Origin of the sequence: Streptomyces sp. NPDC020807, from assembly GCF_040641575.1 — a bacterium.
GTDB lineage: Bacteria > Actinomycetota > Actinomycetes > Streptomycetales > Streptomycetaceae > Streptomyces.
Genome location: NZ_JBFADU010000002.1, coordinates 442750 through 500283, shown reverse-complemented (window position 1 = coordinate 500283; position 57534 = coordinate 442750). Strand labels below are relative to the sequence as shown.

The following is a 57534-nucleotide window of genomic DNA, read 5'->3' as shown; positions in this document are numbered from 1 at the left end:
GGACACCGTCGCCGAAGTGGGCGGCGAGCGCCAGGCCGCCGGTGACGACGGAGATCGCCTCGGCCGTGGAGAGCGTCCCCGAGGGGGACTTGACCTTCGTCCGCCCGTCCGTGGTGATCCCGTCCCGCAGCTCGCGGAAGACGGTGACGACCCGGCGGATCTCCTCCGCGCCCGTCGGCACGGCCGGCAGGGCGAGGGCGCGCCCGATCTGGTCGACGCGCCGGGCGACGATGTCGACCTCGGCCTCGGCCGTCGCGGGCAGCGGCAGGACGACCGTGTTGAAGCGGCGGCGCAGCGCGCTGGAGAGTTCGTTGACCCCCCGGTCACGGTCGTTGGCCGTGGCGATCAGGTTGAAGCCGGGGACGGCCTGCACCTCCTCGCCGAGCTCGGGGACGGGCAGGGTCTTCTCGGAGAGGATCGTGATGAGGCCGTCCTGCACGTCGGCGGGCATACGGGTGAGCTCCTCGACGCGGGCCGTCATGCCCCGCTCCATCGCCCGCATCACCGGACTCGGCACGAGGGCCTCGCGGCTGGGGCCTTCCGCGAGGAGCCTCGCGTAGTTCCACCCGTACCGCACGGACTCCTCGGGGGTGCCCGCCGTGCCCTGGACGAGGAGGGTGGAGTCGCCGCTGACGGCGGCGGCGAGGTGCTCGGAGAGCCAGGTCTTGGCGGTGCCTGGGACGCCGAGGAGCAGGAGCGCCCGGTCGGTGGCGAGGGTGGTGACGGCGACCTCGACGATGCGGCGCGGACCCACGTACTTGGGGGTGATCACCGTCCCGTCGGGAAGCGTGCCGCCTTGGAGATAGGTGACGACGGCCCAGGGCGAGAGGCGCCAGCGGGCGGGGCGCGGCCGGTCGTCGACGGCGGCCAGCGCGGCCAGTTCGCCCGCGAAGGCGTGCTCGGCGTGCGGCCTCAGGGCCTCGGCGGCGACGGCCCCCTCGGCGGTTTCGTGCACGGTCATGACTCCCCCTCCAGATCGTTCGACCTGCTGTGCCATCCACGGTGCACCATCCCACTGACAATGCGACATGCCCCTGGTCAGGCCTGTGGATAACTCCGGCCGGAGACTTTGTCAGTGAGGGCGTCTACGGTCGAGGACATGAATGCGATGGGGGTGCGCCGGACGGCGGAGCAGGTGCTGACACTGGCTCCTGACGAGGCGTCGCGCAGAGCGGGGAGCCGGCTGGGCACGGCCGGACCGTGGTCGTCGACGGGCCGCGGTGAGGGTGCCGTCTGGGGCCTGTGCGGAGGCGACGGCCCCCGGCGGTACGAGACGGTCGTGGACACCGGGGCCCCGGCGTACGGCTGCAGCTGCCCGAGCCGGAAGTCCCCGTGCAAGCACGCCATCGGCCTCCTGCTGCTCCAGGCGGCCGACGAGACAGCGATCGCGGCCGGGACCCCGCCGACCTGGGCGGAGCTGCGGCTCAGAAAGCTCCGGGGGGACGGAAACGGGAACGAGGACGGGAACGGGGACGGGAACGGGGACGGGAACGGGGACGGAAACGGGAACGGGAACGGGGACGGCAACGGAAACGGGGACGGCAACGGAAACGGGGGCAGCGGGACCTGGCGTGCCGGGACGCTCACCGCCGTTCCGCCCGCGCACGCGACGGCCGGCACCACTCCGCCCGGCGCCTCCGCCGATCCCGAGGCCGCGCGCCGGAGAGCCGAGCGGCGGGCGGCCCGGATCACGGCGGGCGCGCGGGAGCTCGAACGGCGCCTCGCGGACCTGGTGCGCGGCGGTCTCGCGGCCACCGAGCAGGCGGGGCACGGTCTGTGGGAGGAGACGGCGGCCCGCATGGTCGACGCCCAGGCGCCGGGGCTCGCCGCCCGGGTCAGGGAGCTGGGCGCGATACCGGGTTCGGGCCCGGACTGGCCCGTGCGCCTTCTGGAGGAGTGCGCGTTGACGCATCTCCTCGACCAGGCGTGGCTGACGGCCGACCGGCTGCCCGCCGCCCTCGCCACCACCGTCCGCACCCGCGTCGGCCTCACCGCGCCCGCCGACGGCACGCCGGTGCGCGACACGTGGCTGGTCCTCGCGCGGTACGACACGGCAGACGCCCGGCTGACCACCCGGCGCGTCTGGTTGTACGGCTCCGTGAGCGGCCGGACCGTGCTCCTCCTCTCCTTCGGCGCCGCCGGTCGGGCGCCCGGTCCGGCCCTGCCCGTCGGCGCCCTCCTGGACGGCGAGGTCACGCCGTACACGGGCGCGGGCCGGCTCCGCGTCGAACCGGTCGGGGAGTTCCTGCCGGTCGACGCCCCCGCCGTCGCACCGCCGGGGGGTCCGGTGGCCGCGGCCCTCGGCGCGTACGGGCGGGCGCTGGGCGAGGACCCGTGGCTGGACTCCTGGCCCGTGACGCTGAGCCAGGTCGTGCCGACGCGGGCGGAGTACGGCTGGCAGCTCGCCGACGCCGACGGCCGCGAGGCGCTGCCGCTGACGGCCGCCGCCCAGAACAGGCCCGGCCTCTGGCGTCTCGTCGCCCTGTCGGGCGGCGCGCCGGTGACGGTGTTCGGGGAGTGCGGGCACCGCGGCTTCACCCCGCTCTCCGCCTGGTCGTCGGACGCACCCACCGAGACGGTGCCCCTCATATGACGGATCGGAGGATCCGATGAACCCGCTCGCGCCCACGAACGACACGTCCCCCGCGACCGGCGGCGCCGACGGCAACAGCGGCGCGGCCGCGCACGCCTGGGAGGAGCTCGTCACCTCCGCGCTGCTCGGCACCGACCGCCGCCCGCCGACCGGCGCCGGTGGAGGCGCGGGGACAGGCACAGGCGCCGAAACCGCGCGCGCTCTGCTCGACGCCGCCGCGACGCACGCCGTACGGCGCAGGGCGGGCCTGCGCCCAGGACCCGCCGCCCCGCTTCCGGAACCCTCGCCGGAGGATCCGCGGCGTCCCCTGCCCGAGGCCGCCCGGAAGCGCCTCGACCAGCTGCTCGCCGGGCGGGCCGCGCCGTCGCCCGCCGGGCGGCGCGGCTCGGCGCCGGACCTCGCCGAACTGCTGCCCCAATGGCTGGCACTCGCCAACGAGCAGGGCTACAAGGCGCCTCCCGCCGCTCTGCCCGCCCTCCTCGACGCGGCCAGGGCCCGTACCGACCTGCGGCCCCAGGCGCTCCGGTTCGCCGGACCGCGCGGCCTGTGGCTGGCGGGGCTCAACCCCGAGTGGCGGTTCGCGCTGCGGGGCGCCGGCGGCAGGCTCCCCGCCCCGGAGGACACCGAGGCCGTCAGGGCCCTGTGGGACGAGGGGCTCTTCGCCGAGCGGGTCGCGCTGCTCGTGTCCCTCCGCACCGAGGACCCGGCCGCCGGGCTCGCCCTCCTCGCCTCCACCTGGTCCGCCGAGCGGGCGGAGGACCGGCTGATGTTCGTGGACTCGCTGCGTACGGGGCTCTCCGAGGCGGACGAGGAGTTCCTGGAGGCGACCCTCGCCGACCGCAGCCGCAACGTCCGCTCCATCGCCGCCGAACTCCTCTCCGCGCTGCCCGGCTCGGCCCTGGCCGGGCGGATGGCGGGTCGGGCCGCCACCTGCGTCGGCCTCGACAGGACGGCCGACGAGCCCGCCGTGACCGTCGAGGCGCCGCACGAGTGCGACGCGGCGATGCAGCGGGACGGCCTCGTCCCGACCCCGCCGACCGGCCGGGGCGAGCGTTCCTGGTGGCTCGGCCAGCTCGTCGAGGCGGCGCCGCTCTCCTGCTGGCCTGCCCGGTTCGGCGGGCGGACCCCGGAGGAGATCGTGGCGCTGCCGGTCACCGACGACTGGCAGGACGAGCTGCACGCCGCCTGGTGCCGGGCGGCGGTACGGCAGCGGGACGCCGCTTGGTCGCGCGCGCTGCTCGGCGACCCGGCGGCCCCGCCGGCGACGGGCCCCGGCACCTCCTCGCTGGCCGAACGCGCCCAGCTCCTGGCGACGATCCCGGCGGACGAACGGGCCCGCTGGGTCGCCGCGTTCGTCGCCGCCCACGGCCTGTCGGAGGCGTTCCAGCTGCTCGGCGTCTGCGCCGTTCCGTGGGCGAGGCCGCTGGGAGCGGCGGTGATCGACGCCCTCGACTTCGCTCGGGACGCGGGCAGTTACCCCTGGAGTTTCAGCGGTGTGATGGGTCTCGCGGAGCGCTGCCTGGACCCGGAGGCGGCGAGCGGCCTCGACTCCCTGACGGCGGTTCCCGACGACGAACAGGACGCCGTCCCCGGCGCCGGCGGCTACTGGGCCGAGGCCTTCCAGCGGCTGGTCTCCACGCTGCGGCTGCGCGCGGCGATGCGCGCCGAACTGGGCGAGGCGAGCGGTTGAGACCCGGTGGGGCCGGGACATGACGAAGGGCCCTCCCGAAAGGGAGGGCCCTGACACGAACTCACACCGTGTGGTGCGGGGATCAGACCGCCACGCGGACGTTCGCGTTCACCCAGTCGACGATGGACGCGGTCGTCGCGCCCGGCGTGAAGATCTCCGCCACGCCCTTCTCCTTCAGCGGCGCGATGTCCGCCTCGGGGATGATGCCGCCGCCGAAGACCTTGATGTCCTCGGCGTCGCGCTCCTTGAGGAGCTCGATCACCTTCACGAACAGCGTGTTGTGCGCGCCCGAGAGGATGGAGAGGCCGATCGCGTCGGCGTCCTCCTGGATCGCGGTGTCGACGATCTGCTCGGGCGTCTGGTGAAGGCCGGTGTAGATGACCTCCATACCGGCATCGCGCAGCGCCCGCGCGATCACCTTGGCCCCGCGATCGTGGCCGTCGAGACCCGGCTTGGCAACCACCACGCGGATCGGACCGGTCACACCCATCACTGCCTCCACATGCGACCCCCGCGCCTGATTGCCGGGGAGGTGAACGAACGTTATCGACAGCATCCCGCAACCTGCCGTTTCGCGGTGGCGAGCGAGGGGGAAATCACACGTGGGACATGTTCGCTCTGCGCCGATCCCCGCTTCGGGCCCTCCTCCTGGGCCCACCAGCCGCAAGCGGGGCCCGGCCGCGAGGGAGCCGCGAACGGGGCTCGCCGTGTCCCCGCGCCGCCGTCCGTGCGGCACGGGGCGCGGCGCGCCGCCGTATCCCCGGTTCCCCGTGCCGTTCCGGGAGGTCGGCGATGGAGCTCTCCAAGGTCACCGCCCAGGTGAAGGCCACCGCCCTCGAGCTCGCGATCCTGACCGGGCATCTCGTCCTCTATCCCTCGGGTATCGCACCCGAGCGCCTCGCCGCCCCCAAGCCGTCCGACACACAGGCCCTGTCCGACACGCCCGCCCCGTCCGACATGCCTGACTCACCCGACACGCCCGACGCGCCCGACGCGCCCGGCGCGGAGGGCACGGTCGGCGCGGACGGCACGATCGGCGCGAGCCGGCGCCCCCTGGTCCTCGTCCACGGTTTCGTCGACAACCGCTCCGTCTTCGTCGTGCTCCGCCGCGCCCTCGCCCGCCACGGCCGCGACCGCGTCGAGTCGCTCAACTACTCGCCGCTCACCTGCGACCTGCGCACCGCCGCCGAACTCCTCCGCCGCCGGGTGGAAGCGATCCACGCCCGTACGGGACGGGCCGAGGTCGACATCGTCGGGCACAGCCTGGGCGGCCTCGTCGCCCGCTATTACGTCCAGCGTCTCGGCGGCGACGCCCGGGTGCGGACGCTCGTCACGCTCGGCACCCCGCACTCCGGCACCACCGTGGCGCCGCTCGCCGACGCGCACCCCCTGGTCCGGCAGATGCGGCCCGGTTCGGCGGTGCTGCGAGAACTGGCGGAGCCCTCGCCCGGCTGCCGCACCCGCTTCGTGAGCTTCTGGAGCGACCTCGACCAGGTGATGGCGCCGGTCGAGACCGCGCGCCTGGACCACCCCGACCTGCTCGTGCACAACGTCCGCGTGAGCGGGATCGGACATCTCGCCCTGCCCGTCCACCCGACGGTGGCCGCCGGGGTCCTCGAAGCCCTGGACGGGGACGGTCCCGCGGCGCCGGGCGTCCGGGACGGGGATCCGGGCGCCGCCTCCGTCGCCTGAGGCCGATCCCGAACGATTTCTTCGAACGTTCCTCGAACACAAGGCCAAGGCTCTCTCCGGGCGCCGCCGAAACACGGCCGATTGCCCGTTTCCTACGGGCTCAAACCGGTCCGAAGATTGTCGGTTGCGCATACCGCCGGGTACAGTCGCGCCCACTGCTTCCCCCCCGGGACACCCCTCGTCGGGCCCGCCCCGGACTGGTCCTGCTGCCGAGGCGAGAGAGACGTTGGTGTGAACGACCAGCACCCCCACGCCGGGTACGTCGGAGACGGCACCCACGCCACTGGCAGCTACGCCGTCGACCCTCTGTTCGGTTCCTATTCCGCCGGTCAGGCCGACCACAGCGGTCAGTGGGACTTCCACCAGTACGGGACGACGGCCGAGTCGCACGACACGACCGCCGGGCACGACATGACCGCCGGGCACGACACGACCGGGCAGTACGACGCCACGGGCCAGTACGACACCACGGGTCAGTGGGACACGACCGGGCAGTGGAACACCACAGGTCAGTGGGACACCACGGGTCATTGGCCGACCGCCGACCCGCACACGGCCCCCTACTCGGACCCGTACGCGGACCAGTACACCGAGAGCCCCGCGCAGTACGCCCATACGTCGCAGTACGACACCACCGGGCAGTTCGACACGACCGGGCAGTTCGACACCACCGCCCAGTACGACGCCACCGGCCAGTGGGACGCCTCCGCCTGGACCGAGGCGCAGCACACCGGCCAGTACGAGACCCTCCACTCCGGCGCGTACGCCGCCCAGGGTGCGTACGGCTACGAGTCCTACGACACCACCGGCCAGTGGGCGGCCCCCGCCTTCGCGACCGAGACCGGCGCCTTCGACGCCACCGCCTGGAACCAGGCGGCTCCCGAGGCCGAGCAGCCGGTCGTCCCCCAGCAGTACAGCCCGCGGCCCGAGCACGCCGAGGAGCCCGTCGAGCCCCTCGACCTCGGCGCCGAGGCCGACGCCGAAGCTCATGCCGCGGAGCTCGCCGACGACCTGGGCGAGGACCTCGCCGAGCCGCTCGCCGACGACTTCACCGAGGACCTCACCGCCGACGAGCCCGCCGTCGAGCTCCGTACGGACTCCCCGCTCGCCGCCCGCCCGGTGCGCCGCTCCTCCGCCGGCGGCCGGGGTCGTCGCCGTACCCCCGCGAAGCGGTCAGCGCTGCTGACCGTCGCCGTCCCCTCCGCTTGCGTCATGGGCGTGGCCGGCATCGCCGCCGCGTCCGTCGGCGGACTCACCGACACCACCGGCGACAGCGGCAAGAAGGACGACGTCACCGCGCTCTCCGCCACCGACCCCGGGTCCGTCAAGCAGGTCGCCGCCAACAACGCGCTCGACACGCAGCTCGCCGCCCTCAGCGAGGACGCCCGCGACTTCGGCGACCGCGCCAGCCGCACCCAGGAGCGCATCGACCTCAAGGTCCGCCAGGCGGCCGAGAAGAAGAAGCGCGAGGAGGAGGCGGCCCGCAAGGAGGCCCTGCGCCCCAAGTACATGCTGCCGGTGAAGCTCCACCAGCTCAGCGCGCGCTTCGGCCAGTCGGGCGTCAACTGGATGTCGGTGCACACCGGCATCGACTTCCCCGTGCAGTACGGCACGCCGGTGATGGCCGCGACCGACGGCACCGTCCGCACCCAGTGGAACAGCGCCTACGGCAACATGGCGATCGTGACCTCGCCCGCCGGCACCGAGACCTGGTACTGCCACCTCAGCAGCACCAAGATCCGCTCCGGTTACGTCAAGGCCGGCGACGTCATCGCGTACTCCGGCAACTCCGGCAACTCCACCGGCCCGCACCTCCACTTCGAGGTCCGGCCCGGCGGCGGCTCCGCGATCGACCCGCTGGCCTGGCTCCGCAGCCACGGCCTCGACCCGACGAGCTGACGCACCGCTCGCCGCGTACGGCACCGTACGGAACGACGGAATACGGAGAAAGGGACCCCGGCGACGCGATTCGCCAGGGTCCCTTTTCCGTATGTCCCGCTACAGCTTCTCGACCGGCGCGTACCTCAGGAGCAGCCGCTTCGGCTTTTCGTCGCCGAAGTCGATCGTCGCCTGGGCGTCCGCGCCGACACCGGTCACGGCCGTCACCGTGCCGAGGCCGAACTGGTCGTGCGTGACGCGGTCGCCGATCCTGAGCGTGATCACCGGCTTCTCCCCGGCCCGCCGCGTGGCGAAGCCCGAGGGGCCGGAGCGCGAGCGGGAGGAGGAGAGCGAGGAGGTGATGCCGGAGGTGGGCCCGGCGGGCTTCGCCATCGGGCCGGTCCGCTTCCACTCCAGGTACGAGGCCGGGATCTCCTCCAGGAAGCGCGAGGCCGGGTTGTACGAGGGCTGGCCCCAGGCGCTGCGCATCGACGAGCGGGTGAGGTAGAGCCGCTCACGCGCGCGCGTGATGCCCACGTACGCGAGGCGACGCTCCTCCTCCAGCTCCTTGGTCTGGCCGAGGGCGCGCATGTGCGGGAAGACGCCGTCCTCCATGCCGGTGAGGAAGACCACCGGGAACTCGAGGCCCTTGGCGGTGTGCAGGGTCATCAGCGTGATGACGCCGCGCCCCTCCTCGTCCTCGTCCGGGATCTGGTCGGAGTCGGCGACGAGGGCGACCTTCTCCAGGAACTCGGCGAGGGTCGCGGGCTCCTCGCCACGCTCCTGCTCGAACTCCAGGGCGACGGCGGCGAGTTCCTGGAGGTTCTCGATGCGGGTCTCGTCCTGCGGGTCGGTCGAGGCCTGGAGCTCGGCCAGGTAGCCCGTGCGCTCCAGTACGGCCTCCAGGACGACGGCGGGGCCCGCGCCGGACTCGACGACGGTGCGGAGCTCGTCCATCAGCGTGTTGAACCGCTTCACGGCGTTGGCCGAGCGGGCGGCCATGCCGTACGCCTCGTCGACGCGCTTGAGCGCCTGCGGGAACGTGATCTTCTCGCGGAGCGAGAGGGCGTCGATCATCGCCTCGGCGCGCTCGCCGATGCCCCGCTTGGGGACGTTGAGGATGCGGCGCAGCGGGACGTTGTCCTCGGGGTTGGCCAGGACGCGCAGGTACGCGAGGACGTCCCGGACCTCCTTGCGCTCGTAGAAGCGCACGCCGCCGACGACCTTGTAGGGCAGGCCGACGCGGATGAAGATCTCTTCGAAGACGCGGGACTGCGCGTTGGTGCGGTAGAAGACGGCGACGTCGCCGGCCTTCGCGTCCCCGGCGTCCGTGAGGCGGTCGATCTCGTCGGCGACGAACTGGGCCTCGTCGTGCTCCGTGTCCGCGACGTACCCCGTGATCTGGGCGCCGGCGCCGGCGTTGGTCCAGAGGTTCTTGGGCCGGCGGGACTCGTTGCGCTCGATGACGGCGTTGGCGGCCGAGAGGATCGTCTGCGTGGAGCGGTAGTTCTGCTCCAGGAGGATCGTCGTGGCGTCCGGGTAGTCCTCCTCGAACTGGAGGATGTTGCGGATGGTCGCCCCGCGGAAGGCGTAGATCGACTGGTCGGCGTCGCCGACGACGCAGAGCTCGGCGGGGCCGAGGTCCTCGTAGCCCGTGCCGACGAGCTCGCGCACGAGGGTGTACTGCGCGTGGTTGGTGTCCTGGTACTCGTCGACGAGGACGTGCCGGAAGCGGCGGCGGTAGTGCTCGGCGACGTCCGGGAACGCCTGGAGCAGGTGGACCGTCGTCATGATGATGTCGTCGAAGTCCAGGGCGTTGGCCTCGCGCAGCCGCGCCTGGTACATCCGGTAGGCCTCGGCGAGCGTCTTCTCGAAGCCGTCGGCGGCCTGGTCGGCGAAGGTCTCCTCGTCGATCAGCTCGTTCTTCAGGTTCGAGATCTTGGCGCTGAACGACTTCGGGGGGAACTTCTTCGGGTCGAGGTCCAGGTCACGGCAGACCAGGGACATCAGCCGCTTGGAGTCGGCGGCGTCGTAGATCGAGAAGGACGAGGTGAAGCCGAGCTTCTTCGACTCGCGGCGCAGGATGCGGACGCACGCGCTGTGGAAGGTCATGACCCACATGGCGTTGGCGCGCGGGCCGACGAGCTGCTCGACGCGCTCCTTCATCTCGCCGGCGGCCTTGTTGGTGAAGGTGATCGCCAGTATCTGGCCGGGGTGGACGTGCCGCGTGCCCAGGAGGTGGGCGATGCGGTGGGTGAGCACCCGGGTCTTGCCGGAGCCGGCTCCGGCGACGATGAGCAGCGGGGTATCGGTGTGGACGACGGCGGCGCGCTGCTGCTCGTTCAGCCCTTCCAGGAGCGCGGCGGGGTCCACGACGGGCCGTGCGGCACCGTCGCGGTAGTACGCGTCCCGGGGCGGGGGCGCGTCGAAGTGCTCCCCGAAGAGGTCGTGCGGGACCTCCTCCTCGGCCGGGGCGCCGTGCTCGTCGTCCTCGGGCGGGGGCGGGGCCTCTCCCGAGGAGTTCTGGAGGCCGGCCAGGAAGCTGTCGTCAAAGAGGCTGCTCATCGCCTCACGAGTCTAGGACGCCGCACCGACATCCGGGGAAACGGCCGTACATCGGCCGCCGCCGGCTCAGACCCAGAGGGTCGCGATGAAGATGTTCGCCGTGGTCAGGGCACCGACGGCGGCGAAGAGGCCCTTGTCGACCTTCTCCTCGTCGCGCTTGACGTAGACGAGGCCGAGGATGACGACGAGGATCGCGAGCTTGATGCCGATCTTGAGGTTGTTCACGGTCTGGTCGTCGGCCTGGTTGAGGCCGACGAGCGCGACGCCCGTGATCAGCATGGTCAGCGCGCCGTGCAGCATGGCCGGGGTGAAGCGGGCCGTGCCCGCGCCCATCGCCTTCATCTGGGTGAGGAACCCGCCGAGGAGGGAGGCGATGCCGATGATGTGCAGGGCGACGAAGACATTGATGAGGGCGTCCATGGGCCGGAGCCTAACGGGGCCCCTGGTGCCGCACCACGGCCGGGGCCGCCCCGGCAGGGCGTCGTACGCTCCGGGCGCTTCGGTCTCTCCGCTGCCGCAAGTTCTCGGAAGTGCCCCCGCGACCGAACCACTCCGGTCCTGATCCGACAACTGACGCCAATAGCGGTCAACTCCCCTCTCGGGCGTGACCCCGAGGTTTAGCGTCCTGCACCAGGTGGTCGGCTCCCACCACCGTCGGTCACCCGGCGGCTGCCGGCCATCCCCGCCAGGAAGACCCGGCGGCGGTCCGTCTCCCCTGTGCGGACCGCCGCCGGCCCGGCGGGCACCGTTCCCCCGCAGGGAAGAGGATGTGACCCGCCCTCGTGGCAGCGCACCGAAAACCCAGGCAGCAGTCCCCCCTCGGTGGCCAGGCGGTCCGCGCCGCCGCCACCCTCGCCCTCGCCTCCGCCGCGACCGCGACGCTCTTCGAGGGAACGGGACACGCCGACCCCCGTCTCACCACCGCCCAGGTCAAGGCGAAGGTCGACCGCCTCTACGAGGAGGCCGAGGTCGCGACCGAGAAGTACAACGGGGCGAAGGAGAAGGCCGACGAGGCCCGCGCGGCCTTCGACCGGCTGCGGGACGAGGCGGCCCGCAGGACCGAGCGGCTCAACACCGCGCGGGCCGGGCTCGGCGCGGCGGCCGCCGCGCAGTACCGGTCCGGCGGCCTCGACCCCGCCGTACAGCTCGCCCTCACCTCGGACCCCGACGAGTACCTGGAGCGCGCGGCCCTCGCGGAGAAGGCCGGGGACCGGCAGGCGGCGGCCGTCGTCGCCGTCCGGCGCGAGCTCGGTGCGATCCGGCGGCTGCGCGGCGAGTCCGAGGGCCGGATGACCACGCTGCGCGAGCACGAGGCGGAGCTGCGACGCCAGAAGGCGGCCGTCCTCGGCAAGCTGGAGGCGGCGCGGACCCTGCTCGCCCGGCTGACCGCGGAGGAACGCGCCCGGTACGAGGCCGCCGTCGCCGCCCAGAGCGCCGGCCGCGCCACCGGAGCCGGGGGTACGGGCTCCGCGACCGCGGCCGGATCCACGGCCTCCGGGTCCTACGCCGCCCCGACCGGCCAGACCGCCGGCGCGCCCGCGGCCCGGGCCGACCGCTCCGCGTCGGGCTCGTCGGGTGACCGCGCGCCGCTGGCCACCGTGTCACCCGCCCCGGACAGCAGGGCCGCCGCGGCGATCTCCTTCGCCCGCGCCCAGCTCGGCAAGCCGTACGTCTGGGGGGCGACGGGCCCGTCCGCGTACGACTGCTCGGGGCTCACCCAGGCCTCCTGGCGCGCTGCGGGTGTCTCCCTGCCGCGCACCACGTACACCCAGATCAACGCGGGGCGCCGGGTCTCCCGCTCCGAGCTCGCCCCCGGTGACCTGGTCTTCTTCTACTCGGGGATCAGCCACGTCGGGCTCTACATCGGCGGCGGCCAGATGATCCACGCCCCGCGCCCCGGCTCCCCGATCCGGATCGCCCCGATCGACGAGATGCCCTTCGCCGGGGCGACACGGGTCGGCTGACACGGGTCGGCTGACACGGGTCGCTGTCGCGGGTCGGGCCGGTCGCTCAGACCAGACGGCGGGCGGTGGCCCAGCGGGTCAGCTCGTGCCGGTTGGAGAGCTGGAGCTTCCGGAGTACGGCAGAGACGTGGGACTCGACGGTCTTCACCGAGATGTAGAGCTGCTTGGCGATCTCCTTGTACGCGTAGCCCCGGGCGATCAGCCGGAGCACCTCGCGCTCCCGCTGCGTGAGCCGGTCCAGGTCCTCGTCCACCGGGGGCGCGTCCGTCGACGCGAAGGCGTCGAGGACGAACCCGGCGAGGCGCGGGGAGAAGACCGCGTCGCCCTCCTGGACCCGGAAGATCGAGTCGACGAGGTCGGTGCCCGTGATCGTCTTCGTGACGTAGCCACGGGCGCCGCCGCGGATCACGCCGATCACGTCCTCGGCCGCGTCCGACACGGACAGGGCGAGGAACCGGACCGGGTCCTCGGCCGCCGCCATGAGCCCGGCGCAGCGGCGCAGCACCTCGACACCGCCGCCGCCCGGGAGGTGGACGTCGAGGAGGACGACCTCGGGGCGGGTCGCGGTGATGACCGTGACCGCCTGGTCGACGTCGGCGGCCTCGCCGACGACCTCGACCCCGGTGATCGGCGTCCGGCCGATCTCCGCCTGCACGCCCGCACGGAACATCCGGTGGTCGTCGACGAGCACGACCCGCACCCGGCGCTCCACGCCGGGCTCCGTCTCCCCCGCGTCGGCTCCGGTCGCCGCTCCGGTCTCGTCGCTCATCCGTCCGCCCTCTCCATCTCAAGCTCCACTTCGGTGCCCCCGTCCGGCACGGACCGCAGCCGGGCCGAACCGCCGTTGCGCTGCATCCGGCCGATGATCGATTCTCGTACGCCCATCCGGTCCTCGGGCACCGCGTCCAGGTCGAAGCCCGGCCCCCGGTCCCGTACCGAGACGAAGACCGTGCGGCCCTCCACCTCGGCGTACACCTGCACCGCCCCGCCCTCGCCACCGTACTTGGCTGCGTTGACCATCGCCTCGCGCGCGGCCTGCATCTGCGCGGCCAGTTTCTCGTCGAGCGGGCAGTCGCCCACGACGACGACCTCCAGCGGGACGCCGTGCTTGTCCTCGACCTCCGCGGCGGCCTTCTTCACCGCCTCCGCCAGCGTCGCCGGCTCCTCCTCGTCGCTGCCCGTGCCCTCGGGGTTGTAGAGCCAGTTCCTCAGCTCCCGCTCCTGGGCTCGGGCGAGGCGGCGCACCTCCCCCGCGTCGTCGGCGTTGCGCTGGATCAGCGTGAGGGTGTGGAGCACCGAGTCGTGGACGTGGGCAGCGACCTCGGCCCGCTCCTGCGCGCGGATGCGCATGGTCCGTTCCTCGGTGAGGTCCTGGGACATGCGCACCAGCCAGGGGCCGGCGAGCAGGGCTATGCCGGTGAGGACCGCGACGGCGGCGGTGAGGGCCGTGCCGAGCTGGGCGACGGAGCCCCGGACCACCACGAAGACCGCGAGGCCCGTGCCGACGAGGGCGACGCCGACGAGGCCGCGCACGAGCTGGAGGACACGTCTGCGGCTGCCGACCTCGGTCCAGCTGGCCCGGCGGGCGTTGTCCGCCTGTCTCCAGACGAGGACGACACCGACGCCGATGAGCAGGACGGGCCAGACGTACCGCCCGGACTCGTTGCGCATCTCCACGTTGGAGACCAGGGCGATGCCGCCGACCGCGAGGGCTATCAGGGCGAAGACCTGTCCCCGGTCGGGTTTGCGCAGTCGGCGGCGGCCGTCCGGGGTGATCTCGAAGACGGGCCGTGGGGCGGCCCGGCCGCCGACGCCGAGCGGGACGACGATCCAGAAGACCGCGTAGAGCAGGGCACCGAGACCGTCCGTGAAGAACAGCACCCCGAAGAGCGCGCGGACCCAGACGACCGGCACGCCGAGGTGTCCGGCGAGGCCTCTCGCGACACCACCGAGCCACCGCCCGTCGGCGCTCCGGTAGAGCCTGCGCACGGGCGGTTCGTCGGTGTCGGTGACACGAGCGGTTGCGGACATGCACCGATCGTCACACGCCCCGACCTCCCGACACATCAGGGTCGGCCCTGAGATCGTCCCTGGTATGGACTCAGGGACGGACCCCCTCGGAATATCAGGGTCGGGCCAGGGTCGATCCCGGTGCCGCTGAGGGTCACGGGCGGTCACCATGGAGACATGACGAGTTCGAAGTCCTCGACCCACGAGGCCCCGCCGCCGGCGGAGGCCGTGTCCTCCGTGCCCCTGCGGCGCTCGCGAAACAGCAAGGTCGTGGGCGGAGTCTGCGGTGGTCTCGGCCGCTACTTCGACCTGGACCCGGTGATCTTCCGGATCGCCGTCGGCGTACTGTCCGTGACGGGCGGCGTCGGCCTGGTCTTCTACGGCTTCGCGTGGCTGATAGTCCCCCTCGCGGGCGAGGAGGAGAGCGAGGGCCGCAGACTGCTGACGGGGCGGGTCGTGGGCTCCTCGATGGCCGCCGTCCTCATGGCGCTCATCGGCTGCGGCCTCTTCCTCTCGACGCTGCGCAGCGGGTCGATGCTCGGCTTCATGGTGGTGCTGTCGGGCGCGGTGACCGCCGCCGCCGTCTGGTCGCGGCGCCGTGCGGCGGCGGGCGAGACGGAGGGCCCGGACGCGCCGGCCTCGCACACGGTGCCCGAGGCACCGCCCGAGACCAAGGCTCCGCCCATGATGATCTACCCGTCGTGGTGGAAGGACCCGATCGTCAAGGACGGCTCGACCGGTCCGGTGGCCATCGGCTACCTCTGGGGTCCGCACGGCGTCGTCGACAAGGACGGCCGGGTGAACGGCGAGAAGGTGAAGCCCGGCAGCCAGTGGGGCACCGATGACCCGCTCCCCGAGCGTCCGCAGCCGTCCATACGGCGCAGCCCTCGGTCCCTCAGTGGTCTCGTCAATCTGCTCGCCTGTGTCGCGGCCGTCATCGGCGTCACCGTGTCCTGGGAGACCGAGCCGCTGGGCACCAGCCTCGCGACCGGTCTCGCGGCGGCCCTCGCGGTGTACGGCGTCGGGCTGGTCGTCAGCAGTTTCCTCGGCCGCCTCGGCTTCGGGACGATCGTCCAGACCGTGCTCACGGCCTGTCTGCTCGCCGGTGCGACCGCCCTGCCCGACACGATCACCACGGACTGGGGCCGCGAGACCTGGAAGCCCGCCTCGGTCGCCGCGGTGGAGCCCCGGTACGAGCTGGGGACGGGCGCCGGGGTGCTCGACCTCTCGGCGGTCCCGCTGCCGAAGGGGGTGTCCGTCACCACCGAGGCGGAGGTGGGCGCCGGGCAGCTCAAGGTGGTCGTCCCCAAGGACGCGGTCGTGAAGGTCCACGCAGAGGTGGGCCTCGGCGACGTCCAACTGCCCGGACAGGCGCCGGCCGACGTCGACGTCGGCCCGGCCCGCTCCGAGACCCGCACGCTCGCCCCGCCCACCGGGACCACCCCGGCGGGCACGCTGGACCTCTCGCTGAAGGTCGGCGTCGGACAGGTGGAGGTCACCCGTGCTGCTTCATGAGTTCCGTCCCGGCCGGCTGATCGTCGGCCTGGGCGCCCTGGCCCTGACGGCGGCCTTCGCGGGCGACCTCGCGGGCGCCTGGACGACCCCGTGGTACGTGGTGGTCCCGGTGCTCTGCGGGTCGCTCGGCACGGCCGGTCTCGCGACCTGGGTCGCCTATCGAATACGGCGCCGCCGGGAGGCGAGGAGCCTGTCCAGCGACAGTTCGGACGCCCCTGCCAGCAGCAGCGGAAGCCAGGCCATCAGATAGGCGAGGTCGTTGCCCAGGTAGTACGGCTGCACCTGCCAGCTCACGGTCAGCCAGAGGCTCAGCGAGATCAGGGCGCCGCCGAGGGCCGCCACGCGGGCGTAGAGGCCGAGGAGCGTCCCGATTCCGACGGCGAGCTCCCCCAGGGCGATGGCGTAGCCGAAGCCGGTCGGGTTGTGGAGGGCGAGGTCGACGAGGCCGGGGACGGCCGAGGAGTCGCGCACGGCGCGCAGGGTCTCGCCGAGGGAGCCGCTGCCGGTGTCCGCGAGGAAGGAGGCGTCGGTGAGCTTGTCGAGTCCGGCGTAGACGAACGTGACCCCGAGGAAGAGCCGCAGGGGAAGGAGCGCGTAGCGGGAGGCGACGGCCCTCCAGCGGTCGGCGGTGGCCCGCAGGCGCGCGAGGGTGCCCTCAGGGGCGTCGGGGCGGCCCGCTTCTCCGGTCCCGCCGGTGTCGTCCGCCCGGTCCACTCGTCCTGTCATCGTCGGTCACCTCTCCACGCCCCGTACGACTGTTCGCGGAGCGATTCTCCTCGCACCCGGGTACGGGGACACGCGGAGGGGGCCCGGCTTTCAGTCGACGACGTCGATCGTGACCCGATTGGTCTCGACGCCGGCGGCGGTGACGACCGAGACCTCCACGCGGCCGGGTTCCACGTCCGCCGGGAGGGGGACGGTGAGGACCGCGTCCGTCGGGTTGGCGAAGCCGCCCGGGACCGGGACCAGGGGGACGTGGGCGTGGACGGGGCCGATCCGGACGACGAGCCGGGTGAGCGGGTCGGGGGCGGCGGCGCCGGGCGGGACGAAGCCGCAGCCGCGGATCTCGATGTCGTCGCCCGTGCGGATCGGGGCGTCGAGGTCGCCGGCCTCACGGGAGCGGACCACGGAGTGGATGGTGGGGCGGACGCCCTCGGTGCACTTCGCGGCGAGCTGCCAGGCGGCGGAGACGGCGAGCAGCAGGACGAGGGACCAGGGCACTTCGGGGAGCCGGCCGGGGTCGCGCGCGAGGCCGAGGGTGGTCAGGACGAGGACGGCGGAGGAGACGAGGAGGTACTGGACGTCGGCGAGGCTGGCGCGGCCGCTGTCGTCGCAGAGCAGGTCGGCGGCGCGCGGGCGGTCGGCGCGGACCTTCTGGAGGCGGCGTGAGGCGATCCGGGCGGAGACGACGAGCCGGGAGGTGACGGTCACCGCCGAGACGAGGGCGAAGACGGTGAGGAGTCCGGCGCCCCGTGACAGGCCGAAGGTGGTCACGTCCGGGGACGCGAAGACCAGGAAGAGGAGGGTGAAGGCGAGGAGGAGCAGCCAGGCGGCGGCGACGGCGCGGGTGGTGGAGAGCCGGTTGTCCTCACCGATCAGCGGGGCGAGGAGGCCGCCGCGGGTCCGGTGGGCGTGGGCCGCGAGGCTGAGGAGGACGGCGAGGAGCAGGGCCGTGCAGAGGGCGGCCGTGCGGGCTCCGGTCCAGCCGCTCTCGATCGCGGTGAGGGCCTGGCCGAGGAGGAGGGCGAGGACCGCGCCCCAGACGGCGCCGAGGCCCCCGCTCCGTACCCGGTCGAGCCAGGCCACGCCGGCCTCGCGGCCGCGGACGGCGATGGCGCGGGCGGACTGGGCCAGCTCGTCGGAGACCCACTGGCGGGCGGCGACCGGGGAGTGGGCGACGGCGGCGGGGACGCCGTGCCCGGCGGCGAGTTCGTCGCGCCGGGCGACGAAGGCGGCGACCGCGCGTCGGTGGCCGGCCTGTCCGCAGTGGGCGCAGCCGGCGCAGGCCGTCGCGTGCTCGCCGTACTGTCTCGCCTCTTGAACCGCCACGGTGCTCACTCCCGAGCTCGCTGCCGAGCTCACTTCACGACGACCCGTATCGGTGCGTTCCTGTGCGTCCCGATGCGTTCCGCAGGGTCAACCAGCCGTTGGTGCCCAGGAATTGTGTCGCATCGATGACTCCCGGAGCCGCCGTGTACGCCCCGCCGGAGAGTGATTGACGTGCCGTCTCATTGACGTACAGAAGGGTGAAGCGATGGTGTTACGACAGGAGTTCGGGGTCCGTTCGGGTGATCCTGTCCCAGAGCGGCTGGTAGTTGATCCAGGCCACGAGGTCGCTGCCGAGCTGTTCGCGGGTGGCGACGGCGTCGCGGTGGTCGATCGGGACGGGCTTGCCGGCCGCCCGCGCGGTCAGCTGGACCTGGGCGCAGCGCTCCATGGCGATGAACCACCAGGCCGCCGCGTCGACGGAGGTGCCGACGGTGAGGAGGCCGTGGTTGCGGAGCACGATCGCCTTGAGGGTGCCGAGGGCGACGGCGATCCGGCGGGCTTCCTCCGGGTCGACGGTGACGCCGGTGTAGGCGTCGTAGAGGGCGTGGTCCTGGTAGAAGGCGCAGGCCTCCTGCGTCAGGGGGTCGAGGAGTTCGCCGAGCGCGGCGAGGGCCCGCCCGTGGAGGGAGTGGGTGTGGACGACGGCGACGGCGTCGGGCCGGGCGCGGTGGACCTGGGCGTGGACGGTGAAGGCCGCCTGGTTCACGTGCCGGTCGCCGCGGAGGACCTGGCCGTCGCCGTTGACGAGGATCAGGTCGCTCGCGGTGATGTCCTCGAAGGGCGCTCCGAAGGGGTTCACCCAGTAGCAGTCGGGGAGTTCGGGGTCGCGGGCGCTGATGTGGCCCGAGACGCCCTCCTCGTATCCGAGCCGCCCGAAGAGCCGGAGCGCGCCGGCGAGCCGCTGTCTGCGGTGGGTGCGTTCCTCCTCGGCCGTCGCGTGGACGGGCGGCAGGGCGAAGTGGAGCCGTTCGACGGGGACGGGGTCCGGTATCACGCTCATGCGCCGGAAGGTAACGCCCGGCCGGGCAAGTCACCAGAGTCCCGACGGGAACACGGCGAAGCCGCCGCCCCGGAGGACCGGGACGGCGGCTTCGGACACCTCAGGGAGCGATTACTCCCACTCGATGGTGCCCGGGGGCTTGCTCGTGACGTCGAGGACGACGCGGTTCACGTCGGCGACCTCGTTGGTGATGCGGGTCGAGATCTTGGCGAGCGTCTCGTAGGGGAGGCGCGACCAGTCGGCCGTCATCGCGTCCTCGGAGGAGACGGGGCGCAGCACGATCGGGTGGCCGTAGGTGCGGCCGTCGCCCTGGACGCCCACCGAGCGGACGTCGGCGAGCAGGACGACCGGGCACTGCCAGATCTCGCGGTCGAGGCCGGCCGCGGTGAGCTCCTCGCGGGCGATGGCGTCGGCCTCGCGCAGCAGGTCCAGGCGCTCCTTGGTGACCTCGCCGACGATGCGGATGCCGAGGCCGGGGCCGGGGAACGGCTGGCGCTGGACGATCTCGTCGGGCAGGCCGAGCTCCTGGCCGACCATGCGGACCTCGTCCTTGAACAGCTGGCGCAGCGGCTCGACGAGCTGGAACTCGATGTCGTCGGGGAGGCCGCCGACGTTGTGGTGCGACTTGATGTTCGCCGTGCCGGTGCCGCCGCCGGACTCGACGATGTCCGGGTAGAGCGTGCCCTGGACGAGGAACGCGACCTCGGGGCCCTCCTCCTGGAGGATCTCCAGCTGCGCCTGCTCGAAGACGCGGATGAACTCGCGACCGATGATCTTGCGCTTGGTCTCCGGGTCGGAGACGCCGGCGAGCGCGTTCAGGAAGCGCTCCTGCGCGTCGACGACGACGAGCTTGGCTCCGGTCGCGGCGACGAAGTCCTTCTCGACCTGCTCGGTCTCGCCCTTGCGCATCAGGCCGTGGTCGACGTAGACGCAGGTGAGCTGCGAGCCGATGGCCTTCTGGACGAGCGCGGCGGCCACGGCGGAGTCGACGCCGCCGGAGAGACCGCAGATGGCGCGCTTGTCGCCGACCTGGGCGCGGATGGCCGCGACCTGCTCCTCGATGACGTTGCCCGTGGTCCAGTTCGGCTCGATGCCGGCGCCGCGGTAGAGGAAGTGCTCCAGGATCTGCTGGCCGTGCGTGGAGTGCAGCACCTCGGGGTGGTACTGGACGCCGTAGAGCTTCTTCTCGTCGTTCTCGAAGGCGGCGACGGGCACGACGTCGGTGGACGCGGTGACGGCGAAGCCCTCGGGGGCGGCGGAGCAGGCGTCGCCGTGCGACATCCACACCGACTGCTCGACCGGGGTGCCCTCGAAGAGGGTGGAGCCGGCCTTGGAGACGTGCAGCGGCGTACGGCCGTACTCCCGGGCGCCGGTGTTGTCGACGGTGCCGCCGAGGGTCGTCGCCATCAGCTGGAAGCCGTAGCACATGCCGAAGACGGGGACACCCGCCTCGAAGATCGCGCGGTCGAGGCGCGGGGCTCCCTCGGCGTACACGGAGGACGGTCCGCCGGAGAGGATGATCGCCTTCGGGTTCTTGGCCAGCATCTCGGCCACCGGCATGGTGGACGGGACGATCTCGCTGTAGACCCGGGCCTCACGGACGCGACGGGCGATGAGCTGGGCGTACTGGGCGCCGAAGTCGACAACGAGGACTACGTCCGGGTTGGTGACGTCGGGCGCGGCAGCGGGGGTCGCTGATGACACTACGGCGGCCTTCCGGCGGTAGGAGCGGGTCCCCCGAAAGGGGGGCTATTTGTCGATTCTACCGGCGCGCCGACGGCTGCTTTCGTCTCACCATCCGAACCCGGGTTGGCCCCCGGTTCGGGGAGGGGTCCATACTGTCGCCATGCGCAAGCTCACGACCTTCCTCTTTACCTATGGCACCGGCCCGTCCGGCTGCCATGGTCGTGCTGCTTGAGCCACTGACAAGCGACTTCCCAGGCGCCCCGGGCCGACAAGGCCCGGGGCGTTCTGTCGTTTCCGGGCCGTGTCGCCCCGGGGCTCCCGGACCCGACACCACCAGGAGAAGACCACAGTGACCACGAAGACCCTCACCGAGCAGACCGGCGCCCGCACCGACGAGGCGGCGACGCTCATCGGCGACGCCCGCGAGCGGATCGACGCCCTCGACGACCGGATCATCGGGCTCATCCAGGAGCGGATGGCCGTCTCGGCCGTCATCCAGGAGGCTCGGATCTCCTCCGGCGGGCGCCGGGTGAACCTGAACCGCGAGATGGAGGTCCTGGGCCACTACCGGGACGCCCTCGGCAAGCCGGGCACCGCGCTCGCCATGACGATGCTGGAGCTGTGCCGGGGCCGCATCTGAGTTCGAGCCCGGTCTCACCCGTACGGCGCGTGACCGGGCTCGGCCCGGCTTCGTTGGTCCGGTTGTCCGTGCCAGCCAGGGGCGGGCCCGTCAGAAACCACGCGTGGCTTCGCTGGGGCGTGTGGCGTACCTCCGGTACGCCGTGGGACCTCGCACCAGCGCGCGTGACCGAGCAGCAGGGGACAGCAGCTCGGTCACCCAGAAAGGGCGGTCGGTTCCGGGGACGCCCGGGACCGACCGCAACCGGTTCCTCCAGATCCCCCGAAGACATCCCTCGAAGACCCCGTCCCCTCGGCGTCCCTCCTCGTCCCCCTCACTCCACTCCCCCACGCGGCGCGACCCCCCGGCGCCGTCCACCCGGCACCGCCGCTGCCCTGACACCGGTGCCGACACCAAGGGCCCCGTACCGCGACCGGAATCGCGGTACGGGGCCCTTGCCATGAGCCGCCGCGAGCCCGGGCATCGCATGTGACGCGCATCACACCAAGATCCCGTGCAACCCCTACAACCAATCCCGCCCGTCGCAGGTCATCTATGCAGCATCACCAAAAAGCAGAAAAGGCGCTGCACTCGGAGGGGGGTGCAGCGCCTTTTCTCTTGCTCTCGTGCCCGGGCTTCTCCCGCCCCGCTTCCGCCCTACTTCTTCGGCGGGACCTCGGGGATGCCGAGGAAGGGCAGCCGCAGGGCGCCGAAGGCCTCGGCCGGGACGGCCGGCGACTTGGGCTCGATCGCCGAGAGCCGTACGTACTCCTCGCCCTGGCGCGGACGCGGGTCCTCCTCGCCCTTGTTCGGCCAGAACGACATCGCCCGCTCCGCCTGCGCCGTGATCGTCAGCGACGGGTTGACGCCGAGGTTGGCCGAGACGGCGGCGCCGTCGACGACGGAGATCCCCGGGTGCCCGTAGAGCCGGTGGTACGGGTCGATGACGCCGGACTCGGCGTCGGCACCGATCGGGCAGCCGCCCAGGAAGTGCGCGGTGAGCGGGGTGCCCATGAGCTCCCCGATGTTGGAGCCGGCGAAGCCGTTGATCTCCTCGGCGAGGAGGGTGGCGGCCCGGGTGGCCTCCGGGATCTGGACCGGGTTCGGCGCCCCGTGCCCCTGCCGGGCCGTGAGCAGGCCCTTTCCGAGCCCGCCCGGCTTGCGGTAGGTCGTCAGGGAGTTGTCCAGGGACTGCATGACGAGGCCGATGATGGTCCGCTCCGACCAGCGCCAGTTGGAGAGCGAGCGGGCGGCGAGCGCCGGGTGCCTGAGCAGGTTCAGGAACCAGTTCCGCACCCGGTGGGCCCCGTAGGGCACCTGGAGGACGGTCATGCCGCCCATGGAGTTGGAGCCCTTGCCGTACCGCACCGGCTCGATGTGGGTGTTCTCGTCGGGGTGGATCGAGGAGGTGATGGCGACGCCGCGGGTGAAGTCGACCCTGTCCTTGCCGTGGCGCTTCCGGTAGCGGCGGTCGGTGGTCTGCGCGCCGACCAGGCCCTCGGAGTTCGTACGGGTCAGCTCGCCGAGCCGGTGCGAGACGCGCGGCAGCAGTCCGCCGTCCTTCATCCGGTGCAGGAGGGTCTGCGTGCCGTACGTGCCGGCGGCGATCACCACGCGGCGGGCGCGGAAGGTCCGGCCCTTGCCCTTCTTCCGGTTGTCGGTCGGGAGGGTCTTCACCGCGTAGCCGCCGCGCGAGTCCTCGGTGACCGTGACGACCGTGGTCATGGGGTGGACGGTGGCACCCGCCTTCTCGGCGAGGTGCAGGTAGTTCTCGTTCAGGGTGTTCTTGGCGCCGTGGCGGCAGCCGGTCATGCACTCGCCGCACTCGGTGCAGGCGCGCCGGGCCGGGCCCGCGCCGCCGAAGTAGGGGTCGGCGACCTGTGTGCCCGGCTTCACCTTCGCCGTACCGGCGCCGTCGTCGCCGACCGCGTCCCGGCCGTCGCCGAAGAAGACGCCGACGGGCGCCAGGTGGAAGGTGTCGCCGATGCCCATCGCCTCGGCGGCGGCCTTCAGGTGCACGTCCGAGGGGGTCGTCGTCGGGTTGATCCGGACGCCGAGCATCCGCTGCGCCTGGTCGTAGTACGGCCGCAGCTCGTCCTGCCAGTCGGTGATGTCCTTCCACTGCGGGTCGTCGAAGAACGGCTTCGGCGGTACGTAGAGGGTGTTGGCGTAGTTGAGGGAGCCGCCGCCGACGCCGGCGCCGGCGAGCACCATGACGTTGCCGAGCAGGTGGATGCGCTGCATGCCGTACAGGCCGAGCGCCGGGGCCCACAGGAAGTTCTTCAGGTCCCAGGAGTTCTTGGGCATGGTCGCCGGGGTGAAGCGGCGGCCGGCCTCCAGGACGCCGACCCGGTACCCCTTCTCGGTGAGCCGGAGGGCCGTGACCGAGCCGCCGAAGCCGGAGCCGACGACGAGGACGTCGTAGTCGTAGCCCTCGTCGTCGTTCGCGGCGCCGTCCGCCTGCGCCTGGTTTCGGGTAGGGGGTACCGCGGTCATGGCTCTCCTCATACGGAAAGGGGCGGGGACAGACGGGTGGGTCAGCGCAGGCGCAGGGCCTTCATCGCCTTCAGGGACAGGCTCATCACGGCCGCGTACTTCTCGTCGTCCATGCCGAAGGACGGCGCGAGCGGCATCAGCCGCTGCTGGGCGACGGTCTGGGCCTCGGTGTACTTGAGGATGCCCTCGGAGCCGTGGCGGCGGCCGAGGCCGGAGTCCTTCATGCCGCCCATCGGCGACTGCACGCTGCCGTAGGCGGGGGCGTACCCCTCGTTGATGTTGACCGTGCCGGTCCGCAGACGGGCGGCGACGGCGTGGCCGCGGCGCGAGTCCTTCGTCCAGACGGAGGAGTTGAGGCCGTACGGCGTCCCGTTCGCGAGGGCGATCACCTCGTCCTCGTCCGAGAAGCGGTAGACGGAGACGACCGGGCCGAAGGTCTCCTCGGAGCAGACGGCCATCGGGGCCTCGACGCCGTCGAGGATGGTCGGCTCGTAGAAGAGCGGGCCGATGTCGGGGCGGGCGACGCCGCCGGCGATGAGCGTGGCGCCCTTGGCGACGGCCTCGTCGACGTGCTTGGTGACCGTCTCCAGCTGCCGCTCGCCGACGAGGGAGCCCATGTCCGCCCCGTACGCGAGGGAGCTGCCGAGCCGCATGGCCTTGGTCCGGGCCGCGAAGCGCTCCAGGAAGGCGTCGGCGACGGACTCGTGCACGTACAGCCGCTCGATGGAGATGCAGAGCTGGCCCGCGGAGGAGAAGCAGGCGCGGACGGCTCCGGCGGCGGCCTTCTCGACGTCCGCGTCCTCCAGGACGAGCATCGCGTTCTTTCCGCCGAGCTCCAGGGAGACGCCGACGAGCCGGGCGGCGGCGCCCTGGGCGACCTCGCGGCCCGTGCGGGTGGAGCCGGTGAACGAGACGTAGTCGGCGTGCTTGACCACCTCGGGGCCGACGACGGGGCCCTCGCCGATGACGACCTGGAAGACCTCGGCGGGCAGGCCCGCCTCTATCAGCAGGTCACGAGCCCAGAGCGCGGTCAGCGCGGTCTCCGTGTCCGGCTTCATGACGACCGCGTTGCCGGAGACGAAGGCCGGGAGCGCGTCGCCGACGGAGAGCTCCAGCGGGTAGTTCCAGGGCGCGATCTGGCCGACGACCCCGCGCGGCTGGCGCAGCTCGGTGACCTTGGTGAGGGTCGGTACGACGCCGGTGTGGCGCTTCGCGCGCAGGTACGAGGCGGCCTTGCGGCCGTAGTGGCGGGCGGCGACGCAGACCGCCTGGACCTCCTCGTGCGCGTGCAGGCGGGCCTTGCCGGTCTCCAGCTGGATCAGGTCGAGGATCTCGGACTGGCGCTGGAGGACGAGGTCGTGGAAGCGGAGCAGGACGGCGGCGCGGGCCCTGACCGGGGTCGCGGCCCAGACGGGCTGGGCGGCGCGGGCGCGTGCGAAGGCCTCGGCGACGTCCTCGGGGGTGGACTCGGGCAGCTCGGCGAGCCGCTCCCCGGTGAAGGGGGTGTGGTTCGCGGTCCGGCCGGAGCCGATGACGCCGCGGGTCAGCCGGGCGACCACCTCGGGCGTCACGACGTCGGCGGCGGTACGCGCGCCGGCGGGCGCGGGCGCGACAGGGTTGTTCGCGCCGGCGGGCACGACGCCCTTCACGGCGGGGACGTCGGAAACCGGGAGGGCGGCGGGGGCCTGCGAGTCCGTCATGAAGGCGAGCGTATGCGGCGGGCTGCCCTTTGGGTACCCGTCGGTAACGCGTTTTCCGTGCATGCGCGCATCGCGCCAGTGATCACTGGCACATAAGCCCTGATCAGCGGCTTACGGTCGACGGGGGCCGGGCGGGGAGAAATTTCCCGACCGCCCTGGGGCCGCCCGGACATCGCCCGGACCCTGCGGGGCGCGGGTCAGTCGCCCGGTGCCCGCCAGTGCTGGAGCACGATGTCGAACTGCTCCCGCGTCGTCTCCCAGCTCGACTCCGGCGAGGACATGTACACGGCGTACTCCGTGCCGTCGTCCGCGTAGTAGAACTGGTCGATCGCGTGCCGCCGCCCCGGGAACGTCTTCTTCTCGTTCCAGGTGAACTCCCAGAGGCAGGAGCGGACCTGGTCGCGGTAGGTCGTCTGGATCAGCTTCACGCGCTGGTACTCGGGAAGCCGCGTCTCCACGGTCTTCTCCAGGTCCTGCGCGTGCATGTACGGGTTCTCGAAGTCCGGCTTCCGGTCGATGCTGATCCGGATGCGGTGGCGGCCGTTGTCGGGCGTGTAGTCGATCTGGTCGCCCTCCTTCTGCCGCTTCCAGCCGTCGGGTACGAGGAGGCTGAAGCCCGCGGGGTCGTCGACGCGGTGCCAGCCGGCCGGGACGGCGTCCGCGGTGCCGTCGGCGTTCTTGGTGACCGGAGGGGCGGTGGCGTGGGTACCCGGACGGTCGCCGCCCATGAAGTTCATCGCCGCGTAGACGGCGCCGCCCGCGACGAGGCCGGCGAGCAGCGCGGCGGGGACGATCGTGCGCCAGCGGCCTCGGGAGGCGGAAACGGAGGAGGGGGAAGGCGCGGGGGTGGCGGAGGACGGGTCGGTCGGGTGGGGCCAGCGGGAGGTGGGGGCCACGGTGGCGCCGGGCACGGGGCTGAACTCCGTACCGGACAGGCCGGTTCCGTTCTGCCCGCCCGACTCGCGGCCCGACTGGCGGTCCTGCTCGCGGCCCTGCTCGCGGCCCTGCTCGCGGCCCTGCTCGCGGCGGCCCTGCGTGCGAGGCGTCTCGCGGGCCGCCTCGGCGCCCGTCTCCCCGCCGGCCGGGCCGGCCAGTTCCCGCCGCGTCACGCGCTGGGTCGGGACGTACGCCTGGGCCGCGTCCGACGCGCGCCCCTCCATCGCGTCGAGCAGCATCCGCTCGGCCTCGTCCGCGCGCGGCCGGTTCTCCGGCTCCTTGCGCAGCAGCGCCACGATGACGGACGCCAGCGCCCCCGCCTTCTCGGGGTGCGGCGGCTCCTCGGTCACCACGGCCTGCATGGTGCTGATCGGCGAGCTCCTGCGGAACGGCGAGACGCCCTCGACCGCCGTGTACAGCGTGGCGCCGAGGGACCAGAGGTCGGAGGCGGGACCGGGATCGCCGCCCTGTACCCGCTCGGGCGCCAGGTAGTCGATGGAGCCGACGATCTCACCGGTCTGGGTGATCGTGGCGTCCCCCTCGATCGCCGCGATCCCGAAGTCGGTGATGAGGACGCGCCCGTCCCGCGCGAGCAGGACGTTCCCCGGCTTGACGTCCCGGTGCAGCACCCCGGCCGCATGCGCGGCCCGCAGGGCGCCGAGGACGTGCAGCCCCACCCGTGCCGCCTCGCGCGGCTCGATCGTGCCCGCCTCCTTGGCGGCGTCGGCGAGCGAGGGCCCGTCGACGTACTGCATGACGATCCACGGACGGTTGTCGTGCTCCAGGACGTCGTGGACGGTGACCACGCCCGGGTGGGTGATCCGGGCGGCGGCACGCGCCTCCTTCTGCGTCCGTGCGTGCAGGACGAGCCGGTCGGCCTCGGCCACGAACCGGCCCGCCGTCAACTCCTTCACGGCCACGACGCGGTGCAGCACCTCGTCGTGCGCGCGCCAGACCTTGCCCATGCCGCCACGGCCGATGCACTCGCCAAGCCGGTAGCGACCGGCGAGCAACAGCCCCGCCCCTGTGCTCTGAGAATGTTCCACTTGCCCCCGCCCGTTCCTTCGAGTGCCAGGTTACGGAGGGGACCACGGGCGGCGGAACCTCGGGGCGGCCATAGGAACATCACTGTGACCAGGGGACGGTGACATTCCGACGGAGGACCCGGCCGAAGGGCGCGGCGGGAGTCTGCGGAAGGCCCGGATCAGCGTCCGGGGCGGAAGGTCCTCGACGCCTCGTCGTGGATCGCGGAGACCTTGTCGCGCTGCCCGCTCGGGCCGATGACCTGGACGACGTAGTACCGGCCGCCGTCGATCAGCGCCAGGTTCCGGACGAAGACCTCACGGCCCGTACTGTCCAGCCACCAGTAACTTCCCGTCGCCGTCGCCGTCGTGCCGATGTCCACCCGGCGCGCGTCGTCGACGTCCGACCAGCTGGACGCGCGCCAGGGCTCCAGCTCGCGCTCCTTGGAGTTCTGGTACTCCAAGGGATCGGCGCCGTTGTCCCCGACGGAGTCCCGGCCGGGGACGACGATCATCGTGAAATCGCCGCTGGTGTAGCGCACTTGGCCGGCGTCGTTGATCGGACTGCGCCGCCAGCCCTTCGGCACCCCGACGCTGAATCCCTCCGGGTCCCGCTGGAGGACGTACCCGGCGGCCGGGGCGGGCCCGGTCGAGGCCGCGGCGGGCGGGGCCGTGGTTTTCGCGGGGGGCGGGGTGGCCGGCTTCGCGCTCGGCTTCTCCGTGCTCGGCCGGGTACTGGGTTGCGTACTGGGCTCCGTGGACGGCTCGGCGGTCCGCGTCGAGGGGGCGGTCGCCGGGGGCGCGGAAGCCGTCGGCCCGGCGGGCGTCTCCGACTGGCGGGGCATGAAGAAGACGGCGTACGCGAAGGCTCCGCCGACCAGGACCAGGACGGCGAGCAGGAGCGTACGGCCGAGGGAACGCGAGGAACCGCCCGCGCGGGGCGTGCGCGGCGGGCGGGGCGTGCGCGGTGGGCGGGGGGCGCGCCGGGGGACCTCCTCGCGGAACTCCGGCTGGTACGTCCCTTCCTGGTACGCCTCTTCCCGGTACGCCTCCTGCCGCTGCCCCGCCTCGTGGAACTCCTCGTGGAGCTCCTCGCGGAAATCCCGGCGGTACTCCTCGCGGTACTCCGGCTCCTGCGGTCGCGCTTCCTCCGTGCGGCGGGCCGCCGGGCGCGGGTCCTTGCCCCGCTTGTGCCGGTGCCGACCCGCCCCCGAGTCCGCCCCCGCGCGCCGGAGGCGCCGGCGCACGAGTTCGCCGCGGCGCCGGACGATCGGCAGCCGCGTCGCGTCGAACGACTGCGGCGGTACGGCTCCGAAGCCCGTGTCAGGTTCCGGCGCCGAACGGACGAGGGAACGCAGCCAGCCGCGCAGCTCCTCGAAATCGGGCCGCTCGGTGGGGTCCTGGCGCAGCAGCGACTCCACGACCGGGCGCAGCGGACCGCACTCCTCCGCGAAGGCCGGCGGCTCGGCACAGACCAGCTGGACGAGTTCGGCGGCGCTGTCCTCCGGGTAGGGCGCGTGCCCCTGGACGGCCCTGTAGAGGAGCGCGCCGAGCGCCCAGAGGTCGGTGGCGGGGCCGATCGGCGGGGCGAGCCGCCAGTTCTCGTGCACGGGGCCGGCCTGCTCGGGCGCCCAGCGCTCGGTGACGGCACCGACGACGGCGATCCGGGTCTGCCGGGCCCGCTCGGCGGCCAGCCGCGTGGTGGGCCCGCGATGGGCCGGCACCGAGGACGTGGCCGAGGACGGTACGGCGAACCGCTCGGGCCCGGGAACCCCTGCGGGCGCCGGGAGGACGGGCTCCGGGGTCGCGGCCGTGTACCCGGCGGGCAGCGCGGGACGCCCCGAACCGGGCAGTACGGAGCCGCCGCCCGCCGGGATCGGCCCGTCGCCGTCCCGCGAGGCGTGCGGGCCGTCGCTCCAGCTGCCCTTGAGGTGGGCGCGCGGCGCGGGCCCGGAGGGCGGGCCGCCGTAGGTCGCGTCATCGTCGTCGTCATCGTCGTCGTCCGCCGCCTGCGACCACCACTGCGGCTCGGGCGCACCGGAAGCGGGCACGGGAGCGGGCGGCGGCACGGGTACGGGGAGGGGCGCGGGTACGGGGAGGGGCGCGGGTACGGGTACGGGCTCCGCGGACGGGGGCTGCTCCGTGCCGGGCTCCACCGGCGCCGGGCGCTGGACCGGCAGCGCGCCCGACTCGCCGAGCCGGGCCGCCGCACGCGTCGCGGCGCGGTAGGCGGCGATGGCCCCGGCGCGCGCGGCCCGGACGTCGGCGGTGGGCGGCGCGGGGAGCGCGGGAGGCTCGGGGCCGGTCCGTGACCCGCCGGCAGCCCTCGCGGCGGCACCGTACGGATCGGCTCCGTACGGGGTGGGGGCCGGATCGGGGGCGGGCACGGGCTCGGTCTCCAGGTTCGTCACGGTGGCCTCGTAGGGGAGGTACTCGACCCCTTCGACGCCGTCGCCGTCGTCCTGGGCAGCGCCGTACGGGTCCTCGAACTCCCCGCTCTCCGCCGCCTCCGCCTCTCCGTGCGCCTCCCCGTACTCCTCCGCCTCCTCGTACTCGTCCTCGGCTTCCTCGCCCTCCTCCTCGCCCTCCTCCTCGTCCTCCTCCGCTTCCTCGTACTCCTCGTACTCCTCGTAGACCTCGGCCTCGTACACATCGGCGTACTCGGAGACGGGAGCGGACGCGACACCGGGCGGCGCCACTCCCGGCAGGCCGTCCCCGAAGCCCGTCCCGAACCCGCCGCCGTCACCCTGCTCGGGCACGGGCGCGTACCCGCACAGGGCCTCCTCGGCGGCGCCCACCGCGAGCCCCGTGAGGACCACGCGCCCGTCGTCGCAGACGAGGACGGTCCGGGCGGTGATGTTCCGGTGGACCCAGCCGTGGGCGTGGAGGGCGCGCAGGGCGGTGAGGACGTCGGCGCCGATCTCGGCCGCGCGGTACGGGTTCAGGGGGCGCTCCGCGAGGAGCGCGGCGAGCGGCCTCGCCGCCACGACCTCGCTCACTATCCACAGCGAGCCCGCTTCGGCGAAGACGTCGAAGACCTGGTCGAGGAGCGGGTGATCGGGGATCTGCGCGGCGGCCTGGGCCGCCTCGATCGCCCGGCGCACGACGGGCTCGGCCGGCCGCCGGGTCGCCCGCCCCGCGGCGCCGTGGGCCCGGTCGGGGCCGTCCGCGCCGTCCAGCACCTCGGCGTCGACGAACTCAGGCAGCGGCACCTGGCGGACCAGGACCTCCTGTCCGCTGTACGTGTCGAAGGCGCGCGTCTCGGTGACGTCGTACGCCCCCGGGTCCGCGCCCGTCCCGGCCGACGCCAGCGGCAGGCGGTAGCGGTCGGCGAGCACCCTTCCCGCGTAGTCGTCCACGACGCCTCCCCACGCGAGTCAGTCAATTCCGGTCCGCCGTCGAGCAGTTAGCGACCTCGGTCGACTGCTTCCGGCTCACGAACTCTCACGATACGTGGGACCGGTCAGTCCTTGGGGCTGAACGTGGCGAACGCCGTCTCCCGCAGCGTCCGGCACTCCTCGCCGTCCCACGCGTCCGCCCGGCAGGTGATCATGATCGAGTAGCCGTGCTTGTCGTCGACCTTGAAGCCGCGGTTGAGGACCCGGACGGGCTGGCCCTTCTGCGTCCGCGTGAACTCCCAGTCGGCGACCGTCGGATACCCCTTGTAGGAGACGGTCCTGATGCCGATGTGGCGGTAGTCCTGGCTGGTGACGGCCACGCCGCCCTGGGCGAGGGCCCAGGCGGTCGCCGCGTTGTCCTTCGGGCTGGCGTTGAAGTCCACCTGGACGCGCGGGAAGCCGCCGTGCTCGCTGAGTATCACGCCGAGGTCGTAGCCCCGTATCGAGCTGGGCTTGAAGGTGCCGGGGACCGCCACGGAGAAGCGCAGCTTGTCGTTGGTGACGAGCGCGTAGCCCGCGGGCAGCACCGCGCCCTTGCCACCGCCGCCGGTGGTGCCGGTGGGCGTGACACCGCCCTTCCCGTCCGTGGAACCGTTCGAGCCGTCCGATCCGGTCGAGGAGTTCGAGCCCGTCGAGCCGTTCGCGCCGCTGGAGCCGTCGGAGCCGGTGCTGCCGGTGCTGCCGGGCTGCACGCCGCCCTGCTGCCCGGGGCCGCCCACGCCGCCGTCGGACCCGGAACCGGAACCGGAACCGTCGGCCCCGGCGGAGCCGTCGCCTCCGGCCGAGGCGCCGGCCGAGGCCGTGGTGCCGCCGTCGCCCTTGCCCTGGTTGCCCTCGTCGCTCCCGCCGCCGAGGGAGACCGCGAGGATCGTGCCGAGTATGGCGAGGACGGCGACCGCGGCGATGATGATCAGCGTGCGCCGCGGAACGACGTCGGTCAGCGGCGCGCGGGCCGGGGCCGGCTTGCCGTCACCCCGCAGCGGCTCGGTCGCGAGCCGGGGCCGCGGCCGGGCGTCGGGCCCCGCGGCCTGACCGGCCGTCGGCTCGGCCTTCACGGAAGCGGCCGCGTTCCGTACGGACTTCAGCGCCCCGCGCATCCGGTCGGCCGGCGCGTCGGGCCCCTTGCCGGCCGCGGGAACCTCCGGGGTCCCGGCGGGGCGAGGCGGCAGCGGTACGACCGTGGTGACCTCGGCCGAGGCCGCGGGCGCCGCCTCGGGCGCGTCGAGCACGGCCCGCAGCAGGACCCGCGCACGGGCGTCGTCGAGCCGCTGCGCCGGGTCCTTGGCCAGGAGCCCGTAGATGACCTGCTCCAGCTCGGGCGTCGCGTTCTTCGGCGGGTCGACCGGCTCGGTCATCACCGCCGTGAGCGTGGCGATCGCGGAGCCCTTGTCGTACGGCGGATTGCCCTCGACCGCCGCGTAGATGAGCCCGCCGAGCGACCACAGGTCGGCGGCGGGGCCGGGCTTCTGGCCCCGGGCGCGCTCCGGCGAGATGTACGAGGGGGCGCCGACGAGCATGCCGGTGGAGGTGATCGAGGGGTCGCCCTCGACCTGGGCGATGCCGAAGTCGGTCAGGACGACGCGGCCGTCCTCCGCGATCAGCACGTTGGACGGCTTCACGTCGCGGTGGAGGATGCCCTCGCGGTGCGCCGAACGCAGGACGTCGAGGATGGCGAGGCCGACCTCGGCCGCGCGCCGGGGCGTGAGCGTGCCGTCCTCGCGGACGGCGTCGGCGAGGGACTTGCCCTCGATGAGCTCCATGACGATCCACGGACGGTCGTCCTCGTCGACCACGTCGAAGACGGTCACCGCGCCGTTGTTCCGGACCCGGGCGATGGCCTTCGCCTCGCGCAGGGTCCGGGTGATGAGGCGTCGCTTCTCGTCCTCGTCGATGCTGCTCGGGAAGCGGAGCTCCTTGACGGCGACGTGCCGGCCGAGGGTCTCGTCGACCGCGCGCCACACCGTTCCCATGCCGCCGCGTCCGAGGACGACGCCGAGCCGGTAGCGCCCGGCGAGGAGACGGCCTTCCGAGGCCGTGTCCTTGCGGAGCCGGTCGCCGCCGAAGCTCGCGCCGGCGCCGTCCCCGGCACCGAACCCGCCCGAACCGGTCGACGGCTCGGTCCCCCGCAGCCGCCCACCGGAACCGGCGGCCGCCACGGCCGCACCGGTGCCCGCGCCCGGACCCGTACCGGCGGCCGGGCCGGAACCCGCCACCCCGTCAGAGCCCGTCGCCCCGTCAGAGTCCTTGCCCGCGACGCCCGATTCCACCGCGTCCCGCACGACTCCGTCAGCGCCCTTCACGCCCTCGGCGCGCTCGGCGCCGTCGGCCGCCCCCACGCCCTCGGCCGCCCTGGCGTCCGTGACCGCTTCGACGTCCACGACGTCCTCGACGCCCTTCGCGTCCCGCGGGCTCCGCTCCGCCTCGCGCGCGGCCGGGACCGCTCCTCGGTCGCCGTCGGTCGCGGCCCCCGCGGCGGCGTCCCGCCGGGGGTCCTTCGCCGTGTCCCGCGACTGCTCCGCCTCCGACATGCGTCCCCTCTGCGATCCCTGATCTCCGCCGCGACTGCCGCTTCCGGCGCGATGTGGTAACCGGCCCTGGAAGAGAGGCCATTGTCCCTCACTTCGGGAAGGGTGCCGCCCCCGGGTCCGTACTCCGGGATGACGACGCCCCAGGACACCCCCCGGGTTCCCCCGGGACCCCGGCGGACACGGACGTCCCGTCAGATCGGCACGATGTCCGGCGCCCCGAGCCGGGCCGCGTCCGCCGTCAGATCGTCCGGCTGGCGCTGCGACTCCCTCTCGGCCTCGACTCTCTTCTCGTAGTGCTCGACCTCCTTGTCGACCTGGCGGGCGTCCCAGCCGAGGACGGGCGCCATCAGCTCCGCGCACTCGCGCGCGCTCCGCGTCCCGCGGTCGAAGGTCTCGATGGAGATCCTGGTCCGCCGGGTGAGGACGTCGTCGAGGTGGCGGGCGCCCTCGTGCGAGGCCGCGTAGACGATCTCGGCGCGCAGGTAGTCGTCGGCTCCGGTGAGCGGACGGCCGAGGTCCGGTTCTGCGGCGATCAGTTCGAGGACCTCCTCCGCCAGGGAGCCGTACCGGTTGAGGAGGTGCTCGACGCGGACGACGTGCAGTCCGGTCCGCGCCGCCGTTCTCGCCCGGGCGTTCCACAGCGCCCGGTACCCCTCGGCGCCGAGGAGCGGGATGTCCTCGGTGACGCAGGGGGCGACTCGCTGGTCGAGGCCGTGCACGGCCTCGTCGACCGCGTCCTTCGCCATCACGCGGTACGTCGTGTACTTGCCGCCGGCCACCACGACGAGGCCGGGGACCGGATGGGCGACGGTGTGCTCGCGGGAGAGCTTGCTCGTGGCGTCGGACTCGCCGGCGAGCAGGGGCCGCAGGCCCGCGTAGACGCCCTGGACGTCGTCGCGGGTGAGCGGGGTGGCGAGCACCGTGTTCACGTGCTCCAGGAGGTAGTCGATGTCGGCGCTGGAGGCGGCCGGGTGGGCCTTGTCGAGGTCCCAGTCGGTGTCGGTGGTGCCGACGATCCAGTGGCGTCCCCACGGGATGACGAAGAGGACGGACTTCTCGGTGCGCAGGATGAGTCCGGTGGTCGAGTGGATGCGGTCCTTGGGGACCACGAGGTGGATGCCCTTGGACGCGCGGACGTGGAACTGGCCGCGCTCGCCGATGAGGGCCTGGGTGTCGTCCGTCCACACCCCGGTCGCGTTGACGACCTGGCGGGCCCTGATCTCGTACGAGCCGCCGGACTCGACGTCCTGGACGGTCGCGCCGACGACCCGCTCGCCCTCGCGGAGGAAGCCGACGACCCGGGCACGACTGGCGGCCCTGGCCCCGTAGGCCGCGGCGGTGCGGACGAGGGTGGTGACGAAGCGGGCGTCGTCCATCTGGGCGTCGTAGTACTGGAGGGCGCCGACCAGGGCGTCCTTCCGGAGGCAGGGCGCGACCCGGAGGGCACCGCGCCGGGAGAGGTGGCGGTGGACGGGGAGGCCCCGGCCGTGGCCCGAGGACATCGACATCGCGTCGTACAGCGCGACGCCCGAGCCCGCGTAGAACCGCTCCCAGCCCTTGTGCTGGAGCGGATACAGGAAGGGAACGGGCTTCACGAGATGCGGTGCGAGCCGCTCCAGGAGCAGACCGCGCTCCTTGAGGGCCTCCCGCACGAGAGCGAAGTCGAGCATCTCCAGGTAGCGCAGGCCGCCGTGGATGAGCTTGCTGGAGCGGCTCGACGTGCCCGAGGCCCAGTCGCGGGCCTCGACGATGCCGGTGGAGAGGCCTCTGGTGACGGCGTCGAGGGCGGTCCCGGCGCCGACGACCCCCGCGCCGACGACCAGCACGTCCAACTCACGCTCCGCCATGGCCGCGAGCGCCTCGGTGCGCTCGGCGGGGCCCAGTGTCGCTGTCCTCACCACTGCCGCCTCCCGTCGTCCTCCGTCGTCCGTCCGCACGGACCCGTGCCCGCGCCCGTGCGGCGAGCCGCCGGCCTCGATCCGCGAGTCGCGCGACGCGAGCCGCGCCCGCACGCCCGGCGAGCCACCCGCTGTGGCGTGGCTCACAGACTTGATTCTGTCCCCCTCCGCCGACATCAGCCACCGCCCCGCCGCCACCCTGTGGATAACACTCGGCGATCTTCCGCCCCACAATGCCGCATATCGGTCATATTTACGCCTAGTCTGACATCCCCCGGCCCGGCTACTGGGAAGGACGGCCCATCCCCCATGCCCGCTGATCTCGCCGTCATCGGCCTCGGCCACCACGGACTCCCCCTCGCCCAGGCCGCCACCGCCGCAGGCATCGACACCATCGGCTACGACACGGACCCCCGTCCGGCGGCCGAGCTCTCCGCCGGCCGCTCCCCCGTCGACGGCTCCCTCACCGCTCCCGAGATCCGCCGCATGCTCGCGGGGGGCTTCCGGCCGACCACCAACACCGCGGAGCTCGGCCGCGTCCGCACCGCCGTCCTCTGCGGGCCGACCCCCCTCGGCCCCGACCGGACCCTCGACCTCACCGCCGTCACCGAGGCGGCCCGCACGCTCGCCACGCGGCTGCGCCCCCACACCACCGTCATCCTGGAGTCCCCGGTCCCGCCGGGAACCACCGAGGGCCACCTGCGCGACGTCCTGGAGATCGGCTCGGGGCTCCGCGCGGGCCGCGACTTCCACCTCGCGTACTCCCCCGGCCGCCTCGACCCCGGCAACCGCACCCACGGCTTCTCCGGTACGCCCAAGGTCATCGGCGGCCTCACCCCGGCCTGTACGGAGTCGGCCGCCGCCTTCTACGGCCGGCTGACGGACAAGGTCGTCCGCGCACGCGGGCCCCGCGAGGCCGAGACGGTCAAGATCCTCGAAACCAACTTCCGGCACGTCAACATCGCGCTCGTCAACGAGATGGCGGTCCTCTGCCACGAGCTCGGCGTGGACCTCTGGGACGTCATCCGCTGCGCCGAGACCAAGCCCTTCGGCTTCCAGGCCTTCCGCCCCGGCCCGGGCGTCGGCGGCCACGGCGCCCCCGTCGACACGATCGGCGGCCACCGCCCGCTCCGCCTCGTCGAACTCGCCGGCCAGGTCAACGAGCGCATGCCCCAGTACGTCGTCCAGCGCGCCGCGACCCTCCTCAACGAGCACGGCAAGTCGGCCCGCGGCGCCCGGGTCCTGCTGCTCGGGATCACGTACAAGCCCGACCTCCCCGACCGCCAGGGCTCCCCCGCCGACGAGATCGCACGCCGCCTCATGGACCTGGGCGCGGCCGTCAGCTACCACGACCCGCACGCCCCCGACTGGCGCGCCGGCGAGGTCCCCGTCCCGCGCGCGGACTCCCTCTACGAGGCCGCCGCCCACGCCGACCTGACGATCCTGCTCCAGCACCACCGGACCTACGACCTCCAGGGGCTCGCGGTCAAGGCCCAGCTGCTCCTCGACACCCGGGGCGCCACGCCGGCCGGGACGGCCCACCGCCTCTGAGCAGTCCCTCCGAAGGAACCGGAATCCCCTGTGCCGCCGTCACAGGCGGCTCCTAGCCTCCGGGTCCGCGGGCGGCGTGTAGTTCGGCGCCCTGACGAGCGCCTGGAACGAGGGCAAGGACCCCCTGACGTTCCGCTTCCTCGGCATCGCCGCCTTCGCCGCGTTCTCCGGCGCCCGGAAGGCCGCCGCCTGACCCGTACGCGCGCGCGTGCACCCGTACCCGTACCCGTACCTGTACCTGTACCTGTACGCGGAAGGGCCCCGCACCGAAACCGGTGCGGGGCCCTTCCCCGTACGACGAAACAGACGGTCAGCGCTTGTGCTGGGCGTCCGCGACGGTGACCTCGACGCGCTGGAACTCCTTGAGCTCCGTGTAGCCCGTGGTGGCCATGGCGCGGCGCAGGGCGCCGAAGAAGTTCATCGAGCCGTCGGGGCGGTGCGACGGGCCCGCGAGGATCTCCTCGGTGGTGCCGACGATGCCGAGGTCGACGAGCTTGCCGCGCGGCACGTCCTCGTGGACGGCCTCCATGCCCCAGTGGTGGCCCTTGCCGGGCGCGTCCACGGCGCGGGCCAGCGGGGAGCCGATCATCACCGAGTCGGCGCCGCAGGCGATGGCCTTCGGGAGGTCGCCGGACCAGCCGACGCCGCCGTCGGCGATGACGTGGACGTACCGGCCGCCGGACTCGTCCATGTAGTCGCGGCGGGCGGCGGCCACGTCGGCGACGGCGGTCGCCATCGGGACCTGGATGCCGAGCACGTTGCGCGTGGTGTGGGCCGCGCCACCGCCGAAGCCGACGAGGACGCCCGCCGCGCCGGTGCGCATGAGGTGCAGGGCCGCGGTGTACGTGGCGCAGCCGCCGACGATGACCGGGACGTCGAGCTCGTAGATGAACTGCTTCAGGTTCAGCGGCTCGGCGGCGCCGGAGACGTGCTCGGCGGAGACCGTCGTGCCGCGGATGACGAAGATGTCCACGCCGGCGTCGACGACGGCCTTGGAGAACTGCGCGGTGCGCTGCGGGGAGAGCGCGGCGGCGGTGACGACACCGGAGTCGCGCACCTCCTTGATGCGCTGCCCGATCAGCTCTTCCTTGATCGGGGCGGCGTAGATCTCCTGCAGACGGCGGGTCGCGGTCTCCTCGTCCAGCTCCGCGATCTCGTCGAGGAGCGGCTGCGGGTCCTCGTACCGCGTCCAGAGCCCTTCCAGGTTCAGGACGCCGAGGCCGCCGAGCTCGCCGATGCGGATGGCGGTCTGCGGCGAGACGACCGAGTCCATGGGAGCCGCCAGGAAGGGCAGCTCGAAGCGGTAGGCGTCGATCTGCCAGGCGATCGAGACCTCCTTCGGGTCCCGGGTGCGCCGGCTCGGTACGACGGCGATGTCGTCGAACGCGTACGCCCTGCGGCCGCGCTTGCCGCGCCCGATCTCGATCTCAGTCACGATGTGTGGCCTTTCCCTCTACGTCTGCGCCTACCAGTATCCCCGACACAAGCGTGAGGGACGGTCCCGGTCATATGCCGGAACCGCCCCTCACGTGTCACGCACCGCTAGGGCGTCACTTCCTGCTGTAGTTCGGCGCCTCGACGGTCATCTGGATGTCGTGCGGGTGGCTCTCCTTGAGGCCCGCGGACGTGATCCGGACGAAGCGGCCCTTCGACTCCATCTCCTCGATGGAGGCGGCACCCACGTAGCCCATGGTCTGGCGGAGGCCGCCGACGAGCTGGTGCAGGACGTTGGCGAGCGGGCCGCGGTAGGGCACCTGGCCCTCGATGCCCTCGGGCACGAGCTTGTCGTCGGAGGCGACGTCGGCCTGGAAGTAGCGGTCCTTCGAGTACGACTTGGCCTGGCCGCGCGACTGCATGGCGCCGAGCGAGCCCATGCCGCGGTACGACTTGAACTGCTTGCCGTTGATGAAGAGGAGCTCGCCGGGCGACTCCTCACAGCCCGCGAGGAGGCTGCCGAGCATCACGGTGTCGGCGCCGGCGGCGAGCGCCTTGCCGATGTCGCCGGAGTACTGGAGGCCACCGTCGCCGATCAGCGGGACGCCGGCGGCGCGGGCCGCGAGGGACGCCTCGTAGATGGCGGTGACCTGCGGGACGCCGATGCCGGCGACCACGCGGGTGGTGCAGATGGAGCCGGGGCCCACGCCGACCTTGATGCCGTCGACGCCGGCGTCGATCATCGCCTGCGCGCCGTCACGCGTGGCGACGTTGCCGCCGATCACGTCGACGTTGACGCTGGACTTGATCTTCGACATCCAGCTCAGGGCGTTGCTGTTGTGGCCGTGCGAGGTGTCGACGATGAGGAAGTCGACACCGACGGCGGCGAGCGCCTGGGCGCGCTCCAGCGCCTCGGGGCTGGCACCGACGGCGGCACCGACGAGCAGACGGCCCTCGGAGTCCTTCGCGGCGTTCGGGTACTTCTCCGCCTTGACGAAGTCCTTGACGGTGATGAGGCCCTTGAGGACGCCGTCGTCGTCGACGAGCGGAAGCTTCTCGATCTTGTGGCGGCGCAGCAGCTCGATGGCGTCGACGCCGGAGATGCCGACCTTGCCGGTGACGAGCGGCATCGGGGTCATGACCTCGCGCACCTGGCGGCTGCGGTCCGACTCGAAGGCCATGTCACGGTTGGTGACGATGCCGAGCAGCTTGCCGTCCGGGTTGGTGACCGGGACACCGCTGATGCGGAACTTGGCGCACAGCGCGTCCGCCTCGGCGAGCGTCGCCTCGGGGTGCACGGTGATGGGGTCGGTGACCATGCCCGACTCGGACCGCTTCACCAGGTCGACCTGGTTGACCTGGTCCTCGATGGAGAGGTTGCGGTGCAGCACGCCGACGCCGCCGAGGCGCGCCATGGCGATGGCCATGCGGGACTCGGTGACCTTGTCCATCGCGGCGGAGAGCAGCGGGATGTTCACGCGGACGTTGCGCGAGATGCGGGACGAGGTGTCGACCGCGTTCGGGAGCACCTCGGACGCTCCCGGCAGCAGCAGCACGTCGTCGTAGGTCAGCCCGAGTGTCGCGAATTTCTCGGGCACTCCGTCGACGTTTGCAGTCATGACACCTTCCCCAATGGCCTTGATCGGTGCGGATGTCCATGCTAACGGCCTTGGGCGGTGTCTCATTCCACGACCATGATCAGCGAGGAGCTTTGGACGTTCGCACGTGTACGAAAGGGATGAGTGGCGCGGTCGACGCTTACTGCTCGGCCAGCGCCCGCAGCCTGCTGAGCGCGCGGTGCTGCGCGACCCGGACGGCCCCCGGGGACATGCCGAGCATCTGGCCGGTCTCCTCGGCGGTCAGCCCGACGGCGACGCGCAGGACGAGCAGCTCGCGCTGGTTCTCCGGAAGGTTGGCGAGCAGCTTCTTGGCCCACTCGGCGTCGTCGCTGAGGAGCGCGCGCTCCTCGGGGCCGAGGGAGTCGTCGGGTCGCTCGGGCATCTCGTCGGAGGGCACGGCCGTGGACCCGGGGTGCCGCATGGCGGCCCGCTGGAGGTCGGCGACCTTGTGTCCGGCGATGGCGAAGACGAAGGCCTCGAAGGGCCTGCCGGTGTCCTTGTAGCGCGGGAGCGCCATGAGGACGGCGACGCAGACTTCCTGGGCGAGGTCCTCCACGAAGTGGCGCGCGTCACCCGGCAGCCGGTTGAGGCGGGTGCGGCAGTACCGCAGGGCGAGCGGATGGACACGCGCGAGGAGATCGTGCGTGGCCTGGGCGTCGCCGTCGACCGCGCGGCGCACGAGCGCGGCGATCTCCCCCTGCCCGGCGGGCACGGGAGAACCCACGGTCTCGTCGTCGCGCATCGCTCCATGGTGCCCCGACGCTCCTGCGTTCGCGGCACCGCGTCCGTAGTTGTGCACCGAAGCGTTATGAGCAGGTGCGCCGGCACTCATCTCCCGCGCCCTCCCCTCCCGCTCGACCGACTCGTCCCCGAGGAACTCCGCATCCTCCACACCTCAAGGATGCGGCATTCCGCGGGGAAGTGACACAAGCCCACCCCGTCCGCCTCTCGGCGGACGCGATCGAGGACGGGGAGGGCGCCGGTGACCTGCGACTCAGCGCACCAGACCCCAGCGGAATCCGAGCGCCACGGCGTGCGCGCGGTCCGAGGCGCCGAGCTTCTTGAAGAGGCGCCGGGCGTGGGTCTTGACGGTGTCCTCGGAGAGGAAGAGCTCGCGCCCGATCTCCGCGTTGGACCGGCCGTGGCTCATGCCCTCCAGGACCTGGATCTCGCGCGCGGTGAGCGTGGGCGCGGCGCCCATCTCGGCCGAGCGGAGGCGGCGGGGGGCGAGCCGCCAGGTCGGGTCGGCGAGCGCCTGCGTGACGGTGGCCCGCAGCTCGGCGCGCGAGGCGTCCTTGTGCAGGTACCCGCGGGCGCCGGCGGCGACCGCGAGCGCGACGCCGTCGAGGTCCTCCGCGACCGTCAGCATGATGATCCGGGCGCCGGGGTCCGCGGAGAGCAGCCGGCGGACGGTCTCGACGCCGCCCAGGCCGGGCATGCGCACGTCCATCAGAATCAGGTCCGAGCGATCCGCGCCCCAGCGGCGGAGGACTTCCTCGCCGTTGGCCGCGGTGGTCACACGCTCGACGCCGGGCACGGTCGCGACCGCGCGGCGGAGCGCCTCTCGGGCAAGCGGGGAGTCATCGCAGACGAGGACGGATGTCATGACTGACCTCCGTGGCTCTCGCAGCTGTTGCGCGTCACCTTGAGCCTCCAGGGCTGGTACGTATCGTCACCTGTGCGATTGACGCTCTCGGACACCTGCCCGATCGCCTGTTCCTTCAACCGCCTCCGCACTCTCAACGACGGTCACTCGAAAGAGTTACGGGTCGGACGGCAGCCTTCCGCACTCTACGTGAGGACACGTAAGCGGAGGAGAGCGACGCGGCCTATCTGCCCTCGATCGAAACCTATTGCCCCATTTAGCCGGTTTTCTTCCCTTTTCGCAGTGTCTGTGGCTAGATTCGCAATGAGTCATATTTACATCTACTTCGACAGTAGTTGTACTACCCGAGCCGACGGGGCCCGAGGAGCCCCGGACGATCAGCCATCCACCCGCCCACCAACCCGTTCGACACGGTTTCAAGGGGACAAGCGCAATGGCAGATTTCTCCCGCCTTCCCGGACCCAACGCCGATCTGTGGGACTGGCAACTCCTCGCGGCCTGCCGCGGAGTGGACAGCTCCCTATTCTTCCACCCCGAGGGAGAGCGCGGCGCGGCACGGAGTGCGCGCGAGAACTCGGCGAAAGAGGTCTGCATGCGGTGCCCGGTGCGCGCGGAGTGCGCGGCACACGCACTCGCCGTGCGGGAGCCCTATGGCGTATGGGGCGGCCTCACCGAGGACGAACGCGAAGAACTCATGGGACGCGCAAGGAACCGCCTGATCGCGGCGGCGCCGACGGCGACACCGGTCCGACCGGTCACGCCCATGACCGCATCGGCGGCGGCCGCGGGCCGCCCGATCGTGGAGCACATGTGAAGGAACGTTTCCCCAACGATGGTCGGGCCGACCGCGAGGACGGGGCCTGACCCGAACCCGGAGCGAACCGCGCCCACGCGCGCGTGGTGACGCGGGTACGCCCCGTACACCTGCGCGCGCGTGGCGGCGCGGGCCCCGTACGCGCGCTACGCGCGCGTGGCGGCGCGGCTCAGTTCGTCCAGGGTGGCCGCGACCGCCGGGACCTGCGCCAGGTCCGGCAGCGTCAGGGCCACGATCTCCCGCTCCACCGCGGGCTCGACCGTGACGGTCCGCGCCCCCTTGGGCCGTACGGACTCGATCGCGAGCTCCGGCAGGACGGCGACGCCCAGGCCCGCGCCGACCAGGCCCACCACGGCCGGGTAGTCGTCCGTGGCGAAGTCGATGCGCGGGGTGAAGCCCGCCTCCTCGCAGACGTCCACGAGCTGGCGGCGGCAGCGCGGGCAGCCGGCGATCCAGGAGTCGTCGGCGAGTTCGGCGATGCCCACCGACTCGGCCCCCGCGAGCCGGTGCCCCTCCGGGACCAGGCCCACCAGGCGGTCCGCCAGGAGCGGCCGGACGACGAGGTCGTCCCACTCTGCCTGCCCCGCTCCGTACCGGAAGGCGAGGGCCACGTCGCAGTCGCCCTCCCGCAGCATCTCGATCGAGCGCGGCGGCTCGGCCTCGACGAGCGAGACGCGGGTGCCGGGGTGCGCGGCGCGCAGGGCGGCGAGCGCGGTGGGGACGAGGGTCGAGCTGCCGCTCGGGAAGGAGACCAGGCGGACGCGGCCGGCCCGGAGTCCGGCGATGGCGGCGACCTCCTCCTCGGCGGCGGTGAGCCCCGCGAGGATGCCGGAGGCGTGCCGCACGAGGACCTCGCCCGCCTGGGTGAGGCGCATCTCGCGGCCCGTCCTGATGAGCAGCGGGGTGCCGGCGGAGGATTCGAGCGCCTTCATCTGCTGGCTGACGGCGGGCTGGGTGCAGCCGAGTTCGCGCGCGGCGGCCGAGAAGGATCCGGTGGCGGCGACGGCGCGCAGGACGCGGAGGTGGCGGGCCTCGATCATGACCTCAAGCATAAGCGAGTCTTGGGTGAATCGCCGAATACCCAGGTGATCCTTTGAGCTAAATCCCCGTAAAGTACCCGCATGACCTCGCCCACGACCTCGTCGACCCTGCTCAGCGTGAACGCCGGCCGCGCCAGGGCCGCGGACTACACCGAGTCCGCCAGCGGCATGACGGGCATCGACAAGCGCCCCGTCGCCGGCCCCGTCCGCATCCAGGACCCGGGCGCGACCGGCGTCGGGGGGAGCGGAGTCGCCGGGGACACGATCTGCGACCTGAGGTTCCACGGCGGCACCGACCGCGCCGCGTACGCCTTCGCCCGCGAGGACATGGACCTGTGGGAGCGGGAGCTCGGCCGCGAGCTGGCCGCCGGCTCGTTCGGCGAGAACCTCACCACGCGCGGTCTCGACGTCAACAACGCCCTGATCGGGGAGCGCTGGCGGATCGGCGACGAGCTCGTCGTCGAGGTGACGGGCAGCCGGATCCCGTGCCGTACGTTCGCGGGCTTCGTCGGCGAGAAGGGCTGGGTCAAGCGGTTCACCCTGTCGACCGCCGGACCCGGCGCGCTGCTCCGGGTGATCGAGCCGGGCGAGGTCCGGGCCGGGGACCCGATCGCGGTCGTCCACCGGCCGGACCACGACATCACGGTCGCCCTGCTGCACCGCGCGTCGACGGTCGAACGCTCGCTGCTGCCGCGGACGTTGGCGGCGGCGGAGTGGATGGAGTCGGGGCTCCTCGCGCTCGCACGCCAGTACGCCGGGAAGTACGCGGGTGCGTAAGACCGGTTCCAGGACGGGGCCCCCCGCGCGCCGGGGCACTACCGTGCCCGTATGACGACTGCACTGATCACAGGCGCCACCGCGGGCATCGGCGCCGCTTTCGCGCGGAAGCTGGCGGCGGACGGGCACGACGTCGTGCTCGTGGCACGGGACGTGAAGCGGCTGCGGGAGCAGGCGACCGAACTGCACGACCGGCACGGCGTCGAGGCCGAGGTGCTCGCCGCGGACCTCTCCGAGGAGGAGGGCATCGCCGCCGTCGAGGCGCGGCTCTCCGACCCGAAGCGACCCGTCGACCTGCTCGTGAACAACGCCGGTTTCGGCAACAAGGGCCGCTTCCTCGAAGTCTCCATGGCCGACGAGCTGAAGATGCTGACGGTCCACTGCGAGGCCGTCCTCCGGCTGACCTCGGCCGCCGCGGAGGCGATGAAGGGACGGGGCAGGGGCGGGGTCGTCAACGTCGCCTCGGTGGCGGCCTTCCTGCCGCGCGGCACGTACGGCGCGTCGAAGGCGTGGGTCGTGCAGTTCACCCAGGGCGCCGCGCGGGACCTCGCGGGCAGCGGCGTACGGCTGATGGCGCTGTGCCCCGGCTTCGTACGGACGGAGTTCCACGAGCGGGCCGGGATGGGGACGGACAACATCCCGGGGTGGATGTGGCTGGACGCGGACAAGCTGGTCACCGCAGCCCTGTCCGACCTGCACCGGGGCAGGACGCTGTCGATCCCGGACCCGCGCTACAAGGCCCTCATGGGCGTGGTGAAGCTGGCGCCGCGCGGCCTGCTCGGCGGGGTCTCGTCGAAGGCGGGACGGAAGTACGGTCCCCAGTAGCCGCGGGGGCACCGGGACCTAGACTGGAAGGGTCCTGGGGGTCTGGGGGTCTGGGTCCGGAGGCGGCGCCATGACATTCGTACAGATCATCGACTGCAAGACCAGTCGGGTCGACGACCTCAACCGGCTCATGGACCAGTGGGTCGAGCAGACCGAGGGCAGGCGGACGGCGGTCCACAGCATCGTCGGGAAGGACCGGTCGGACGCGTCGCACGTCGTGGAGATCGTGGAGTTCCCCTCGTACGACGTGGCCATGCGGAACTCCCAACTGCCCGAGACGGACCGGATCTTCCGGGAGATGGTCGCCCTCTGCGACGAGATGCCGACCTTCACCGACCTGGACGTCGTCCGGGACGAGGCGCTCTACAAGGCCAACGTCCGCCGCTTCTTCGAGCTGATCTCGACCAGCGACGAGGAGCTGCCGCCGCTGGACGAGGTGTTCGCCGAGGGGTACCACGACCACGACCCCACCAACCCGCAGGACGCCTACGGCATGGACGCACTGCGCCGCGAGGCGGAGATGTGGCGGGGCGCCTTCGACTTCGCCTTCACCATCGAGGACCAGCTCGCCGACGGGGACCGCGTCTGCACGCGCTGGACGTGGAACGGGACGCACGTCGGCGACTTCATGGGGATCCAGCCCACCGGGCAGAAGGTCTCCATGACCGGCACGGTGATCCACCGCTTCCGGGACGACGGGAAGGCCGTCGAGGGCTGGTGGCAGTACGACCTGCTCGGCCTGATGGGCCAGCTCGGCGCCGTCGAGGCCTGACGGCCTGAGCGCGAGCGGCACGGCACGGCACGGCACACGACACCCGACGAACGGCACTCGACGCACGACACCCGGCACACAGCACCCGACGCACGACGCACACGCACCGAGGCCCGGTGCTCCCGCGACGGGAGCACCGGGCCTCGGTGGTCAGTCAGCTGCTACGGGCCTCAGTGGGAGTGGCCGTGGCCGCCGTGGGAGTGACCCGCGTCCGCCGGCTCCTCCTCCTTCTTCTCCACCACGAGGGTCTCGGTGGTGAGGAGCAGGGAGGCGATCGAGGCGGCGTTCTCCAGGGCGGAGCGCGTGACCTTCACCGGGTCGATGACGCCGGCCTTGACCAGGTCGCCGTACTCGCCGGTCGCGGCGTTGAAGCCCTGGCCCTTGTCGAGCTCCGCCACCTTCGAGGTGATGACGTAGCCCTCGAGGCCGGCGTTCTCGGCGATCCAGCGCAGCGGCTCGACGGCGGCGCGGCGGACGACCGCGACACCCGTGGCCTCGTCGCCGGTCTTGTCGAGGTTGCCCTCGAGGACCTTGACGGCGTGGACGAGCGCGGAGCCACCACCGGAGACGATGCCCTCCTCGACCGCGGCGCGGGTCGCGGAGATGGCGTCCTCGAGACGGTGCTTCTTCTCCTTGAGCTCCACCTCGGTGGCGGCGCCGACCTTGATCACGCAGACGCCGCCGGCGAGCTTCGCGAGGCGCTCCTGGAGCTTCTCGCGGTCCCAGTCGGAGTCCGTGGACTCGATCTCGGCCTTGATCTGGCCGACGCGACCGGCGATGTCCTCGGCGTTGCCGCCACCGTCGACGATGGTGGTGGAGTCCTTGGCGATGGTCACGCGGCGGGCGGTGCCCAGCACGTCCAGACCGGCCTGGTCGAGCTTGAGGCCGACCTCCTCGGCGATGACGGTGGCACCGGTGAGGGTGGCCATGTCGCCGAGCATCGCCTTGCGGCGGTCACCGAAGCCGGGGGCCTTGACGGCCACGGCGTTGAAGGTGCCACGGATCTTGTTGACGACGAGGGTGGAGAGGGCCTCGCCCTCGACGTCCTCGGCGATGATCAGGAGCGGCTTGCTGCCACCGGCCTGGATGACCTTCTCCAGGATGGGGAGCAGGTCCTGGATCGAGGAGATCTTGCCCTGGTTGATCAGGATGTACGGGTCGTCGAGGACGGCCTCCATACGCTCCTGGTCGGTGACCATGTACGGGGACAGGTAGCCCTTGTCGAAGGCCATGCCCTCGGTGAAGTCGAGCTCCAGGCCGAAGGTGTTGGACTCCTCGACGGTGATGACACCGTCCTTGCCGACCTTGTCCATCGCCTCGGCGATGAGCTCGCCGACCTGCTGGTCCTGCGCGGAGAGCGCGGCGACGGCGGCGATGTCGGACTTGTCGTCGATCGGGCGCGCGGTGGCGAGCAGCTCCTCGGAGACGGCCTTGACGGCGGCGTCGATGCCCTTCTTCAGGGCGGCCGGGGAGGCGCCGGCGGCGACGTTGCGCAGACCCTCGCGGACCAGGGCCTGGGCGAGCACGGTGGCGGTGGTGGTGCCGTCACCCGCGATGTCGTTGGTCTTGGTCGCCACCTCCTTCACGAGCTGGGCGCCGAGGTTCTCGTACGGGTCGTCGATCTCGACCTCGCGGGCGATCGTGACACCGTCGTTGGTGATGGTGGGGGCGCCGAACTTCTTGTCGATGACGACGTTGCGGCCCTTGGGGCCGATCGTCACCTTCACCGTGTCGGCAAGCTTGTTGACGCCGCGCTCAAGGGCGCGACGGGCGTCCTCGTCGAACTTCAGGATCTTCGCCATGGGAGCGGTTCAGCCCTCTCGGATTCGGGTGGAACGAACGGCGCCCCCGGACGCCCGGTGCGGGGTCAAGGGGCGCAGCTCAAAGCATCTGGTTGCAGATACTTCGGTTACTTCGGTGAATTACTTCTCGACGATCGCGAGCACGTCGCGAGCCGAGAGGACGAGGTACTCCTCGCCGTTGTACTTCACCTCGGTGCCGCCGTACTTGCTGTACAGCACGATGTCGCCGGTCTTGACGTCGAGCGGCAGGCGCTCGCCGTTCTCGAAGCGGCCCGGGCCCACGGCCAGGACGACGCCCTCCTGGGGCTTCTCCTTGGCGGTGTCCGGGATGACCAGGCCAGAGGCGGTGGTCTGCTCGGCGTCGAGCGGCTGGACCACGATGCGGTCCTCGAGCGGCTTGATGGCAACCTTGGAGCTGGTGGTCGTCACGATCCGACCTCCCCCTTCGGAGATTACGGGGTTAACTGTCTGAGGTGGCGACCAGGTGGATCCGTCGTCGCGGGTGCCGGACCTGCCCGTCGCTGTGTTGGCACTCTCCAGTGGGGAGTGCCAGACCTGAGACTATGACCGCGATTAGCACTCGGTCAAGCGGAGTGCCAATTCCTTGCCATCGAGCGCGTCGCCGCACCCGTCGTCCCGGCTGTGCCCCGTCTGTCGTCCCGGCTGCGTCCCGGCCGTCGCCCCGGCCGTCGCCCCACCCGTCGCCCCGGCCGTCGTCACACCCCCGTGGCCGTCCCGTGAGGACAACGTGCTCGCGGAGCCCGCGGTTCCGTACGAGGGTGCGGGCATGGCGACCACACCCCGCCCCCGGGTCCGCACGGTCCACGACGTCCTGCTCGCCCTGGCGCTCCTCCTGCTCGACGCCGGGTTCGTCCTCTTCGCCGCCTTCAGCCTCCTCATGCGCGGCTGGGGGTCCACTCTCGACCAGCCGCGGACCGGGCCGCCGCCCATGGACTGGGTGCCGGTGCTGACCTTCGGGGCGATAGCGGCCGGGATCGCGCTCCTGGCGTACGCGCTGTACCGCGGCGGCTGGTCCTGGGCGCCCGGGGGCCAGTTCGCGGCCGCCCTGCTGCTCGGCCTGGCCACGGTGGCCGGAGGGACGGAGGAGTGGACGCGCTCGCACCCCGCCCCGCCGCCGGCCCCCGCCCCGGCGGAGCAGCGCTGCGTGTGCACCAGCGGGGGCGGGCCGTGCGAGTGCCCGGGAGGGTGAGCCCCGCCTCGCCCTCCCGGGGAGTCCTCAGCCCCGGGGAAGCCCCTCCGCCCGTACGTGCTCCACGTCCGCGCGGCGGCCGTCCCCGTCGCGGGTCTGTTCCACCGCCTTGCGGCCGAGGCGCTCCAGCGGGTCGACGGCGGAGGCGCAGCCGGTGAGGCCGAGCAGCAGGGCCGCGGCGACCAGGGCACCCGTACCGCGCCGCCGGCTCATACGTAGTCCTCCAGCTTCGCGACCGCGTACCCCTTCGCCGTGATCACGTTCATCACCCGCCGGACCATGTCGGGCATCGTGCCCTTCCAGTCCCCCTTGCCCCGGAAGTGCGTGAGGACGATGTCGCCGGGGTGGAGGTCCCGGTCCCACTCGCGCCACTCCATGTGGTCGGGGAAGGCCTCGGCGGCCCACAGCGGCACCGCCTTGACGCCGCAGGTCTTCGCGGCGCGCAGGGTGTCCTCGTTGTAGTTGCCGTAGGGCGGGCGGAAGAGCGGGGGCCGCTTGCCGAATCGTTTCTGGATGACGTCCTGCATGCCGCAGATCTCGCGCTTCTGCTGCGCGTACGAGAGCGCCGGCAGGTAGCGGTGGTTGAGCGTGTGGTTGTGGAGGGCGACCCCCTCCGGCAGCGACTTCTGCATCTTGGCGAAGTAGGGGTAGTCGTCCTTGACGACGTAGTCGCTGAGGAAGGCGCTGTACGGGATGCGCAGGTCCTTCATCATCCGCAGCAGTTCGGGGTCCTTCTCCGCGCCGTCGTCGATCGTCAGGAAGACGACCTTCTGCTTGGTCGGGACGGTGGTGAAGACCGGCGGCAGACCCTCCCCGTCCGTCTCGAAGCCCTTGCGCGTGGTGATGCGCGGCTTGGTCTTCGGCGGGGCCGGGGCCTCCAGCGGGGTCTTGGCGAGCCCCCACTTCCGGGCGGCGAGCACGCGCGCGGCCCGCTGCTGCTTGACCTTCTCGACGTACGCGCTCAGGGCGCCGCCCGGCCCGGCCGCCTGGCCGCGCCCCTGCTGCCCCGGCGCGGGGGCGGGCGCCCCGCGCTCGCCCCCGCGCTCGGGGGCCTCGTCGGAGCAGGCGGTGGCGGCGGACGTGAGTGCTGCGACGACGAGAGCGGCCCCGAGGGTCCGCCGGAAAAGGTGCGCGCTCTTCACCATAAATTCTTCCTCTTGTCGTACTAGTCGTACTAGCCGTATGGCGCCGCATCCTGTCAGCGTTCGTGGCTCTGTGTGACACGACACCGCCAATCCGTCACCTCCGTCCCCCGGGCGGCCCACAGCGCCCCGGGACCCACGGCAGGCACCACAATGGGACGGGTGACCGACCTCGCCACCTCCGCCTTCACCGCCCTGCTCACGCCCGAGGGGCAGACGCTCCTCGCCGCCCTGCGCGACTACGACCCCTCGCAGGAGCTCGCCGTCGTCTCCCGGCTGCGCCGCGACCACCCGGCGGAGCTCGTCACGGCGGCGGTCGGGCAGGCCCGGCTGCGGCAGCGCGCGGTGGCGAAGTTCGGCGCCGAGGACGCGTACCGGATGTACTTCACTCCCAACGGCGTCGAGCAGTCGACCCGCGCCTCCGTCGGCGCCTACCGCGCGGCCCGCCTCAAGGCGCTCGGCGTCGGCAGCGTCGCCGACCTCTGCTCGGGCATCGGCGGCGACGCCATCGCCCTCGCCCGCGCCGGGATCTCCGTCCTCGCCGTCGACCGCGACCCGCTGACCGCCGTCGTGGCCCGCGCGAACGCCGAGGCGCTCGGGCTCGCCGAGCTGATCGAGGTGCGCGAGGCCGACGTCACCGAGATCGACACGGAGCCGTACGACGCCGTCTTCGTCGACCCGGCGCGGCGCGGCGGCCGGGGCAGGATCTTCGACCCGGAGGCGTACTCCCCGCCGCTCTCCTGGGCCGTCCGGGCCGCCCGTACGGCCCGGGCCGCGGCCCTCAAGGTGGCACCCGGCATCCCGCACGAGGCCGTCCCCGAGGAGGCCGAGGCCGAGTGGATCTCGGACGGCGGCGACGTGAAGGAGGCGGTGCTCTGGTTCGGCACGGACCCGGGCGCGCGCCGCGCCACCCTCCTGCCCTCGGGCGCCGGGATCACCGGCCGCGGCCTCCCCGACCCGGCGGTCCGCCCGGTCGGCCGCTACCTGTACGAGCCCGACGGCGCCGTCATCCGCGCGCACCTGGTCGCCGAGGTGGCCGAGGAGCTCGGCGGCGGACTGGTCGACGAGACGATCGCGTACGTCACGGCGGACGAGCTCACCCCCACCCCGTACGCCTCCGCCTACGAGATCACCGACGAACTCCCCTTCAACCTCAAGAAGTTGAAGGCCATCCTGCGCGAACGCGAGGTCGGCACCCTGACGGTGAAGAAGCGCGGATCGGCCGTCGAGCCCGAGGAGATCCGCCGCAAGGTGAAGCCGAAGGGCCCCAACTCCGCGACGGTCCTGCTCACTCGGGTCGCGGGTGCCCCGACGATGCTGATCGGCCGGCCGGCGGACGGGGGGCGCTGAGCCGCACCGCGAAGCGGTAGTGGCCGAAGGCCTTGGCCAGGCCCGTGAGTCCGGTGGTCCAGAAGATCAGGGCGGCGCCCATGCCGTACGCGACGAGGCCGTAACCGCCGTCCTCCCACCGCGCTTTCGCGGGCACGGCGAAGCCCAGCCAGAGGCCGGTCCCGCACAGCGCGAAGGACACCACGAACCAGCAGGCGCTGCGGACGGGAGCACGCAGCCGCTCGTCGGTCGGACCGTGCCGGTCGAGGGCCGCCCACTGGGCGAGGAGCCCGCGGGCGACCCGGTCCCGGTAGTGGCTGCGGGCCGTCAGCCAGACGACGGGGACGAGGAGGCCGACGCCGAGGACCGCCGAGAAGACGCCGATCATCAGCGTGATCCCGTCGGGTCCGGGTCCGCCGATCACGATCAGCAGGAAGCCGACGAACGCCCACCCCAGCTGGAGCAGGGCGCACCACACCAGGAACATCGCCATCCTCCCCGCGCCGAGCAGCCGCCAGCCGAGCGCGTCGAGCGCGAGCGCCCGGTCGGCGACGCGCGCCTCCCGGTCGGGCCAGGCCTGGAGCTCGGCGGGCGGGGGCGGCGGAGGGAGCGGGTTGCGCGGAGACATGACAAGCACCCTAGAGGGACCGCGCAAACGCGCCCCGCCCCTCCCCCGCCCCTGCCCCTGCCCCTACCTCTGCGCCCGCGCCCGCGCTACCCCCGCCGCCCCCTTTGCTCCCGCCCGTCCCTCACCCCGACTCCCCCGCCCGCTCACGCAGCAGCTCCCGCTCGCGGGCGTTCCGGGTGAGCGAGGCCGCGCGCGCGAACTCCGCCCTCGCCTCCGCCGTCCGGCCCAACCGGGCGAGGAGGTCGCCGCGCACGCTCGGCAGCAGGTGGTAGCCGGCGAGGGCGGGCTCCTCGGCCAACGCGTCGACGAGCGCGAGTCCGGCCTCCGGGCCGTCCGCCATCGACACGGCGACGGCCCGGTTCAACTCGACCACCGGGGAGGGCGCGAGGGCGGCGAGACGGCCGTACAGGGCGGCGATCGTCGCCCAGTCCGTGGCCTCGTACGTCTCCGCCCGTGCGTGGCACGCGGCGATGGCGGCCTGGAGGGCGTACGGCCCGTACGAGCGGCCGTCCCCGGCACGTGCGAGGGCGGCGAAACCGCGCCGGATCAGGAGCCGGTCCCAGCGCCGCCGGTTCTGCGCGGCGAGCAGCACCGGCCGCCCGTCGGGGCCGGTCCTGGCCGCCGTGCGGGACGCCTGGAGTTCGAGGAGCGCGGCGAGGCCCTGCGCCTCGCCCTCCTCCGGCACGAGGGCGGCGAGGCCGCGCGCGAGCCGCAGCGCGTCCTCGCAGAGGGCGGGCCGCAGCAGGTCGTCGCCCGCGGTCGCCGCGTACCCCTCGTTGAAGATCAGGTAGACGACTTCGAGGACCGATCCGAGCCGGGCGGCCCGCTCCTCCCCGTACGGCACCTCGAACTCGACGCCCTCCCGCGCGAGCGTCCGCTTGGCGCGGGTGATCCGGGCGGCGACGGTCGCCTCCGGCACGAGGAAGGCGCGCGCGATCTCCTCCGTACGGAGCCCGCCCACGAGCCGCAGCGTCAGGGCCGCCCGCGCGGCCGGGGAGAGCACCGGGTGGCAGGCGGTGAAGACCAGCCGCAGCACGTCGTCGTCGATGTCGCCCGGCCCCGGGGGCTCCGGGTCGTACGAGGCGTCCGGGAGCTCCCTGCCCACCTCGGCGAGCTTGCGGGCGTACGTCTCGCGCCGTCGCACGAGGTCGACGGCGCGGTTCTTCGCGGCGGCCGTGAGCCAGGCGCCCGGCCGTTCCGGGACACCCGACCCCGGCCACTGTTCGAGGGCGGCGACGAAGACGTCCTGGGCGATCTCCTCGGCGATGCCGACATCGCGCACGATCCTCGCCACGGTGGCGATGATCCGTGCCGACTCCATCCGGAAGACCGTCTCCAGGGTGTTCTCGACCGTCACGGTTCACATGACAGCACAGGCGACGCCCCGGCGCGGGTCAGCCTTCCGGCATCTCCTCGACCTCACGGACCTCCAGGCCGACCTTCCAGTGCGGCGGGTGGACGGCGAGGAACCGCTTGCCCCACTCGACGGCCTCGGCCATGTCCTTGCACTGGAGCATCGCGTACCCGCCGACGACCTCCTTGGTCTCGGTGAACGGGCCGTCGGTGTACGACAGCTTCCCGTCCGACCAGGTGATCCGGGTGGACTCGGCGGTCGGCCGCAGCCCGGCCGTGTCCAGCATCGCGCCGGCCTTGGTGATCTCCTCGAAGAGCGCGCCCATCCGCTGTTCGAAGCCGGGGTCGGCGCTCTCCATGTCGATGGTGTTCTCCTCGATGCGGACGAGGGACAGGAAGCGGGGCATGACGACTCCTCGGGGTGCGGTTCCTACGGATGCGGTGACGGGGCCGTTCCCCGCCTTCCACTCATACGTCGAACGGGATCGGCCCGCATCGACACCGCGCCCGGAAAAGTTCCGGACGGAGCCCGGCGCCCCCTCAGACGTAGTCCTCCAGGCGCGCCACCGTGAAACCCTGCTCCTGGATCCGGCGCAGCATCGTCGCCGTCATCTCGGTCATCGTCCGGCCCTTGAGCTCGGACGGGCCGCGGAAGTGGGCGAGGACGATGTCGCCGGGGTGGAGCTTCCGGTCGCCGCGCTGGTACTGCATGTTCCTGATCTGCATGGACTCGCGCCACAGCACGATCGCGTCGACCCCGCACTCGCCGGCCGCCGCGCGCGTGGCCTCGTTCCAGTTGCCGTACGGCGGGCGGAAGAGGCGCGGGGCCGTCCCGTACCGCTCCGCCAGCTTCGTCCGCTGGCCGCAGATCTCCCGGCGCTGGGCCTCCCGGGTGAGCGTCCGGAGGTTGGGGTGGGTGAGGGTGTGGTTGGCGACGCCGTGGCCCTGGGCGACGAGCGGGGCGAAGTACGCGTAGTCGCCGCGGATCGCCGAGTCGGTGAGGAACATCGTCACCGGGATCCCGAGGTCCCTCATCATCGTGACGAACTCGGGGTCCTTCTCGGCGCCGTCGTCGATCGTGAGGAAGACGATCTTCTCGGTGGTGGGGATCTCGCTGATGACGGGGACCGGGCCGCCGGGCGCCCGCAGGACCGGCTTGGTCGCGGGCGGGGCGGGCGGGGCGGGGAAGGGCTTGAGGCCCCATTTCCGGTACGCGGCGGCGGCGGCGTCCCCGGCGGGCGCCTGGCTCGCGGACGCCTTGCCCGAGTCCGAGCCGGCCTCGGCACCGGCACCGGTATCGGCATCGGGCGCCGCCATGCCCGCCTCGTTCCCCACCGCGGGCGGCGCCGGGAGACCGCCGGGGCCGCCCGGTCGCTCCGCGGCGGTCTCCGCCGCGCAACCGGTCGTCAGGAGAGTCGCGACGGTCAGAACCGCCCACCACGCGATCGTCTTCTTCACGTTCACGCGCTGTGGGATGCCCCGAAAGGGCAAAAGGTTGCGCCCGCGACCGCTATTCCACCGATTCGAAGCGCCACCGGTGGACCGGACGGGTGATCAGCTCCGCGTCCGGCTCCGGCAGTTCGGGCAGCTCCGCGTCGAAGACGTCCGCGTCCCACCAGGTCAGGACGAGGACCCGGTCCTGCGGCGCGCGGAGGATCTCCCGCCGCACCGGTTCGTAGGCCAGGGTCTGCGCGCGCGCCCACTCCAGGAGCTCGCCGCCCCTGCCCTGGGCCGCCCTGGCCTCCCACATGAGCGCGAGCCTCACGAGTACAGGTTCTCCTTGCTGACCTCGTGCACGTGATCGTGGTCGTGGCCGTGGCCGTGGCCGTGATCGTGGTCGTGATCGTGGTCGTGCGCACGACCGGGCACGTGCGGGTCCGTCACCGGCAGCGACGAGTCCGCCGACAGCTCCAGGTCCGAGGCCGGCCGGTTGCGGGCCACCATCTCGGAGCCGAGCGCCGCGACCATCGCGCCGTTGTCGGTGCACAGCCCCGGCCGGGGCACGCGCAGCCGGATCCCGGCCCGCTCGCAGCGCTCCTGGGCGAGTGCCCGGAGCCGCGAGTTCGCGGCGACGCCGCCGCCGATCATCAGGTGGTCGACGCCCTCGTCCTTGCAGGCGCGTACGGCCTTCCGGGTGAGGACGTCCACGACGGCCTCCTGGAAGGACGCGGCCACGTCCCGTACCGGCACGTCCTCGCCGGCCGCCCGCTTGGCCTCGATCCAGCGGGCCACGGCGGTCTTGAGGCCGGAGAAGGAGAAGTCGTACGCGGGGTCGCGGGAGCCGCTCAGTCCGCGCGGGAAGGCGATCGCGTTCGGGTCGCCCTCCTTCGCGAGCCGGTCGATGACCGGTCCGCCGGGGAAGCCGAGGTCGAGGACGCGGGCGATCTTGTCGAAGGCCTCGCCGGCCGCGTCGTCGATCGTGGCGCCCATGGGCCGCACGTCGGAGGTGATGTCGGAGGAGAGCAGCAGCGAGGAGTGCCCGCCGGAGACGAGCAGCGCCATCGTCGGCTCGGGCAGCTTGCCGTGCTCCAGCTGGTCGACGCAGATGTGCGAGGCCAGGTGGTTGACGCCGTACAGCGGCTTGCCGAGGGCGTACGCGTACGCCTTGGCCGCCGAGACGCCGACGAGCAGCGCGCCCGCGAGCCCGGGTCCCGCCGTGACGGCGATGCCGTCGAGGTCCTTCGCGGAGACCCCGGCCGTCTTCAGGGCGCGCTCGATCGTCGGGACCATCGCCTCCAGGTGGGCGCGGGAGGCGATCTCGGGCACGACGCCGCCGAAGCGGGCGTGGGTGTCGACGCTGGAGGCGACGGCGTCGGCGAGGAGCGTGGTGCCGTGGACGATGCCGACGCCGGTCTCGTCGCACGAGGTCTCGATGCCGAGCACGAGGGGTTCGTCAGCAGCCATCAGATCTCAGTCCCAGTTTCTTGAACGGTCAGTCGCATCACGAGCGCGTCGACGTTTCCGGGCTGGTAGTAGCCGCGCCGGAAACCGATGGGCTCGAAGCCGAAGCGCTCGTAGAGCTTCTGGGCCCTGGTGTTGTCCACGCGCACCTCGAGGAGGACCTCGTCGCACTCGAAGGCGGTGGCGTGGTGGAGCAGGTCGGAGAGGAGCCGGGCACCGAGGCCGGTGCCCCACTGGTCCCGGGCGACGGCGATCGTCTGCACGTCGCCGAGGCCGCCGGCCGCGGCGAAGCCCGCGTACCCCACGAGCCGCTGCCGGCCGGTCGCGTCCGCGGACTCCGCGACGATGTAGCGGCGGGTGGCGCCGGGTCCGCGGGAGTGGGCCAGCTCGGACCAGAACATCCCCGCCGACCAGGCGTCCTCGGGGAACAGCTCGGCTTCGAGGGCGAGGACGGGCTCGATGTCCCACCACCGCATCTCGCGCAGGACGGCGGTGCTCACTTGGGGGTGACCACCTTGTAGTTCTTCGGCACCTGCGCGTCGGGGCGGCGCAGGTACATGGGCAGCGGGTCGAGGAACCCGCCGTCGCCCTTGGCCAGCTTCTCCGCCGCGAGGGCGGCCAGCGCGGCGGCCGACTGGTGCTCGGGGTCGCGGGCGTCGGGGAAGGCCTCGGGGTAGAGGCGGGCGCCCGCGCCGACGACCGGAAGGCCGGCGAGCTCCTCGGCGATCTCGGCGGGCCGGTCGACGGCCGCGTCCGTCACGCGCGTGCGTGCGTCGGCGTACCGCGCCCAGTAGACCTCCTTGCGGCGCGCGTCCGTGGCGACGGCGAAGGGCTCGTCGATCCCGGAGGCGTACGCGAGGCCGTCGAGGGTGCACAGGCCGTGCACCGGGACGCCGAGCGCGGAGGAGAAGGCGGCGGCGGTGACGAGACCGACGCGCAGACCGGTGTACGGGCCGGGGCCGACGCCGACGACGACGCCGGTGAGCGCGTCGAGCTTCAGCCCGGCCTCCTTGAGGACCCGGTCGACGGCGGGGAGCAGCAGCTCCCCGTGGCGACGGGCGTCGACCTGGCTCTCCGAGGCGACGACGGTCTCGCCGTCGTGGAGGGCGACGGTGACGGCGGGGGTGGCGGTATCCATGGCGAGCAACAGCACGCGAACAGCCTACGGCTCCGGCGGCGGACCCCGCCCCGGGACGGGGTCCGGGCGGGCGGACCCCCGCGCGCACCCGGGCACGGCGGCCGGGCCCGAGGGGCGCCGACTGCTACCGTCACCCTTCGATACGTTCGTACGAGAGGTGGGCACGGTGGCACGGAGCAGCTCGGGAATCGTGGCCGGGCTCACGGCGGCGGCGGTCGCCGCGGTCGCCTTCCTCGCCTACCAGGCCTCGGCCAGCGCGCCCGCCGACCTCTCGGCGAAGCCGACGACGCCGGGCGTGGCCAGTCCCTCCGCCTCGGCGACCGGCGGCCCGAAGCAGCCGCCGAAGAACCCCCT

General features: G+C 72.8%; 48 protein-coding genes (2 of these 48 cut by a window edge). 15 read left to right on the top strand and 33 right to left on the bottom strand.

Features of this window, described 5'->3' with window-relative positions:
- Positions 1-961, bottom strand: partial view of an AAA family ATPase gene (locus AB0G79_RS05440; protein WP_360800432.1) — the 5' portion only. Its footprint begins 155 nt before the window's first position; 961 of the gene's 1116 nt are visible here — the first part of the coding sequence; the start codon lies at positions 959-961; its stop codon lies beyond the left edge, outside the window.
- 138 nt (positions 962-1099) lie between these two features.
- Here AB0G79_RS05440 and AB0G79_RS05435 point away from each other — a divergent pair, with 138 nt between their 5' ends.
- The gene (locus AB0G79_RS05435) at positions 1100-2593 is read left to right on the top strand and encodes an SWIM zinc finger family protein (protein ID WP_360800429.1); all 1494 of its coding nucleotides are present in this window, start codon (positions 1100-1102) and stop codon (positions 2591-2593) included.
- A 16-nt stretch (positions 2594-2609) separates the two neighbouring features.
- Complete coding sequence (locus AB0G79_RS05430; RefSeq protein WP_360800426.1) at positions 2610-4283, top strand: DUF5691 domain-containing protein; 1674 nt, start codon at positions 2610-2612, stop codon at positions 4281-4283.
- An 82-nt stretch (positions 4284-4365) separates the two neighbouring features.
- Here the strand turns inward: AB0G79_RS05430 and AB0G79_RS05425 are convergent, their stop codons facing one another.
- The gene (locus tag AB0G79_RS05425; protein ID WP_360800605.1) at positions 4366-4773 is read right to left on the bottom strand and encodes a cobalamin B12-binding domain-containing protein; all 408 of its coding nucleotides are present in this window, start codon (positions 4771-4773) and stop codon (positions 4366-4368) included.
- Between the two features lie 302 nt (positions 4774-5075).
- Here AB0G79_RS05425 and AB0G79_RS05420 point away from each other — a divergent pair, with 302 nt between their 5' ends.
- Positions 5076-5975 carry an alpha/beta fold hydrolase gene (locus AB0G79_RS05420; RefSeq protein WP_360800423.1) on the top strand — a complete coding sequence of 300 codons (900 nt, stop codon included), beginning with the start codon at positions 5076-5078 and terminating at the stop codon, positions 5973-5975.
- 231 nt (positions 5976-6206) lie between these two features.
- Positions 6207-7874: a M23 family metallopeptidase gene (locus AB0G79_RS05415; protein WP_360800420.1), complete on the top strand. Its 1668-nt coding sequence runs from the start codon at positions 6207-6209 to the stop codon at positions 7872-7874.
- A 99-nt stretch (positions 7875-7973) separates the two neighbouring features.
- On the opposite strand, the gene pcrA is transcribed toward AB0G79_RS05415, so the two are convergent.
- Together pcrA and AB0G79_RS05405 are read right to left on the bottom strand one after the other, a co-directional pair.
- The gene (gene pcrA, locus AB0G79_RS05410; protein WP_360800417.1) at positions 7974-10418 is read right to left on the bottom strand and encodes a DNA helicase PcrA; all 2445 of its coding nucleotides are present in this window, start codon (positions 10416-10418) and stop codon (positions 7974-7976) included.
- Positions 10419-10484: 66 nt separating this feature from the next.
- Complete coding sequence (locus AB0G79_RS05405) at positions 10485-10838, bottom strand: hypothetical protein (RefSeq protein WP_360800414.1); 354 nt, start codon at positions 10836-10838, stop codon at positions 10485-10487.
- 362 nt (positions 10839-11200) lie between these two features.
- Between AB0G79_RS05405 and AB0G79_RS05400 the strand changes: the two genes are divergently transcribed.
- Positions 11201-12382 (top strand): NlpC/P60 family protein, encoded by a 1182-nt coding sequence (locus AB0G79_RS05400; protein ID WP_360800411.1) that lies wholly within the window; start codon positions 11201-11203, stop codon positions 12380-12382.
- Positions 12383-12428: 46 nt separating this feature from the next.
- Here AB0G79_RS05400 and AB0G79_RS05395 read toward each other — a convergent pair whose 3' ends face one another.
- Both AB0G79_RS05395 and AB0G79_RS05390 read right to left on the bottom strand, forming a co-directional pair.
- Entirely contained in the window at positions 12429-13151 is a 723-nt protein-coding gene (locus tag AB0G79_RS05395; protein WP_360800408.1) for a response regulator transcription factor, read from the bottom strand.
- On the bottom strand, positions 13148-14413 hold the full coding sequence (locus AB0G79_RS05390; RefSeq protein WP_360800405.1) for a PspC domain-containing protein: 1266 nt from the start codon (positions 14411-14413) through the stop codon (positions 13148-13150). The genes AB0G79_RS05395 and AB0G79_RS05390 overlap by 4 nt, the downstream gene beginning before the upstream one ends.
- A 156-nt stretch (positions 14414-14569) precedes the next feature.
- On the opposite strand from AB0G79_RS05390, the gene AB0G79_RS05385 reads away from it, so the two are divergent.
- Complete coding sequence (locus tag AB0G79_RS05385; RefSeq protein WP_360800403.1) at positions 14570-15907, top strand: PspC domain-containing protein; 1338 nt, start codon at positions 14570-14572, stop codon at positions 15905-15907.
- Positions 15908-16063: 156 nt separating this feature from the next.
- On the opposite strand, the gene AB0G79_RS05380 is transcribed toward AB0G79_RS05385, so the two are convergent.
- From AB0G79_RS05380 to guaA, 4 genes are all read right to left on the bottom strand, one after another.
- Positions 16064-16633 (bottom strand): DoxX family protein, encoded by a 570-nt coding sequence (locus AB0G79_RS05380; RefSeq protein ID WP_360800401.1) that lies wholly within the window; start codon positions 16631-16633, stop codon positions 16064-16066.
- 90 nt (positions 16634-16723) lie between these two features.
- The gene (locus AB0G79_RS05375) at positions 16724-17965 is read right to left on the bottom strand and encodes a hypothetical protein (RefSeq protein ID WP_360800398.1); all 1242 of its coding nucleotides are present in this window, start codon (positions 17963-17965) and stop codon (positions 16724-16726) included.
- Positions 17966-18167: 202 nt separating this feature from the next.
- A complete protein-coding gene (locus AB0G79_RS05370; RefSeq protein ID WP_360800395.1) occupies positions 18168-18956 on the bottom strand; it encodes a class II aldolase/adducin family protein in 789 nt (262 codons plus the stop codon).
- A gap of 111 nt (positions 18957-19067) precedes the next feature.
- Positions 19068-20660: a glutamine-hydrolyzing GMP synthase gene (gene guaA / locus AB0G79_RS05365; RefSeq protein WP_360800392.1), complete on the bottom strand. Its 1593-nt coding sequence runs from the start codon at positions 20658-20660 to the stop codon at positions 19068-19070.
- A 331-nt stretch (positions 20661-20991) separates the two neighbouring features.
- Here guaA and AB0G79_RS05360 point away from each other — a divergent pair, with 331 nt between their 5' ends.
- Positions 20992-21282 (top strand): chorismate mutase, encoded by a 291-nt coding sequence (locus AB0G79_RS05360; RefSeq protein WP_360800389.1) that lies wholly within the window; start codon positions 20992-20994, stop codon positions 21280-21282.
- A 636-nt stretch (positions 21283-21918) separates the two neighbouring features.
- On the opposite strand, the gene AB0G79_RS05355 is transcribed toward AB0G79_RS05360, so the two are convergent.
- The 6 genes from AB0G79_RS05355 to AB0G79_RS05330 all read right to left on the bottom strand — a co-directional run bounded on the left by AB0G79_RS05355 (position 21919) and on the right by AB0G79_RS05330 (position 35239).
- Positions 21919-23757, bottom strand: a complete 1839-nt coding sequence (locus AB0G79_RS05355; RefSeq protein ID WP_360800387.1) for a GMC family oxidoreductase — start codon at positions 23755-23757, stop codon at positions 21919-21921.
- Between the two features lie 41 nt (positions 23758-23798).
- A complete protein-coding gene (locus tag AB0G79_RS05350; protein WP_360800384.1) occupies positions 23799-25457 on the bottom strand; it encodes a succinic semialdehyde dehydrogenase in 1659 nt (552 codons plus the stop codon).
- A 197-nt stretch (positions 25458-25654) separates the two neighbouring features.
- Positions 25655-27439: a protein kinase gene (locus AB0G79_RS05345; RefSeq protein ID WP_360800381.1), complete on the bottom strand. Its 1785-nt coding sequence runs from the start codon at positions 27437-27439 to the stop codon at positions 25655-25657.
- A gap of 158 nt (positions 27440-27597) precedes the next feature.
- Entirely contained in the window at positions 27598-30774 is a 3177-nt protein-coding gene (locus AB0G79_RS05340) for a protein kinase (RefSeq protein ID WP_360800378.1), read from the bottom strand.
- 104 nt (positions 30775-30878) lie between these two features.
- Positions 30879-33341 (bottom strand): serine/threonine-protein kinase, encoded by a 2463-nt coding sequence (locus tag AB0G79_RS05335; RefSeq protein WP_360800375.1) that lies wholly within the window; start codon positions 33339-33341, stop codon positions 30879-30881.
- A gap of 191 nt (positions 33342-33532) precedes the next feature.
- Complete coding sequence (locus AB0G79_RS05330; protein ID WP_360800373.1) at positions 33533-35239, bottom strand: glycerol-3-phosphate dehydrogenase/oxidase; 1707 nt, start codon at positions 35237-35239, stop codon at positions 33533-33535.
- Positions 35240-35548: 309 nt separating this feature from the next.
- On the opposite strand from AB0G79_RS05330, the gene AB0G79_RS05325 reads away from it, so the two are divergent.
- Positions 35549-36790: a nucleotide sugar dehydrogenase gene (locus tag AB0G79_RS05325; protein ID WP_360800370.1), complete on the top strand. Its 1242-nt coding sequence runs from the start codon at positions 35549-35551 to the stop codon at positions 36788-36790.
- A gap of 310 nt (positions 36791-37100) precedes the next feature.
- Here AB0G79_RS05325 and AB0G79_RS05320 read toward each other — a convergent pair whose 3' ends face one another.
- The 4 genes from AB0G79_RS05320 to AB0G79_RS05305 all read right to left on the bottom strand — a co-directional run bounded on the left by AB0G79_RS05320 (position 37101) and on the right by AB0G79_RS05305 (position 41449).
- Positions 37101-38225: a GuaB3 family IMP dehydrogenase-related protein gene (locus tag AB0G79_RS05320; RefSeq protein WP_360800367.1), complete on the bottom strand. Its 1125-nt coding sequence runs from the start codon at positions 38223-38225 to the stop codon at positions 37101-37103.
- 115 nt (positions 38226-38340) lie between these two features.
- Positions 38341-39843: an IMP dehydrogenase gene (gene guaB, locus AB0G79_RS05315; RefSeq protein WP_360800364.1), complete on the bottom strand. Its 1503-nt coding sequence runs from the start codon at positions 39841-39843 to the stop codon at positions 38341-38343.
- A gap of 139 nt (positions 39844-39982) precedes the next feature.
- A complete protein-coding gene (locus tag AB0G79_RS05310) occupies positions 39983-40585 on the bottom strand; it encodes a sigma-70 family RNA polymerase sigma factor (RefSeq protein WP_360800361.1) in 603 nt (200 codons plus the stop codon).
- Between the two features lie 252 nt (positions 40586-40837).
- Positions 40838-41449: a response regulator transcription factor gene (locus AB0G79_RS05305; protein ID WP_003948568.1), complete on the bottom strand. Its 612-nt coding sequence runs from the start codon at positions 41447-41449 to the stop codon at positions 40838-40840.
- A gap of 433 nt (positions 41450-41882) precedes the next feature.
- Here AB0G79_RS05305 and AB0G79_RS05300 point away from each other — a divergent pair, with 433 nt between their 5' ends.
- Complete coding sequence (locus AB0G79_RS05300) at positions 41883-42263, top strand: WhiB family transcriptional regulator (RefSeq protein ID WP_360800358.1); 381 nt, start codon at positions 41883-41885, stop codon at positions 42261-42263.
- 146 nt (positions 42264-42409) lie between these two features.
- Here AB0G79_RS05300 and AB0G79_RS05295 read toward each other — a convergent pair whose 3' ends face one another.
- A complete protein-coding gene (locus tag AB0G79_RS05295) occupies positions 42410-43303 on the bottom strand; it encodes a LysR family transcriptional regulator (protein WP_360800355.1) in 894 nt (297 codons plus the stop codon).
- An 81-nt stretch (positions 43304-43384) separates the two neighbouring features.
- Here AB0G79_RS05295 and AB0G79_RS05290 point away from each other — a divergent pair, with 81 nt between their 5' ends.
- The 3 genes from AB0G79_RS05290 (at position 43385) to AB0G79_RS05280 (ending at position 45677) form a co-directional block, all read left to right on the top strand.
- Positions 43385-44080, top strand: a complete 696-nt coding sequence (locus AB0G79_RS05290) for an MOSC domain-containing protein (protein ID WP_360800352.1) — start codon at positions 43385-43387, stop codon at positions 44078-44080.
- A gap of 51 nt (positions 44081-44131) precedes the next feature.
- Entirely contained in the window at positions 44132-44905 is a 774-nt protein-coding gene (locus tag AB0G79_RS05285) for an SDR family oxidoreductase (RefSeq protein WP_360800349.1), read from the top strand.
- A 70-nt stretch (positions 44906-44975) separates the two neighbouring features.
- Complete coding sequence (locus AB0G79_RS05280) at positions 44976-45677, top strand: ester cyclase (RefSeq protein ID WP_360800346.1); 702 nt, start codon at positions 44976-44978, stop codon at positions 45675-45677.
- 170 nt (positions 45678-45847) lie between these two features.
- On the opposite strand, the gene groL is transcribed toward AB0G79_RS05280, so the two are convergent.
- Both groL and groES read right to left on the bottom strand, forming a co-directional pair.
- Positions 45848-47479 (bottom strand): chaperonin GroEL, encoded by a 1632-nt coding sequence (gene groL / locus AB0G79_RS05275; protein WP_360800343.1) that lies wholly within the window; start codon positions 47477-47479, stop codon positions 45848-45850.
- 120 nt (positions 47480-47599) lie between these two features.
- Positions 47600-47908, bottom strand: coding sequence for a co-chaperone GroES (gene groES / locus AB0G79_RS05270; RefSeq protein WP_017239619.1), 309 nt, complete (start codon positions 47906-47908; stop codon positions 47600-47602).
- A 358-nt stretch (positions 47909-48266) separates the two neighbouring features.
- Here groES and AB0G79_RS05265 point away from each other — a divergent pair, with 358 nt between their 5' ends.
- Positions 48267-48689, top strand: a complete 423-nt coding sequence (locus AB0G79_RS05265) for a DUF6234 family protein (protein ID WP_360800340.1) — start codon at positions 48267-48269, stop codon at positions 48687-48689.
- A 27-nt stretch (positions 48690-48716) separates the two neighbouring features.
- Here the strand turns inward: AB0G79_RS05265 and AB0G79_RS05260 are convergent, their stop codons facing one another.
- Together AB0G79_RS05260 and AB0G79_RS05255 are read right to left on the bottom strand one after the other, a co-directional pair.
- Positions 48717-48902 carry a hypothetical protein gene (locus tag AB0G79_RS05260; protein ID WP_360800337.1) on the bottom strand — a complete coding sequence of 62 codons (186 nt, stop codon included), beginning with the start codon at positions 48900-48902 and terminating at the stop codon, positions 48717-48719.
- A complete protein-coding gene (locus AB0G79_RS05255) occupies positions 48899-49834 on the bottom strand; it encodes a polysaccharide deacetylase family protein (protein WP_360800334.1) in 936 nt (311 codons plus the stop codon). Before AB0G79_RS05255 ends, AB0G79_RS05260 begins: the two co-directional genes overlap by 4 nt.
- A 150-nt stretch (positions 49835-49984) precedes the next feature.
- On the opposite strand from AB0G79_RS05255, the gene AB0G79_RS05250 reads away from it, so the two are divergent.
- Positions 49985-51181, top strand: a complete 1197-nt coding sequence (locus AB0G79_RS05250; RefSeq protein ID WP_360800331.1) for an SAM-dependent methyltransferase — start codon at positions 49985-49987, stop codon at positions 51179-51181.
- Here AB0G79_RS05250 and AB0G79_RS05245 read toward each other — a convergent pair.
- The 8 genes from AB0G79_RS05245 to tsaB all read right to left on the bottom strand — a co-directional run bounded on the left by AB0G79_RS05245 (position 51120) and on the right by tsaB (position 57195).
- On the bottom strand, positions 51120-51788 hold the full coding sequence (locus tag AB0G79_RS05245; protein ID WP_360800328.1) for a hypothetical protein: 669 nt from the start codon (positions 51786-51788) through the stop codon (positions 51120-51122). The genes AB0G79_RS05250 and AB0G79_RS05245 overlap by 62 nt on opposite strands.
- A 121-nt stretch (positions 51789-51909) precedes the next feature.
- Positions 51910-53145, bottom strand: coding sequence for an RNA polymerase sigma factor (locus tag AB0G79_RS05240; RefSeq protein WP_360800325.1), 1236 nt, complete (start codon positions 53143-53145; stop codon positions 51910-51912).
- A gap of 37 nt (positions 53146-53182) precedes the next feature.
- Complete coding sequence (locus AB0G79_RS05235) at positions 53183-53548, bottom strand: YciI family protein (protein ID WP_360800322.1); 366 nt, start codon at positions 53546-53548, stop codon at positions 53183-53185.
- 133 nt (positions 53549-53681) lie between these two features.
- Complete coding sequence (locus AB0G79_RS05230) at positions 53682-54599, bottom strand: polysaccharide deacetylase family protein (RefSeq protein ID WP_360800603.1); 918 nt, start codon at positions 54597-54599, stop codon at positions 53682-53684.
- A 52-nt stretch (positions 54600-54651) separates the two neighbouring features.
- Positions 54652-54906, bottom strand: a complete 255-nt coding sequence (locus tag AB0G79_RS05225) for a hypothetical protein (RefSeq protein ID WP_360800319.1) — start codon at positions 54904-54906, stop codon at positions 54652-54654.
- On the bottom strand, positions 54903-56045 hold the full coding sequence (gene tsaD / locus AB0G79_RS05220; RefSeq protein ID WP_360800316.1) for a tRNA (adenosine(37)-N6)-threonylcarbamoyltransferase complex transferase subunit TsaD: 1143 nt from the start codon (positions 56043-56045) through the stop codon (positions 54903-54905). The genes AB0G79_RS05225 and tsaD overlap by 4 nt, the downstream gene beginning before the upstream one ends.
- Positions 56045-56542 carry a ribosomal protein S18-alanine N-acetyltransferase gene (gene rimI, locus AB0G79_RS05215; RefSeq protein WP_360800313.1) on the bottom strand — a complete coding sequence of 166 codons (498 nt, stop codon included), beginning with the start codon at positions 56540-56542 and terminating at the stop codon, positions 56045-56047. The genes tsaD and rimI overlap by 1 nt, the downstream gene beginning before the upstream one ends.
- Positions 56539-57195, bottom strand: a complete 657-nt coding sequence (gene tsaB / locus AB0G79_RS05210) for a tRNA (adenosine(37)-N6)-threonylcarbamoyltransferase complex dimerization subunit type 1 TsaB (protein WP_360800311.1) — start codon at positions 57193-57195, stop codon at positions 56539-56541. The genes rimI and tsaB overlap by 4 nt, the downstream gene beginning before the upstream one ends.
- A 175-nt stretch (positions 57196-57370) precedes the next feature.
- Here tsaB and AB0G79_RS05205 point away from each other — a divergent pair, with 175 nt between their 5' ends.
- Positions 57371-57534: the 5' end (the start) of a hypothetical protein gene (locus AB0G79_RS05205; protein WP_360800600.1), read on the top strand. Its footprint extends 379 nt past the window's final position; only the first 164 of its 543 coding nucleotides appear in the window; the start codon lies at positions 57371-57373; its stop codon lies beyond the right edge, outside the window.

Coding starts and splice junctions, on each gene's coding strand:
- AB0G79_RS05435 (WP_360800429.1), top strand. CDS start 1,100: ATGAATGCGATGGGGGTGCGCCGGACGGCGGAGCAGGTGCTGACACTG.
- AB0G79_RS05430 (WP_360800426.1), top strand. CDS start 2,610: ATGAACCCGCTCGCGCCCACGAACGACACGTCCCCCGCGACCGGCGGC.
- AB0G79_RS05425 (WP_360800605.1), bottom strand. CDS start 4,773: ATGGGTGTGACCGGTCCGATCCGCGTGGTGGTTGCCAAGCCGGGTCTC.
- AB0G79_RS05420 (WP_360800423.1), top strand. CDS start 5,076: ATGGAGCTCTCCAAGGTCACCGCCCAGGTGAAGGCCACCGCCCTCGAG.
- pcrA (WP_360800417.1), bottom strand. CDS start 10,418: ATGAGCAGCCTCTTTGACGACAGCTTCCTGGCCGGCCTCCAGAACTCC.
- AB0G79_RS05405 (WP_360800414.1), bottom strand. CDS start 10,838: ATGGACGCCCTCATCAATGTCTTCGTCGCCCTGCACATCATCGGCATC.
- AB0G79_RS05395 (WP_360800408.1), bottom strand. CDS start 13,151: ATGAGCGACGAGACCGGAGCGGCGACCGGAGCCGACGCGGGGGAGACG.
- AB0G79_RS05390 (WP_360800405.1), bottom strand. CDS start 14,413: ATGTCCGCAACCGCTCGTGTCACCGACACCGACGAACCGCCCGTGCGC.
- AB0G79_RS05385 (WP_360800403.1), top strand. CDS start 14,570: ATGACGAGTTCGAAGTCCTCGACCCACGAGGCCCCGCCGCCGGCGGAG.
- AB0G79_RS05380 (WP_360800401.1), bottom strand. CDS start 16,633: ATGACAGGACGAGTGGACCGGGCGGACGACACCGGCGGGACCGGAGAA.
- AB0G79_RS05370 (WP_360800395.1), bottom strand. CDS start 18,956: ATGAGCGTGATACCGGACCCCGTCCCCGTCGAACGGCTCCACTTCGCC.
- AB0G79_RS05355 (WP_360800387.1), bottom strand. CDS start 23,757: ATGACCGCGGTACCCCCTACCCGAAACCAGGCGCAGGCGGACGGCGCC.
- AB0G79_RS05350 (WP_360800384.1), bottom strand. CDS start 25,457: ATGACGGACTCGCAGGCCCCCGCCGCCCTCCCGGTTTCCGACGTCCCC.
- AB0G79_RS05335 (WP_360800375.1), bottom strand. CDS start 33,341: ATGTCGGAGGCGGAGCAGTCGCGGGACACGGCGAAGGACCCCCGGCGG.
- AB0G79_RS05325 (WP_360800370.1), top strand. CDS start 35,549: ATGCCCGCTGATCTCGCCGTCATCGGCCTCGGCCACCACGGACTCCCC.
- guaB (WP_360800364.1), bottom strand. CDS start 39,843: ATGACTGCAAACGTCGACGGAGTGCCCGAGAAATTCGCGACACTCGGG.
- AB0G79_RS05310 (WP_360800361.1), bottom strand. CDS start 40,585: ATGCGCGACGACGAGACCGTGGGTTCTCCCGTGCCCGCCGGGCAGGGG.
- AB0G79_RS05305 (WP_003948568.1), bottom strand. CDS start 41,449: ATGACATCCGTCCTCGTCTGCGATGACTCCCCGCTTGCCCGAGAGGCG.
- AB0G79_RS05300 (WP_360800358.1), top strand. CDS start 41,883: ATGGCAGATTTCTCCCGCCTTCCCGGACCCAACGCCGATCTGTGGGAC.
- AB0G79_RS05295 (WP_360800355.1), bottom strand. CDS start 43,303: ATGATCGAGGCCCGCCACCTCCGCGTCCTGCGCGCCGTCGCCGCCACC.
- AB0G79_RS05290 (WP_360800352.1), top strand. CDS start 43,385: ATGACCTCGCCCACGACCTCGTCGACCCTGCTCAGCGTGAACGCCGGC.
- AB0G79_RS05285 (WP_360800349.1), top strand. CDS start 44,132: ATGACGACTGCACTGATCACAGGCGCCACCGCGGGCATCGGCGCCGCT.
- AB0G79_RS05280 (WP_360800346.1), top strand. CDS start 44,976: ATGACATTCGTACAGATCATCGACTGCAAGACCAGTCGGGTCGACGAC.
- groL (WP_360800343.1), bottom strand. CDS start 47,479: ATGGCGAAGATCCTGAAGTTCGACGAGGACGCCCGTCGCGCCCTTGAG.
- AB0G79_RS05265 (WP_360800340.1), top strand. CDS start 48,267: ATGGCGACCACACCCCGCCCCCGGGTCCGCACGGTCCACGACGTCCTG.
- AB0G79_RS05260 (WP_360800337.1), bottom strand. CDS start 48,902: ATGAGCCGGCGGCGCGGTACGGGTGCCCTGGTCGCCGCGGCCCTGCTG.
- AB0G79_RS05255 (WP_360800334.1), bottom strand. CDS start 49,834: ATGGTGAAGAGCGCGCACCTTTTCCGGCGGACCCTCGGGGCCGCTCTC.
- AB0G79_RS05250 (WP_360800331.1), top strand. CDS start 49,985: ATGGGACGGGTGACCGACCTCGCCACCTCCGCCTTCACCGCCCTGCTC.
- AB0G79_RS05245 (WP_360800328.1), bottom strand. CDS start 51,788: ATGTCTCCGCGCAACCCGCTCCCTCCGCCGCCCCCGCCCGCCGAGCTC.
- AB0G79_RS05235 (WP_360800322.1), bottom strand. CDS start 53,548: ATGCCCCGCTTCCTGTCCCTCGTCCGCATCGAGGAGAACACCATCGAC.
- tsaD (WP_360800316.1), bottom strand. CDS start 56,045: ATGGCTGCTGACGAACCCCTCGTGCTCGGCATCGAGACCTCGTGCGAC.